This window comes from Ureibacillus sp. MALMAid1270, from assembly GCF_049202975.1.
Classification (GTDB): Bacteria; Bacillota; Bacilli; order Bacillales_A; family Planococcaceae; genus Ureibacillus.
Window position 1 is genome coordinate 1 of the sequence record NZ_JBMIRP010000064.1, and the last position, 40,783, is coordinate 40,783.

Sequence of the window (40,783 nt, forward strand, 5' to 3'; positions counted from 1 at the left end):
TCGTCTCACCTTTCCAATTGTTTGTTTCGTCACTTACAATTATAGAAAAGGAGACGATTTTTTTCTTTAATAAATTTTTTTGATTTTTAAACAAAACGAGACTGCCCCTAGTGGAAAAATCTCCACTTATGGGACAGCCCCTTTTTTTCGTTTTCGAACCAATTCAACATAGTATTTGCATGTTCCTCACTTAAATGAGAAGCTTTTGCCGTTGCACCTGCAAGCCCAGACATAACCGTCGCTTGTATCGTTGCAAGCTTTCTTCGCTTTTGAAATACACTTTGTTTTCTCTCAATTACTTGTATTCTTTTCTTTTCCACTAAAAATGTTACCCGACTAAAGATTCGATAGATAATAGTTAGTTGGTTGCCCTTAATCGCATAGCCAGTTGTCTTAAAGCGCCATATACCTAATAAGACTACAGGGATGATTAGTAGAAATGAAAGCAATCCAAGTGGATAATAAAAATAACTACATAAACCAATTACAGGAATTAACCAAATAAAGTCCGATCTATAAAAAAAGGTCTTCGCTTTAAGTGGTGGCTTAATTACTTCTAATTCCAAGTCAAATTGAGGGAATAAATGATTCAGGATGCCAAGTAATTGCTTCTTTTTTATTAGAGGAAACAAAATCATCTTTTTCTCTTTTTCACTCACCGCGCCACCTGCACTTTCAACAACCACTGAAGCGTAACCAAATAATTGTCTTAATGGGTTCTCAATAATTTTAATGGCTTGCACACGATTTAACGGAATGGTAACTTTTTTCTTTTCAAGTAAACCTCTAGAAACAATAATCTTTTCCGACTCTTCCAATACGATAAAATCAAAATAATTGATGTACGTAATTGCAATTGAAAGTAACCAAGCTAAAAGTAAACTAGCCATAATCATAAACAAAATAACGACTACTCCAAATTGAACAATTGCTCTCATCTCTTCATAGATAAAGTCATATGGAATATACTCTGAGAACTGACTTAAAAGAGCAAAGACTCCCGCTAGCACTACCCCTATACCATTAGAAGTTGTAGCAAGCAGCAAAAGGTCCTTATTGGACATTTTATGAATGATACTACTTGATGACTTGGAAACTATTTCTTCATTCATCTTAGTACTTTCATGATCTCCTACAATTTGTACCAGATTCTTTGCCCGTTCCATTTCCTCTTCAATCTGCTTTGCGGCACTTTTAGTTACTGCTGTAAGTTCAACTTCCGGTTTCCCATTCGTACTTCCCGCAGTTTCAATCATTACTTGGACTAACCCAAAAACCCGATGAAAGATCCCTTCTTTATAATTCAAAGATTGGATCCGTTCAAAAGGAATATATCTTTTCTTTTTTATAAACAGTCCATATTCAACACGAAGCTCTGCATCTTCAAACCAATAAACAAAAGTCCACCATTTAATTACACCTGAAAATAAATAAAAAACAATCGGTAACACTATTATCAATATTGGAAATAAATCTGACCAAAAATTCATTTCATCGGATTTATTAAATAATCTCGACAATAAAATAATCGCAATTGGAACTATGAGTTCTTTTAATCCTTTAAGAAAATTAATAATAGATGAAATTGGATGTAATTTATGTTTAGACATCATCTTCAGCCACCCTTGCCAATTCTGATATCCTTGCTTGTAAAACATCCGCCTCATCAGAGTTAAGCATTGGTATCGTATGAGTAGTAGCCGCTGTTGATATGGATATATTAGATAAATTATATTTTTTCAAAATCGGTCCTTGTGCCGTATCAACATGTTGAACACGAACCATTGGTATTAGTGTTCTTTTTACAACAAACAAACCACTTTGGATTTCGATCTCTTGCTCTCTCACATCATAGCGCCAATGCTCCCATCGAATATTAGGGATAATCCAAATTGCAAAGATTGCCTCAAATATTACAGCCGTTATTGCTATGTAATAAATATAGGATGGCCATTCAAACCAATTCGTTAAAAAACTAGCCACACCAGTGACTAAAATGACAATTACAGCACTAATCACTCCATAAACACGCCATACTGTGAGTCCTTTTCTTGGGATTTTATGTATTGGTTCATTTCTCACCGTGAACACCTCTTCTCTTTCACTTCATACGAATCATTATATAGTTCTGTTTCAAATTAAGGCAGAAATTTTATTGAATTTTGATATATGAAGGAAATTTTGGGTGAAGATTCGGCTGGGTTCCGAAGTTTTCGGTGGGTTCCGATCTGATTACAGCCATCATTCACATTGTGAAGGACAATTTAGGTTGGTTTTTGCTCTGAAACGTCCTTCATCTTCCTTATGAAGACCACTTTCGCCTGGTTTTCTCTTCAAACTGTCCTTCACCATCAATTTCAGAGCATTTACATATCATACATCTACCAATAAAAAAACCGACCCAATTATTAATTTGAGTCGGTTCTCCATATCCATATATATTCTCTTAGCTATCACGACGGCGTGGGCGACGACGTTCGCTACTACCACTTGCACTTTCACGGCGACCGCCTTCACGACGACCACTACGTTCGCCTCCGCGGCTTCCAGCACGACTGCCTCCACGAGCGCCATCACGACGAGGACCACGATCACGTCCTCCACGACTACTACTTGAACGTTCTTTTCTCATTGGTAAAGGACGCTCTTCAGTAATTGTTACTGGAGTGTCATCCGGCTCTTTCGTCATTGATTTAATTGCTGCAGCAACTAAATCCACTGCATCGTATTCTTCTAACAACTGGTTAGCTAAAATACGGTAATCACCTAAATCATTCGCTTGAACGATTTCGATTAACGTTTCCATTGTTAATTGCTGTTGTCCAGCTAACGCTTCTGATTCTGAAGGCGGACGAAGTGGAGTCATACGTTTTTTCGTAGTCTCTTCTACAATACGTAAGTAACCCATTTCTCTTGGAGTAACAAATGTTACTGCAAGACCTGATTTTCCTGCACGTCCTGTACGACCAATACGGTGAACGTAAGATTCTGGATCTTGAGGAATATCAAAGTTATAAACATGAGTTACACCAGAAATATCAAGACCACGTGCAGCTACGTCAGTTGCAACAAGAATATCGATTTTATTTTCCTTAAATTGTCTTAACACAGAAAGACGTTTCGCTTGGCTTAAATCACCATGAATTCCTTCAGCTAAATAACCACGTAGAGTTAATGCTTGTGCTAATTCATCTACACGGCGTTTTGTACGACCGAAGATAATAGCTAATTCTGGTTGGTGTACATTTAATAAACGAGTTAAAACATCGAACTTTTCACGTTCTTGCGATTTTACGAAATATTGGTCAATATTCTCAACCGTCATTTCTTTCGATTTAATTTTAACTTCCTCAGGACTTTTCATAAATGTTGTTGCAATTTTACGAATAGCTGGTGGCATTGTTGCTGAGAATAACAATGTTTGTCTTTCAGCAGGCACTTTTTCTAAAATTGCATTGATATCATCGATGAAGCCCATATTTAACATTTCATCCGCTTCATCTAATACAAGAGTTTGAACGTTTTCAAGTTTTAATGTGTGGCGGTTAATATGGTCAATGATACGACCAGGAGTACCTACAATAATTTGTGGTCTGTTTTTTAGTGCACGAATTTGGCGACCAATGTCTTGTCCACCGTAAACAGATAATATTTTAACGCGTTTGTCATAGCCAATTTTGTAAAGTTCTTCTGATACTTGGATCGCTAATTCACGAGTTGGAGCAATAATTAACCCTTGGATATTTGGGTTATGTGTGTCAATTTTCTCAATAAGTGGAATACCAAATGCAGCTGTTTTACCAGTACCTGTTTGTGCTTGACCAATAATGTCTTTACCTTCTAAGCCAAACTTGATAGTCCCTTCTTGAATTGGTGTTGCTTCCTCAAAACCCATACGTTTTAATGAACGTAGTGTTGATTCGCTAATGTTTAATTCTGAAAAATTTGTCAAACTCTTCAATCTCCTTTTTCTTATCCTTTTAAGTTGACAAATGGTTACATTCAGATGAAGTGTATTTCGGCAATTTCGAGCCTATATAGTGGAACGTTTCCGATATTTTATAAATCTCTTTTACAAGAGGAGTATTATGTGAAAAGGAAAGCCCGGTCTTTGCCGAGCGGTTCATTCTATGCATTACAATTTAAAGATGGTCAAAAATAGAATAAAACCGGTAAATTCAAAAAAAAGCACTCTTCAAATCCATGAAGAGCCTTCGCAAAATGTATCCATTGCTATAGATAGTCTATCATGCCAACATATTAATATGCAACGATAAAGCTCTCTCATATAATAATTCCATCATTCAGAAAATTATATTCCACTAATTATTGTACTGCGCTACTTACAGGTACATGCTTTATTTTGTTCATGAACATCATAAATAATGCATTGTATAAACGCCCATTAATTGTCTCCTCCAGTTAACTTCAAAATTATTGGATATTAAATAAACTATACAAAAAAAGTTAAGGTGCCAAAAGTTTTACATTCAACTTTCGGCACCTTAACCTTAAAAATCTCGTTGCTTACTGATTCAATACAAACGATTTTAGTATCGTTTCTAATTTCATTCCCCGTGAGCCCTTTAGTAAAATCAATGAATTTTCATTGGCGTATTTTTTTATAAACTGAACAATTTGATCATAATCATCTTCTGTATGAATGATATTTTCATGAGCAAATTTTTCTTGCAGCTTTTCATATAGCCATTTCATTCGAGGTCCAAATAGGCACACTTTATCGATTTTCGACTCATCAATTACGTTTGAAATACTCTCATGGAAATGTTTCTCATCTTCACCTAATTCAAGCATATCCCCAAGAACTAACCACTTTTCAGAACGCATTGTTGTCGTTTGGATAAACTGAATTGCTGCAGTCATTGACGTTGGGGCTGCATTATAAGCATCATTGATAAACAATATTCTATCTGACGTCGGAACGAGTTGCATACGCATATCAGTTAGTTTTGCTTGTTCAATCCCAAAGTGAATTTGATCGTCTCTTAACCCAAGGGATTTTGCAATAAGCATTGCATTTAACGCATTTTTCACTTGGTGTTTTCCTAAGACAGGGATAAAGAATTCCCCGTTCAGTTCACCGCACACATCAAAACGACTACCTTTTTCAGTAGTGACGATATTAGTGGCAATTAATGAATTTTCATGGTTAAAACCAAAAGATTCAACATTCAAATTCGGTTCTTTTCCGACTAGGTTTTGTAATAGTGGCTCATCACCATCGTAGAAAAGTACTCCATGTTCATCTAAACCTTTAATAATTTCAAATTTTGCCTTGGCAATACCTTCTCTTGAACCTAGATCCTGCATATGAGCTTCACCTATATTAGTAATAACTGCATAATGAGGTCTAGCTAGAGTAGATAAAAATTCAATTTCGCCAAAACCACTCATACCCATCTCTAACACTGCAATTTCTGTATCTTCATCTAAAGATAATATGGTAATAGGTAATCCTAATTGGTTATTAAAATTACCTATTGTTTTTTGCACTTTGAAATACGGTGATAATGCACTTGCAAGAATATCTTTTGATGAAGTTTTTCCATTTGAGCCGGTAATCCCTATAAAAGTTGCCTTATGTTCATTACGATATTGTCTAGCCATTTCTTGTAAAGCAATTTCAGGATCCTCAACAAACAATACAGGCACATTTTCCGGAGGATTTGGTTCACTATTCATCCATAAAGTTGCGGCAGCCCCATTTTCAAAAGCTTTCTGAACATACTGATGGCCGTTTACCTTTTCTCCCTTAAACGGTATAAATAAATCACCTTTTTTGATTGTACGAGTATCGATAGAAACACCAGTAACGACTGTATCACCAAAATCTTTACAATCAATTTGTAACCAATTTGCAATTTCTAATAATGTTTTTTTCATCGATCTAAATCCCACTCTAGTCCTTATTGTATTGAAGTAATTGTTTTTCTTCAAAACGCTCGATTCCTAATTCAATAAGCGTGTCAATTAACTCTGGGTAACTTAACCCAGAATTTTGCCATAATAATGGATACATACTTACTGGAGTAAAACCAGGCATTGTATTTACTTCATTGATTAACACTTCATCTTCATCTGTTACAAAGAAATCTGAACGGACTAAACCTGAACAATCTAAAATTTTAAAGGCACGAATTGCCATGTCTTTCATAGTATTTGCAACGGATTCACTAATTACTGCCGGAATGATTAACGAAGTTGAATTGTCTTTATATTTTGATTCGTAATCATAGAACTCTGTATTTGGTTTTATTTCGCCAGCTACTGATACTTTAGGTTGGTTATTACCTAGAACAGCCATCTCGATTTCTCTTGCTTTTACGCCTTGTTCAACAATAATTTTGCGATCATATTTTAGTGCAAAGTTGATTGCTTTAATTAGTTCTTCTCTATTTGATGCTTTACTAATCCCAACACTTGAACCTAAATTTGCAGGTTTGACAAACATTGGCCATGTTAATTCGGTTTCGCACTTTTCTAAGATAGTCGTTTGGTCTTTTACCCAGTCAACACGTAAGAAGTAGACATATGGTACTTGATTTAAACCTGCAATTTCAAATAACTGCTTCATTACAACCTTATCCATCCCAGCAGCTGAAGCTAATACACCATTACCAACGTATGGTAAGTTTAAAACCTCCAGTAAACCTTGAACGGTACCATCTTCACCGTTTGTTCCATGTAATAATGGGAATATAACATCGTACTTGTTTAAATCACCATTAGCATTGACAAGGAATTGAGAAATATCGTTTGAACGAGCAATTGAATCACTTTCAATTTGTAATTGCTCAACTGACTCAAGTGGTTTTGTCAATTGAGTCCCTTTTCGCCATTCACCATCTAATGTAATGTAGATTGGATGTACTTCGTATTTGTCAAAGTCAATTGCTTTTATTACTGCTAGCGCTGTTGATAATGATACTTCATGTTCAGCAGACTTCCCACCGTATAATAACCCTACTGTTTTTTTCATTATTTGACCTCCATTTTCGATAATCCAAGTTTATCATGAAATCTAAAAGACAATCATATTTGTAATCAACTGTAAAGAAGATGAAAAAAAACTCCCTGTCGTTCTACCGGATTTACCAATGACAGTGAGTTTTAAGGGATTTTTATAAGATCATCATAGCTTTGACTTAATATTACATCTAAATCATCCCATACTTCATCAGGGAAATCATAATCAGCAAGTGTGCGAATTTCAATTTCAAAACGTTTAGGCTTTTCTAACTTACTTAAAGACAGTAGTGCCCCTTCTTTTGCATAGGGACGGTATGCTTTAAGAAAATCTGGGTCAACCATCGAAAAGGTACTTTTCGCTTCTTTTTTACGGAAAAACCCGCCATTTCCTAGTTTTTCTTTTACAATATTATTAAATATGTTTGTAACAAGAATTTCTGCATCATCTAAGTTTTTAAAATAAATTTTAATCGCTTTTTCTCTCGATGACGAATGGTATACAAAACGATTAGACAGTTTTTCTAAGAATGGGGTTCCAATTGATTCTTTTTTATGACTTAAATATAATAACTTTGCCTGTTCTAATGGAGTCAGTTTATTCAAACCTTTTTCATCAGCGAAGTCAATCCAACATAAATCTTCATCCGTATCAGAAACACGTTTAACAAAGTTTGGGATATCCTCTTTAGATACAAAATCCAGTTGGGTATGCATATTAAAAGAGCCCTCATCATATTGGTGCTTTAAGAGTAAGAGATTTGCCATTGGATTGAATGCTAAGACAAATTGTTTAAATGTCAGGCCACTAAAAATGACAAATTGATCTACCTCATTCATATGTACATATAAGTGGTGAATAAATTCCTCAGATGATTTCTGCTTTTTTGCCATTTTGTTCACACTCCAATAGATCGCTACAAAAGATATTATATGTGTTATTGCCTAAATTTGAAACATTTTCATAACGATTTCGTTTTATCTTTAGCATTCAAAATCATTTACGCTTATTAGAGCAGGATTTTGAGAAAATAATTTAATAGTAATACGTATCAAATTTAATTATTATTGAAGATTTCCGTAATCTAACACTTCCGGTACATAACAACAATTACTGAATGAAGATATCTATTTTTACTTATTTTACGCTATAATATGATAAGTTAAATGAACCACTTTATGTACTATATAAAGTAAATATACAATTTAAAGGTGAACCTATGGATAATGAACGTAATTTAACGAAGAGGCTAGATTGGCCCCTCATCATAATATTATTTGCTTTTTTAACAATTAGTTTACTTGCAATATCTTCTGCTCAAACAACTGGGCAATATGTAGGAAACTTTGTATTTTTACAATTCCGTTGGTATGTAATCGGAGCGGTTATTATTGCTTTTGTCATGTATTTCGAGCCAGACCAATATAAAAAAATGTCATGGTATTTATATGGTCTCGGAATTTTATTACTCTTTGTACTTATATTCATGCCAGAAGGAAAAGGTCAAATCGGGGAACCAATTAACGGAGCAAAAAGTTGGTATCGATTACCTGGTTTAGGGAGTATACAGCCAGCTGAGTTCATGAAAACCTTTTACATCTTAGCTTCAGCTCATTTAATAAGTAAGCACCATGAGAAATATTCTATTAAGTCGATAAAGACTGATTTACTATTATTAGTAAAGATAGCTATCACTTTATTTATTCCATTAGCATTTATCATGCTACAACCTGACTTAGGATCATCGCTTGTATTTTTAGCTATTACTGCAGCTTTAGTAATTGTGGCGGGTATATCCTGGAAAATAATAATACCTATTTTTGCTGGATTTGCAGCCATTGGCGGATCATTGTTATGGATGGCTGTCTATATGCAAGATTTCTTAAAAAATACTTTTGGATTTAAGACATATCAATTTGCTCGTATTAACTCATGGATTGACCCATATTCATATACCGGTGGAGATGGTTATCATTTAATCACTTCTTTAAATGCAATTGGTTCAGGAGAGATTTTTGGTAAAGGGTATATGGGGCGTGAAGTATATGTACCTGAAAACCATACAGACTTTGTATTTTCTGTTATTGGTGAAGAATGGGGATTTGTTGGTGCCAGTCTTGTAATTTGTTTGTTCTTTTTACTCATCTATCATTTAACAAAGACAACCCTACTTTTAAAAGATCCGTTTTGTACTTATGTTTGTGCCGGAATCATTGCTATGATTACATTCCATGTATTCGAAAATATTGGTATGACAATCCAATTGCTTCCCATTACAGGAATTCCTCTACCGTTTATAAGTTATGGAGGAAGTTCACTAATGGGGAATGCCTTAGCTTTAGGACTCGTATTCAGCATGAAATTCCACTATCGTACGTATATGTTCTCTGCCTTGGATGAAGAGGAATAAAAAGTTATCGTTTGAAATAAAAAAATTCCCGACACTAATTAGTCGGGAATTTTTATAAATAGAAATTTTGCTTTTGCAATTCACATATTCAAGCTCTCGCACTTTTACATGAAATTGTTTTCTTTCTAAAAATGTAAGAATAAAGTATAAAAAGATTATGTTTGTGGAGTTTGTATTGGTGGTGTTAATACTTTCAAAATTTCAAGACGTGACTTAGTAACAGATGCAGTTACTCCTAGCTTCGATAAATTTTTAACTATTTTTTTCAAGTCTACTTCCTTCGCCATACTTCCACCTAACCTTTCCTCATATATATAAACGTTTTATCAATTAAAAAGTTTCAACTTTTCACTTAAATAATAAGATTCCTGTAACATTATAACATTTTTTACCTAGAAAATTCTTTTCAATTTTGTTACAACTTATGAAAAGTCAAGTAATTTGCATAATTATCATCAACATTTACAAATATTATTTACATTTTTCATAAAATCCAATCAATTTATTTATATATTTTTCAATTAAAATCCCCCCCTTCTAACTTGTTTCATTCAATATTGAAGGTTAAAATTGGCGTAATTGAACATGGGAAAGAAAGCAGGTTATTTATGAAAAAGGAAATATTAATATTAATGTCGATCCAATTCCTTGTTTACCTTGGATTTGGCATTATTATTCCAGTACTACCCGAAGTAATTGTTAATCAACAATGGAATGAAATACATGTCGGCGGATTATTAACCGTCTATGCTCTCGCCAGTTTCTTCACTGCACCTTTTTGGGGATATCTTTCAGATAAATTTGGTAGGAAACAATTAATATTAGTTGGATTAATTGGTTTTTCATTAAGTTTTGTTATTTTTAGCGTTTTTATTGATTCTTTAACACTTCTTTATATATCTCGAATTGTAGGCGGATTATTCTCTGGGGCACTTTATACAGCCGTCACTGGTTATATTAGTGATATTTCAACTAACGAAAGTCGAAATATGTATATGGGATTTATGGGGATGTCTATAGGGTTAGGTTTTATCTTCGGACCAGCAATTGGTGGAGTATTGGGACACATTAGTTTACAGCTTCCATTTATCGTGTCAGCAATATTAATAGCATTATTATTTATTTATGGATTAGTATTTTTAAAGGAGCCTATCCGTAAAGGAGAAGCAAATAAGCGGGCTATTGTTCCAGCTGGAGCAAAGGAGTTATTCAATTATCGGATCCGTTATTTATTCCTTTTTTCATTTATCGTAACATTTATTCTAGCTGGATTAGAAGCTACATTCCAACTTTTCCAAATTGACAAAATCGCTATTTCATCAATGCAACTTGGGCTATTATTCATGTTTAGTGGATTTGTTGATGCGGCCATTCAAGGCGGGGTTGTTAGACGTATAAAGGATGGCTCAGAAACGAAATGGTTAATTGGTGCACAAGTCATAACCGCTCTTGGTTTAATATTAATTATTATGACTTCTAATCTTATTTTTGCAGGTGTAGCACTTTGTGTATTTACAGCTGGAAATGCGTTAGCAAGAACATGTGTTGTATCGTTAACAACAAAAGAATCTGGTGGTAGGTATGGAACAGCTGCGGGACTGTCCTATTCTATGGATAATTTAGGACGTATTATTGGTCCATTACTTTTCACCTCATTATTCCAATACCATTCTTCCTTAGGGTATTTTGTATCTGCGATCATCGCAATTGTATCAATCTTGCTTATTTTCTTATTCCAATCTTCAAGGAAAACCTTAAGAGTATAACATGAACAGTCAAAAGATCAGGTATAGTTTATACGTGATGTTTCTTTTATGTTTAATAATCTGAAAAATGTGGAAGATAATGCTATAGACAGTGTTTATTTCTGGATTGTGGGGGATAATTCATGAATCAACAAGTTCACCTGGATCTTCCTATTGAATTAGAAGAGTTTCGTTCTTCAATTGAAAATTCATTATTACCTTTAAATAAAATCCACCCTTTTTCTAAAAGGACTGCTTTAATGGATAGTAAATTTTCTGGAATAGCCTATCTCCCTCAACAACATACTTACCCAAAAGATATTAACGGTAGACAAATGTTTTTATTAGCACAAATTAATTTTTCGCAAGAAAAGTTAGTCTACCCATTTCCAAAAGAGGGGATTTTACAGTTTTTTATCTCACCTACTATCTTTAACACCAATCAATCTGTTGAAGAACATTTATTTCAGCATTATTTTAAAGTTAGATATTTTCCTGAAGTTTTACCTTTGGAACATTTACAAATCGAAACTTCTTGTATTGAACTACCACTAATTGAATCCTTCCCTATTGGAGAAGAAATGGGACTTGTCTTTTCTTCTGGCGCCGAACCAATATCAGCTATGGATTATCGTATTGAAGATTACCTAAGAAAACCACTGTCCCATTATAGATCGACATCAAGTGATGAAAAATCCATTGAAGATATATACTTTGAACATTTTTTAGGAGCGGAACATAAGATAGGCGGATATCCTTATTTTATTTACCCAGATACGCGCAAAAACTCACCTTTTTTGAGAAGGTTTGATACACTATTATTACAGATAATTTCTAACGATGAAGAAAATATTATGTGGGGAGATTCAGGAATAATTAAATTCTTTATTAATAAACAAAAGTTATTAAATTTTGATTTTTCCGATATCTACTTTATTGCAGAACAATATGAGTAGTGGAGGATTGAAAATAGATTTATAGTCTCCACTTGTATCCGTTTGTAACTATTAAAAAAGAGAAGTAGGTGCAATATTGTGAGTATCCTTCTTGATCCATTTGCGTTCTTACCAATTTTATTTATTTTGAATTTAACATTTGCTGTTACCGTCATTTTCTTAGAGAGAAAAGATGCTTCTTCCGCTTGGGCTTGGATACTCGTCTTATTCTTCTTGCCGTTTTTAGGGTTCGTTTTATATTTATTACTTGGTCGCCAGCTGAGAAAGAAACATCTATTTCGTTGGGACGGGCAAAAAGATATTGGGATCGACAAGTTGATTAATTATCAAATTAATGCAATTGAAGAAGATTCCCTCGAATTACGAAACCAATATGTAGAAGAATATAAAAGTCTCATTCATATGAATTTGAAGACAAGTGATTCAGTGCTTACGCAAGACAATCATGTTCAAATTTTTACAGATGGGGCTGAAAAATTTGAATCTCTAATTGAAGATATTTCGTCAGCAAAAGATCATATCCATATCCAATATTACATCTTTAAATTAGATCAATTAGGACAACGTATTTTGACAGTATTGAAAAGAAAAATGAAACAAGGTGTAAATGTACGTATACTCTATGATGAAATGGGTTCTAGAGGACTAAAGAAGAGGCAATTTAAAGAGTTAATAGATTTAGGTGGAGAAGTAGAGGTCTTCTTCCCTTCCGTTTTACCATTATTTAACCCTCGACTAAATTTCCGAAACCATCGTAAAATCGTCATCATCGATGGTCGAATTGGTTATATTGGCGGGTTTAACGTTGGGGATGAGTACCTTGGTTTAAACAAAAAATTTGGCTACTGGCGAGATACCCATTTGAAAATTGAAGGAAGCTCTGTTCACCCGTTACAAACAAGATTTTTACTTGATTGGAACCAAGCAAGTAATAATAATATCGATTACTCAGAAAAGTACTTCCCTGCTATCCCACAAAAGGGTGATGTAGCCATTCAAATCGTATCAAGTGGCCCGGATGCCGATTGGCCAACAATTAAAAATGGTTACTTAAAACTACTTATGAGTGCTAAACGATATATCTACATTCAAACTCCGTATTTTATACCAGATAGTAGTTTCTTAAATGCTGTTGAGGTTGCTATACTATCGGGTATCGACGTTCGAATAATGATTCCAAATAAACCTGATCATATGTTTGTTTATTGGGCTACTTATTCTTATGTTGGGGAATTACTTAAGGCCGGTGCGAAGGTTTACATTTATGAGAAAGGTTTTATTCACGCAAAGATGATTGTTATTGATGACGAAGCATCTACAGTAGGAACAGCAAATATAGACGTTCGAAGTTTCAGTTTAAATTTCGAGGTTAATGCATTTATTTATAACCGTACCATTTCCCATGAATTAGCAGAAATCTTTGAGCGAGACATTTTCGACTGTTCAGAGTTAACACTAGAGCAATATAATAACCGTTCTAATACGATTAAATTTAAGGAATCCGTTTCCAGACTCTTAACTCCAATTTTATAATGAAAAATGGCACTTTAGATTAATCTAAAGTGCCTTTGTATTGTTAGTCAATCCCTAAATATTCTTCTAAAGTCACACCTGACTCTTTTACTTTCGTTGCTAATGGAATACCTAAATAACGGAAATGCCAAGATTCATACATATAACCTGTAATATCCTCTTTCCCTTGTGGATAACGAAGTATAAAACCATATAGATGAGCATTGGCTACTAACCACTTACCAGCTTCGGATTCACCAAACTCACTAGTTAACCATAAGTCTTGACGATCCACTTCGCCTATATCAAATGCTAATCCAGTTTGGTGCTCAGAATAACCTGGGCGAGCACTATATCGATCTGCGTTATCCTTACCATCACGCTCGACGTAACGATTATATAAAGTAGTTTGATATTCAAAAGAACGGAACGTACTAAATGCCGTTAGTTCATAACCTGCTTGACGGGCAGCAGCTGCCATTTCCTCAAACGCTGCTCTTGCTTCGACATTTTCACCTGGATTAAAAGTTTTTGGCAATGGATATTTTTTATTTGCAATCAATACACCATCAATATAAGTTGGTTCGGTTGGTAAAGTTTGACCAACTATATAGCCATTATCTACTTTAGATGTTTCACTCTCATTTGGTTCTTTATCTTCGTTGTTCACATTACCATCCTGTTCTTTTGGATCTTCTTCTACTTGTTCTTCATCTGTTTCTTTAGAATCGGAGTCAATAGGTGCTTCGCTTTGTTCCTCAGGTTGTCCACTGTCAGTATTTTCATCTTCAGTATCTTTATTTTGTTCTTGTTCAACCTGACTTCCTTGTTGTGGTTCGTTTTCCCCCACAGAATTACTTGTGAAATATACTATTGCGATAATAGCAATTACTAGAATAACAACTGATATGATTATATAAGTTAAGGTTGGTTTTCTCTTATTAGAAAATGTTGATTTTTTCATATGTATAGCCCACTTTCTATTACTATAATGTTATATTAACATCGATTCTTATATTTGACTCTAACTATTTTTAAAATATGAAAGATGATAGTTTTTTCCTATTTGCAGTTTCAAAAACAACCATTTCCACAGTTATTTATTATCAAAATTTTTTCGTTTTAAAAAACCCGGGAGATATTTTCATTCCCGGGTTTTGTATATTACTTTGCTCCTACTTTTTCTGGATGCTCAGAGTAAAATTTTCTACCAATATAAGTTTGTATGATTAGTATGATCCCGCTGACTGACCAATAAAGAGGTAGAGCAGCCATTGATGAAATCGAAATAATGACAATCATAATTGGTGAAATATAAATCATTAATTTCATTTGAGCTTTTTGAGCTTCAGGGACTGTCCATAATGAAACCTGTGCTTGAAGGAAGTAAACAATACCAGCAATAGCTGTCATTATTAAATCCGGTGTACCAAGGTTAAACCATAAAAATTCGTGCGATTTAACGTCCGCAGAATATAGAATCGCAAAGTAAAGCCCCATGATAATCGGCATTTGAATTACGATTGGTAAACAACCCATATTAAACGGATTAATACCATGTTCACGGTATAACGAAAGCATTTCTTGTTGAATCGCCATTTGTTCTTCTTTCGTCTTAGCAGCTTTTAATCTTGCTTGGATTTCATCCATTTTCGGTTTTACAATATCCATTTTAGACTTCATTAAAGCTTGTCTACGATAATTCTTAAGCATTGGAGGCATTAAAATTAGTCGAATCGCAACAGTAATTGCAATAATTGCTAAACCATAACTACCACCAAATAGATTTCCAAGATAATCTAGTAAAAAATCCATTGGTTTTACAAAAATGTTATAAAAAAATCCCTCTTGATTTTCAACTGCTTGACACCCAGTTAGAAGCAATAACAATGTTCCTAGCATTGAGAATAACAGTAGTTTTTTCATTTCGACACCCACTATAAAGATTTACTATTTTGAAGTATACATGTCCTTTTTATGAAATACAAATAGCAGGTGTTTTCAAAATTGGAAATTTTTCATTTCCTTTATTCGTAAATCACCTGCCAATTTTTACATTTAAACTTTCTCATATTCTATTTCGTTTATGTCAAATCGATAGAATTCGTGATGTAATTCATCTCTGAAATGCTTCGGAGTAACACCTGTATATTTTTTAAATATGCGAGTAAAGTAACTTTGATTACAAAAATGGAATTGTTCAGATATCGAAGTAATACTCTTATTTGTATGTCTTAAATAATATTGAGATTCTTCTACTCTTCGCACATTTAAATATTCAACTAAAGTGATTCCAACATGTTCTCTAAAGATTCGTGAAAGATGACTTGTACTAATATGGAATTTACTTGCGATACTTTCTACCGTTAGATCATTCTCTAACTCGTCATTTATGTACATAATAACTTTATTTACTGTTTGGTGTTTGAATGTAGGTTGTTTACGATCTGCGATAAAGTCTACATAAAACTCAATTAACTCATCTGCAAATTGTAAAAATTCCGCATCCTTCATCTTGTTCTCAATCATATCAATACATGCATAGTTGAAAGCAAATGCTTTCTTAGAAGGAACTTGGTTATCTAACAGTTTACGAGCAACTATAGATGAAAGAATAACAAAATAACCTCGAACAATTTTGATTACTTGTTTTCCAAAACGGATGGAAAGGATATCAATAATTTCATGTAATGACTGTTTTGCCTTTGCTGATTCTAGATGAAAAACTTCAAACAACAGCTTAGATTCAATATTAAAAAAATCTTCTAAACCGCTATATTGATTGATACCATCAATTTCTTGAAAGTATCTCTTAGATATGGTTTCCGATATTGAATGTTGATGCTGCATAAATTATCCCATCTTTCTTCAGAATGTACTTGCATTAATTTTTGAAAAACTGTCTTACTTTTTACAACTAATATTATATGTATAAATTATTATCTACTAAAAATATTATAATTGAATAAGTATTATCTATATCTCGTATGCAAAAATTTAACAGAATGTCACTAATATATATGTATAAAGTAATTATGTAATCTACAGTGAATATTACCATATTTTGCGATTTTTTTTCAACTCTATTTTAAATTACACCATATTTATAGAAAATATTCTTTTATTCATTTTATATGAAATGAATTCTTTTTACAGTATAATATTAAATTTATGAGATGTTAAATTATCCCAATATCATATATTAAATGATTTTCATCTTTCTTTTCTATAGTGTTTAGATAGTTCTCAATTATTCCACAATCTTCTCTTTTTCATTTAATCAAATTTGTAGTAAAATAAATACATCTGATTAAAAAGTTGATGAAGAGGTGTAATAAAGTGGATCCAAAGCAAATAGAAGAAATCATGGATGTCATAAAAGATTTCTTCCCTGAAAACACATCAATCGCAATATCTGATACAAATGAATATTTGTACTACCAGCCGAGTAAAAAAGTTGATTTGAAAATTAAGCCAGGTGATCCTATCAAAGAAGGATCAGCTGCTTCAAAAGCACTAAAATACGGCCAAAAAATCAATACCTATATTGAACCTGATGTTTTTGGAGTACCATACTATGGAATGAGTATTCCACTTGTTGAAGAAGGTGAAACGAAAGGTGCGATTACGGCTATTTTCCCGCAAAAGCCTTCTCCATTTTTAACGAATTATATCACAATTAAAATAGATGATTGTTGGTATCCGATTAAACACGATGAAGTAATCTATCTTGAGACTCAATTACGTAAAACATTTGTTAAAACTATGCACCGCGAAGGATATCATCGTTTAAATTTAAGTGATCTAGAGCTATTCTTATCTCCCGATTCATTTATACGTTGCCACCGTTCGTATATTGTTAACATTGACTTTATCGAAGAAATCCAACCAGATTCTCACTCCACTTTCTTATTAATTATGAAGGACGGAACGAGAATTCCTGTTAGCCAAAGATATGCGAGTTATTTCCGACGTTCTTTAGGTTTTTAAAAAATTACTATATATACAAAGCGACTTTAGAACTACATTTTTTTGTTGCTTTGTATTTTTTTACCCTTTCACAATCCGACACACTTCTTGTTTTTTCTCTTCATTTCGTCGTTTTTACTCGTTTTTTCTATTTAAAACGGAATTTAAGCACTTTCATAAAATTATTGAAGATTTTGTGACAATATGATGGTAATATAAGAATATAAGGTTTTATATTATGTTGCACTCACTATAGTGTACAGATTATGCTATTTATAGATAACAATAGGGGAGGATTTATAATGGATCCAAGAGTCGAAAAACGCTTAGGACTAAAAATTTTGTCGGATAGAGTCGTTTCTGCAGAAGAAGCAGCAGCTTTAATTCCAAACGGTGCTGTTGTAGGTATGAGTGGTTTTACACGTGCTGGGGATGCAAAAGTTGTTCCTATGGCATTAGTTGAACGTGCTAAAAACGAAGAATTTAAAATTGATGTATACACTGGTGCTTCACTTGGACCAGAAGTGGACAAGTATTTAGCTGAAGCTGGTGCAATTCGTAAACGTGGTCCATTCATCGCTGACCCAATGATTCGCGGACAAATTAACTCTGGTGATGTACTATATGTTGATGCCCACCTTTCACATAATGCTGAATTAGTGCGTCAAGGAATTATCGGACCAATTCAATACTTAATTATTGAAGCTGCAGCAATTACAGAAGACGGTCTAATTGTTCCAACTACTTCTGTTGGTAACTCTCCAATCTTTGCTGAATATGCAGAAAACATTATTGTTGAATTAAACATCGCACACCCTGAAAGTCTAATTGGTATTCATGATATTTACGTACCAAAAGCTCAAGGCGAACGTGAACCAATTCCATTAACTGATGCTACTCAACGTATTGGTGAAATTGGAATTAAAGTTGATCCAGCTAAAATTAAAGCAATCGTAGTATCAGAAGAGCCAGATGCTCCTTCATTAATCGTTCCACCGGACGAAGAAACTCAAACAATGGCAAACATCCTACTTGACTTCTTCCGTTCAGAAATTAAAGCTGGTCGCTTAACAAACAAACTAATGCCTTTACAATCTGGTGTAGGTTCTGTTGCAAATGCTGTACTTGATGGTTTTGCTGATTCTGAATTTGAAGATTTAGTTGTAGCTTCTGAAGTTCTTCAAGATGCTGTGTTTAACTTAATCGATGCTGGTAAAGTAAGCTTTGCAGCTGCTACATCCATCACAATTTCAGAAGAATTACAGAAAAAAGTTTACGGCAACCTTGAAAAATATGCTGATAAATTAGTATTACGTCCACAAGAAATTTCGAACCATCCAGAAGTAATCCGTCGTCTCGGATTAATTTCTATTAATACTGCTCTTGAATTAGATATTTACGGAAACGTAAACTCTACTCACGTTAGTGGTACAAAAATGATGAACGGTATCGGTGGATCAGGAGACTTCGCTCGTAACGCTCGTCTTGGTATTTTCGTAACGAAATCATACGCAAAAGGCGGAGCAATTTCATCAATCGTTCCTATGGTTTCTCACGTAGACCATACAGAACATGATGTTGATGTAATTGTAACTGAACAAGGTATCGCTGACTTACGTGGTTTAGCACCAAAAGAGCGTGCACAATTAATTATCGAAAACTGTGCTCACCCTGATTTCAAAGATCAATTACGCGATTACTACAACCGCGCAGTTGAAGCAACTGGTAATTCACAAACTCCTCATATTTTAGAGGAAGCATTATCATGGCATGTGAATCTTGCTAAAAACAAAACGATGAAAATCAAAGCTGTGAAAGCTTAATTTTAATAAATAATCATTAACGGTAAAATCAAATTGACTTTGATTTTACCGTTTTTTTCTGTCATAAAAGACACATTTTAAATACAGCTTTATTTATGTTAATATATACATAAGTTTAAGTGAGAATAATTATCAATTTGGGGGTTATTGAAGTGAGGTATTTTATATACGCAATTATCTTTATCTCATTTTTTGATTTATTTACTCAGTTACCTATTATGAGTACATTTGCAGAATCTGTTGGTGCTTCAACATTTTTAATCGGTTTAGCGGTAGGAATGTACTCTTTCTCTAACACGTTTGGAAATATAATATCTGGTTTTTGGACGGATCGTAGAGGACCCTTTCTTGTATTACTAACAGGTTTGTTTACTACAGGTCTCTCACTACTACTCTACTATTTCATCAAAGAACCAGTATTATTAATCATTGTTCGATTTGTACATGGACTTGTAGCAGGTTTAATAGTACCTGCTGCCTTTACTTATTTAGCTAACATTACTGAAAAAAATAAACGCGGTAAAGGTAGTGCTTTATCTGGCGCATTTGTAGGGATCGCAGCAATTGCAGGACCTGCATTTAGTGGAATTCTTGCAAGTAGAACCAGCGTACCTTTTGTATTTAGTATCACTTCAATGGCGATGTTTTTACTAGGCGTAATTGCTCTATTCACCCTTAAAAAAATTACATTCTCTAAAAATGAACAACAAAGCGAAAAGCTTGATGAAAACAAAGTTACTGTTGGTTCTTTCTTCAAAAGTACTGGGATTATAAAAGCATTTACCGGAGCTTTCTTCCTAATGTTTTCTCAAGGAGTAATTGCTTATTTACTACCATTAAGAGTACAAGAACTTGGTTTCGATTCAAAAGTGACAGGAACATTATTAAGCACATTCGGTATAGTTGCTGTCCTTGTATTTCTGTTACCTACTAATCGAATTTTCGATAAGATTGCACCTGTTTATACTTTAGCTTTAGGGATCTCACTAATGGGCATAAGTCAATTACTACTAAGTGCTTCAGTAAATATCGCATTGTTGTATGGTGCACTTGCGTGTTATGGTGTAGGATTTGGATTCTTATTCCCTTCTATTAATTCTCTATTAATTGATTCGACATCTAAAGAATACAGAGGAAAGGCATACGGCTATTTTTATGCCTTCTTCTCATTTGGTGTAGTTGTAGGATCTTCATTATTAGGATGGTTAGCTTTAGGTATTCAAGAAGGCTTTACTTTAACAGGTATTATTTTACTTGTATTCGCGTTTCTAACACTACTTGGGAATAAATCCATGTTAAAAAGTCGACAACTACATGTATAGTAGTTGTCGACTTTTTATAGTCCTTCCTGTTTATGATTGTAGTAGGAAAGAGCTGTTTGTCCTCCACCTTCACTAATGAAGTTATTCCCTCGAATCGTTGTATCATTTACACTTGCTGCAGTTTCTGTTAATTCCTTTAATGAATCACTTTCCATATCGAACTTTTTAAATTTTTGTTCATTTTTTGCTCTGGATCTAAAGGAGTTAAATAATTGCATAGTTTTTTCACGGTTTTCTTTTTTACTTAAGTAAGTGGCTACACCTGCAGCGAATGCTGCTAGTACAACTCCCTTACCTCTCTTCTTCGCCATATAAATCCCTCCAAGAATTTTATATAGTTAATTTCTCCTTCTAGAAGTGATTTATACAGCATAAATTGTCTATTCGAGAGTATCATTTTCACTAATATTGTCTTTTTTTGTACTTTACTGCTATTCCGGTATATTTAATCGTCATTCTTAATAGAATGTTAGTATTCACTTTTATATAAATGGAGGTTGCTCTTCATGAAAGAAAATGATTTATATTACAATTGGTTAGAGATTAGCTCTTTTTTCGTTGGTGCAGTTGTATTAACTGCAATGGTATATCTCTTTGTACAATAGAATACCTATTTGAAACCTTCTAGATAAAAAAGTGTGTAGATGTAATCGTTAAATCACACCTACACACTAGTCTTATGCCTTTACATCATCATACGCTGTACTACCATCAAATGCTGCTACTACATAAGAACAAACCGCTTCCATTTTGTAGTTATGTTCTCTTGCGTATTCAGCTGCTTTGTCTAAAAGCTTTTTCGCAATTCCTTGACCCCTTAATACATCAGATACATACGTATGGTTCATCACCATTACGTCCCCTTTTTGTATCCACTCAATTTCAGCTAAATTTTCCCCATCTTTCTTGTATTCAAAAGCGAAGTTTTGTGGACTTTTTTCATTTAATGTGAATTCCATTTCTCCAATCCCTCCTTTTTCCTCAATATAACATAATCTATATGCAAGATTAATTAGTTTGCTTTACTATAATAATTCTGTCCAACCGTCTTCTTGTTTTATTTTCCCTGTTTTCATTAAAGAACCAAGTGCACGTTTAAATGCACCTTTACTCATCTTAAACATTTCTGTAATTTCTTCAGGTGTTGACTTATCGCTGAAAGGCATTTTTCCACCAACACTTTTTAGATAATCTAAAATCTGTTCAGCATCTGAACTGAGTCGTTCATGTTTTCTCGGAAGCATAGATCCATTTAAAGACCCATCTTCTTTTACTGCGATTACACGGATAGAAACATCTTGTCCAAGTCTTGGTTCTTTCTCCATTTCAGAGTTATGAACAAAAATTCGATAAGGAATGTCTACACCTAGTAAAAATGATCCAACTGGTAATAATCGATATGGCCGCGCTATTATGTTTTTATTGTGTAAATCCTCAGGAGCATCTTCATATAGATCATTTACTTTCTCTTCTGTTATTAGACGACCAAATAAATCTCCATTACGATCTGTTCGAAGAGTTAAATATAAATGATCTCCCACTTCTGGCCATAGGTTTTTAAGAGGTGGTAAATCTTCTGCTTTCACTAATACTTCTCTTGTCGTGCCGATATCCACATATGCGCCTTCTTTTGATACCTTAATAACACGAGCCCAACCATATTCCCCTTCTGCAATTGACGGGATGACTGTTGTTGCTTGTAAGTCACCACGACGATCAGCATAAAGGAATACTTTTACTCGATCTCCTCTTGATAATGGCTCTGAAATCTCTGATTGGTTCACAGGGATCTCTATCTCACCATCTGTTAATAGTATACGTGAGCCCTGTTCTTCTAAAACGGTTAATTCGACGACTTGACCTGATTTAAGTTCCTGCATAATGTATCCTTTCAATATATCTTTTGGTTATTGATTATTTGCTTTCATTTCTTCAAGCTTTTTAATAATTGCTTGATCTTCTTCTAAAAGTTGTACTAGGTCAGCAATTCTATCTATAGAATTCCAACTTAGATGGTGTTCAATACCTTCAACATCCGCATAGATTCGTTCCTCATCTACACCTATCATCCGTAAAAATTGTTCTAACAGCTCATGTCTTTTTACTAGTCTTTTCCCTAATCGTTCCCCTTTAGAAGTTAGCGTTAATCCTCTATATTTTTCATATATTAAATAACCATCTTTATCTAATTTTTGAACCATTTTTGTAACGGAGGAGGGTAAAACTGATAATGCTTCTGCTATGTCAGACACCCTTGCATATCCTTTTGTCTCAATTAATAAATATATCTGTTCGATATGATCCTCCATACTAGGTGTAGGCATTAGCGATCACTCACTTTCAACTTCATACTTTAAATTTTACTACAACCTCACTCGAAAAGGTAATATTTAACGACAAGTGTATGTAATGGTAAACTTAATATGACATACTTTTATTATTACGACCTTTGGAAGGTTTGAAAAAGCCGACTCTACTTGAGTCAGCTTTAATCCTAACTGTCAGCCAGATTTATTCGAGTGATGTATGCCCTGGATTTTTCCCTACATTATAAATCGAACGAATAATTTCCTTGTTCACAATATTAATGTATATAGGAGTGTTTAATTTTTTATAAACTTCACTTCTAGTTTTTTCGTTTGATACATAGTTTGATGGAAGTCTATTTAACACATCGGCTAAAATATTCATTTCACATTTTTCGCAATGACAAAATGTTTGATATTCTGGTCCGAATAACAAAAACTTCACAAGTCCACGTACAATGTCTTCGGTAACATTACCTAATATTGGTTGTGGCATTCTTTTATACTCCATAGTTTGATGAATTTCAACAAGATGCACTGCTTTTTTATGTATTAGTTACTTATTAAGTATTGAACATTTACACTTAGATATTCCAATCTAATTCTAAAAAAATCGGACAATGATCACTTCCATAAACATCTGAATGGATCGCAACCTCTTTTATATGGTCGTTTAAGCTATTGGATACAATAAAATAATCAATTCTCCATCCAATATTTCTTTCTCTTACTTTGTTCATATAGGACCACCAAGTATATGCATCCGTTAATTCTGGGTTTTTATAACGGAATGTATCCGTAAATCCTGACGATAATAATTCAGTCATTTTTTCACGTTCTTCATATGTAAAACCAGAATTTCCAACATTCGATTTCGCATTTTTTAAATCGATTTCAGTATGTGCTACATTTAAATCACCACAATAGATAACTGGCTTATGTACATTCAATTGAATTAAATAATCTTTCAATCGACCTTCCCAATCGAGCCTAAAGGGAAGTCTAGCTAAGTCCCTTTGCGAATTTGGAGTATAGACGTTTACTAAGAAGAACTGATCGTATTCTAACGTAATAATTCTTCCTTCCTCTTCATCTATCGCATCACCAACGCCGTATCTTACATTCATTGGCTTATGTTTTGTAAAAATGGCTGTACCTGAATATCCTTTTTTCTTTGCATAATTCCAATATTGAAAATAGCCATCTAGTTCAAGATTCACTTGTCCTTCTTGACATTTTGTTTCTTGAATACAGAAGAAGTCTGCATTCATTTCATGAAAATAGTTTAAAAAACCTTTACTTAAACATGCTCGAATTCCATTAACATTCCAAGAAATAAATTTCATCATTTTCTCCTAATTTTTAATACAATCAACAAAATAAAGCGCCATTCCGTTTAACACGTTTGGCGCTTTCAAATCCCATTAATCTTCACCAACAATTTTGACTTCTAGTTCTAAGTCCACACCAAATTTTTCTTTTACAACACCTTGCACCATTTCAATCGTTTGAATATAGTCAGTAGCTGTTGCATTGCCTTTATTAATAATAAATCCAGCGTGTTTTGTTGAGACTTCCGCGCCTCCTACACCTTTTCCTTGTAATCCACTGTCTTGAATGAGTTTACCGGCAAAGTATCCCGGAGGACGTTTAAATACACTACCTGCTGAAGGGTATTCTAATGGTTGTTTCGATTCCCTTTTATAAGTTAAATCAGCAATTTTTTCATCAATTTCTTTTTGGTCACCTTTTTCCAATTGGAAAAGGGATGATAATACATAGTATCCTTCCTGAGAAATAATGCTATGTCGATATCTTAATTCTAATTCGTCCTTAGTTAAGACTAGTTTTTTTCCTTCTTTTGTTAATACAGTACATGAAATGATAATATCTTTTATTTCTCCACCATATGCACCTGCATTCATCGCCATTGCTCCACCAACTGAGCCTGGGATTCCACATGCAAATTCAAAACCAGTCAAACTTTCTTGGGCAGCTTTTTTTGAAACGTCTTTTATTAATGCGCCGCTTTCTGCATAAATGCGTGTACCATCAACACGAATTTTGTTTAAGTTTTTAAACGTAACGACAATCCCTCTAACTCCACCGTCACGTACCACCATATTCGATCCGTTTCCAAGCATTAAAAGCGGAATATGGTTATCATATGCGTATTTTATTACTGCCTGTGCTTCGTCTTCTGTATCAGGCATGACAAATAAATCGGCAGCACCGCCGAGTTTTGTCATTGTGTATTCTTTTAATACTTCATTTTTCTTAATATTATTTGGATTCATTAATTGAGCTAAATCTTCAGCCCATTTTTGTATAGTCATCATAAAAAAATCCTTTCTAAATCAGATACACTAAGCCATAGTTTGAACAAATTATTTCAACATTACTTAAAAAAGTACGATTAGTAATCCGTATCATTTCCTTTAGGCTTATCACTTCATTCATCTCAACACTTTGGTATTGGCAACTTAATATATGACCATTGACGTAGATTTTGTGCAATTAGTCCATTAACAACTTGAGCTAATTGTCACAGTTTTTCTGGATGAAGTGAACGTCATACTTAGTATGGGAAATAGAAAGCCTTTTGGCAAGGGCTATACTCACTAATTTATCCATTCTTTTGACCATTTTTCGATTTCTCGAATAGTCACTTCAAGTGCACGGCCTTTTTCAGTTAATGAATATTCAACACGAACAGGTACTTCTGAATACACTTTTCTTTCAACAATATCTTCTTTCTCCAGTTCCTTTAATCGTTCGGATAGCAGTCTACCACTAATTGGTAGTGAAGACTCTATTTCATTAAATCTTTGTGGACCTTCTAATAGCTGATATAAAATTAACGCTGTCCACCGTTTTCCTAAAAGATCCATTGCCTTTGATAATCGAGGACATATGCAAATTTCTTTCAAAAGAAACACCTCTACTCTTATTGTTGTACCGTCATTAAACATAAAATTCTTATAATTAGTGTACCATTTTACATCTACTTACGAAAAGTAACTACTCCAACTTTTTTATTTCCATTATAACCAATTTTATCATTAACTTATTAATAAGGATTTTTTACATTTACTTATGTTTATTAGTTTTAATGCTATTAGTCCTAATTTTTACTTTAATAATTCCGTCAATTACAATTTTCTAGGCAAACTAATTACAAATTATGACGATCGACAAAAGACTATTCAATTTTCCGAGGTACAGTATTATTGGTATGAAATACGATTTAACTAAATATAAATCCCCCTGATAAAATCATGGGGGATTGTATTGGTTATTTTATTATATGCATCATATATCGCAATGGTCATCCGTGCAAAGTCCGCCTTCATCGCCAACCATTTTTAGTTTTGGTTTTAAACCTGCTTCGCTAGCTACTTTTTCAATGGTTTGTTCAAATAAAGGTTGAGGTTGGGCACCTGATATTCCGTATTTGTTATCAAATACAAAGAAAGGTACTCCACGAACACCTAATTGCTGTGCTTCATAAATATCTTTATCGACTTCAGCTTTGAACATCGTTCCATCTAATACTTCTGTTGCTTCTGTTTGGTCTAGACCAACTTCCTCAACAAACTTTAATAAAACATCTTTTTTACCGATCGCCTCACCATCAAGAAAATATGCTTTTAGCAATCTTTCGCTCATTTCATGGCCTTTGCCCTTTGTTTCAGCCCATTTTGCTAGACGATGTGCTGCAACTGTATTAGCAGTCTTCATATTGTCAAAGTTATAGTTTAGACCAACCTCTTTGGCACGAACCGCTACATTATTCGTCATATTTTTTGCTTCAGCTTCTGACATTCTATATTTTTTAGCTAAAGACGTGATAACAGGTTCATCTGCATCGATTGGAGTTGTTGGATCTAATAAAAAACTTTTATATTCAACTTCAATTTGACCTTCATATCCGGAATCTTTTATCGCTTTTTCAAGCTGTCTTTTTCCTATATAACAAAAAGGACATACGTAATCTGACCATACTTCAACTTTCACAGAACATCTCCTCCTTTCCTTTATTGTACGAATCAAATTTCCATTGTTCAATAATACTGCTCATAGCGTATTTGGATCTAAAAGTATTTCCACCAGAAAACAATATCGTCGATTTTCAACTGTAAGATGTTGAATAATGTCCACAGCATTTACCGATACTTCTAGAAAAAACAAATCATGGAGGACTTTATGCAAAATTCACTTTGGTTAGTGGACATTGAGAAACTGCCGATTAACAAATTAACTACTTCATTAAATTGTGATGTCTGTATTGTTGGTGGAGGGTTAACCGGAATCTACACCGCATATCTACTAGCAAAAAAAGGGGTAAATGTTGTTTTACTTGAGGGAAATTCCTCTGTAGGGATTGCAACAACTGGACATTCAACTGGAAAATTAACACCTCAGCATGACGCTGTTTATGCAATACTTCTCCAGTCATTTACTGTAGGTGAAACTCAAAGGTATTATCATGCCAATGTGAATGCGATCGAGTCTGCCATTTCAAACTTACCTATTGAACTATATCAAAAAGCAGACTCCTATATGTACGCTACAACGGAACAAGGTAAAAAGACATTAGAAGACGAAATCGAAGCTTATAAGACATTAAGTATTCCTGGATTCGAAACATTAGAAACTGAGCTACCATTTGACATACTTTCAAGTATTAAGCTTCCTAACACTGCACAAATTCATCCTACTAATTTCGCTCTACATTTTGCAAAATTAGCGATGAAAGAAGGAGCAAACCTCTATGTAAACTCCCGTGTTACAAAAGTAGTTATTGATGAGAAAAGGGTTTATGTTGAAGATGATTTACAAGTATCTTTTAACCACCTTGTGTTGGCTACGCATTATCCTATTGAAGCAGTAAAGGGGTTACAAATTGCAAAACTTTCTGTTGACCGATCCTATTTGACAGCTACAAAAACATCAGAATTATTAAAAGGACAATATATTTCTGTTGATTCACCTTCTAGAACGATTCGTACTGCACTTATTAATAATCAACCATACTTCATTTATGGTGGTAGCTCCCATATAGCAGGAACGATAGAAGATACACAAAACTATTATGAAACATTACAAAATGAAGTTGTTTCGAAGTTTGATTTACCAAAACCCGAATACCTTTGGAGTGCACAGGATCCAAATACTGCAGATTCACTACCGTATGTTGGTCCTATTACAGAAAATGAGTCAAATGTGTATATTGCTACTGGGTATCGTAAATGGGGTCTATCTAATTCACTTGTAGCTGGTGAAATTATTTCGAGTGCCATTACAAAGGAAAAACATGAAGCAGCTGATATTTATAATCCTTCACGCAATCAGTTCGGTAAAACGATGTTAAGAATGTTAAATTTAATTGGTTTTACTGTCGCAAATTTAACAGAGGGATATTTAACACGAATGGATGCACCTAAATGTACCCACTTAGGCTGTAGAACACGTTGGAATGATGGAGATGAAACATGGGATTGTCCTTGCCATGGATCTCGTTTTGACAAATTCGGAAATGTCATTGAAGGACCTGCAGTATATCCATTAGATTTAAAATGAATTATGTGTTGACTGTATGTAAAAAGACACGAATGACTTTTGGTCATCCGTGTCTTTTTTGTATTCAAAATATCTACTTCTGAAATTATTTTAACCCTTCAGTAAGTACAGGCACTACTTGTTTTTTACGAGAAACTACACCTGGTAAATCGACTGTATCTTCTACTAATGTCTTGCCAAATGCTTTTGCAGCCTCTTCTTTTGCACTACCCGCTAATACAGCTACTGAATCGTTATTTAAAATATCAGTAATGATGAAGAAGTATAAATTCAATCCTTTTGCTTCAACGTTTTTGTTAAGGATGCTTACTAATTCTTCTTTACGCCCTAGAACATCATTTACATCAACTGCATTTACTTGAGCTACAATTGATTTTACATCTCCAAACGTAAATTCTTTTGCGTCTAAAGAAAGTAAATCTTCTATCGGTTTGTTAGATAAATCGGCACCTGCTTTTAACATTGCAAGACCATATTCTTCTACATCAACTCCAGCTTTTTGAGCAAGCTCTTTACCTGCTTGAACATCTTCTTCTGTACATGTAGGAGATTTAAATAATAATGTATCAGAAACAATAGCAGAGAACATAAGTCCAGCAATATTAGATGGAATTTCAATATTTTTCTCTTTGAAAATTTTATTTAAGATCGTTGCTGTACATCCAACAGGTTCAGCACGGAAATATAACGGATCTGATGTTTCAAAGTTAGCAATACGGTGGTGATCAATTACTTCAATTACTTTTACTTCTTCAATTCCATTCGCTGATTGTTGACGTTCATTGTGGTCTACTAAAATAACTTGATCCGTTTCAGTAGCAACGCTATCAATTAATCTTGGTGCTTCAAAACCAAATTTATCTAACGCATATTTTGTTTCATCATTAATTTCACCAAGTCGTACAGCTTCTGCCTTTACACCAACTTGCTGTTTTAAATAAGCATACACGATTGCAGAAGTGATTGTATCTGTATCTGGGTTTTTATGTCCGAAAACTAATACTTTGCTCATATGATTTTAGTGCCTCCTAAATTTTTGTTCATAAGTCGCATTTATTTTATCACATCTATTTGTATTTAGAAAAACCATTCTATTTCAAATTACATACGAATTAAATTCTTTGCATAGAAAAAGTGCATATATAACTTTAGCAATTATATATGCACTAATTATTAGCTAGTTTTTTGACCAATCTCCAAGTAACTAAAGCTACTTTCGATCTGTTCATTCGTTTTCTGGAACTCATTATATTGCTTTTTATTTTGTGCAATCATGCCTTCAATCGTTGCATTGATGAAGGAAAATAGTGGAGTACTTGTTTCTAAACTACTTTGTTTATATTGTTGAATAGTAAACATCGCATTTGAAAAATCACGAATAGAAGAAACAGTTGAATTCGTAATTGAAACTACTTTTGCATTTTTATTTTTTGCTAATTTAGCGATTGTTAACACATCTTCTAATACATGATCAACAGCAATAATAATTAATAAAGACTTACTATCGATGTTACTTAACTGTTGAACGATATCTTCCATATCATGTTGAATTTGCCTTACATGTTTTCGGTAACTTTTTAAGATGCTAGTCATATATGTAGCAGCTGGTGCAGATTGTCTAAATCCGAGCACATAAACAAAATCTGCTTCATGTAAACATCTAATCGTTTTTTCAAACAATAACGGATCGATTAACTCTAAAGTATTTAATATACTTGTAACGTCTTTATTAATAATTTCACTAATTGTGTTTACAGTTTTCTTTGTGTCGATTTCACCCACTGTTGTAATAACATCCCTATCGACTTGCATCAATTCTTTTTTAATCTCTTCTTGTAGTTCGCTATAACCACTTAACTCCATTGCATAACAGAAACGAATGACTGTTGATTCACTAACACCTATTAGTTTTCCCACTTCGGAAGCTATATGAGTAGCTACTAAAGTCGGGTTATCAATAACAAACTGAGCAACTTTTCGTTGACCTCTTGATAATCGAATAAAGCTTTTTTTAATATTCTCACTAATATTCATATGAGCTCCCTTTCTTTCAAAATTGTATACAAATATATTTATTGAAAGGTTAACACTAAAAAATTTTAAAGACAATTAGTTTTCTGAAAAATCTCAAATTTAATTAGTTTAAAAGTCATATTTTTGTCAAAATTAGATGAATTTTATCTACTTTATAGATTAAATAGAAATATATTGTACATTTTAAAGAAAAAAGGGGAAACATATGATTTGAGATTCAAACCATATGTTTCCCCTATGTGAATTCTAATTCTTATTCTAATTCCATTTGTTTTGTTTCTTTTCCTAAAAATAGGATTGCAACAACACCAAGAACAATTGAAATACAGAAGATCGTAAAGATATAACCAATATCTAATCCTGAAGCTAGTAAATTTCCTACTAATAATGGACCAAATATTCCACCAACTCGTCCTACTGCAGCAGCTAAACCTGCCCCTGTACCGCGGTTTACTGATGGGTATTGTTCAGGAGTGTATGCATATAATGCACCCCAAGCACCTAAGTTAAAGAACGATAATAAAATCCCAGAAATCAATAATACTTCAATTGATTCTGCATTACCGAAGACAAACGCACTTCCCGCAGTTCCAAGTAAGTATGTTACAAGAACAAATTTTCTTCCTGCCTTTTCAATAAGCCAAGCAGCTGAAAAATAACCTGGAAGCTGTGCTAATGTCATAATAACAACATATCCAAAACTTGAAATAAGACTAAATCCTTTACCCACCATTACACTTGGTAACCATAAGAACATGCCATAATAAGAAAATACAACAACGAACCAAACGATCCAAAGCATTAGTGTAGCTTTAGCGTATTTTTTCTCCCAAACACCCGCTATATTTTTCCATACACTACGCTTTTTCATTTCTGGTTTAGCAGTAAATTGCGGTGAGTCTGGAAGGTGCATACGAATATACAGGGCATAAAATGCCGGGATTGCAGTTAATAATAGAGCAACACGCCATCCTTCGATTGGCCAAAAATCAGCTGGGATAACAAAATAAGAGATAATGGCACCAAGTAACCATCCACCTGCCCAGAAACTTTCTAATAATACAACAACTCGTCCTCGTTCTTTCGCTGGTACACTCTCAGAAACTAAAGTTGAAGCTACTGGAAGTTCTCCCCCCAATCCCATACCGACGAAGAAACGTAAAATTAAGAACGCCATAAATGTAGTTGTAATAGCAGATAATCCACTTGCAACTGAAAAGAGTATGAGTGTCCACATAAAGATTGTTTTTCGACCAACTTTATCTGCAAATACACCAAAAATTAATGCACCAACAGCCATACCTATTGAATTGACACTACCAATTAACCCCATCTGACCTGAGTTTAAACCCCAGTCAGCTGCTAATGCGGCAATAACGAAAGATAAAATTCCTACGTCCATTGCGTCAAACATCCAACCTGTTCCTGCAACAGCTAGTAACTTATTACGAGAAATAGGTTTGGTATTTGAATTTGTATTCGAATGTGCTGAAACAACATTACTCATCATTTTCACCTGTCTTTACATTTGTATATACACATGATAACAAGGTCTACTACAATTTTCAATACAACTTTTAAACTTCTTATTTTTAGTCTGTGTTAATTTATCAAATTCTATTGAAAAATACATTACATATGCGATAAAATGTCTCTTATATAAAAACAATTGTTCATCTTGCGAGAACAAAAGGAGATACTGTCTATGTGGAAAGGTCTTATTGAAGAATACAAAGAATTTTTACCAGTAACTGATCAAACTCCTGCTTTAACACTAAATGAAGGAAATACTCCATTAATTCATCTTGTTAATCTCTCTAAAAAATTTGGGATTGAATTATACGGTAAATATGAAGGATTAAACCCTACAGGTTCATTTAAAGACCGAGGAATGGTTTTTGCTGTTGCAAAAGCTGTTGAAGAAGGTACAAAATGTGTTATTTGTGCTTCAACAGGGAATACATCAGCTGCTGCAAGCGCATATGCTGCTCGTGCAGGAATCAGTTCAATCGTCGTGATTCCAAAGGGAAAAGTAGCTATTGGAAAATTAGCACAAGCTTGTATGTATGGTGCAAAAATTATTGAAATTGATGGTAACTTTGATGATGCACTTAGAATAGTTCGCGAAGTTAGTGAAACAACTGCTGTAACACTTGTAAATTCAGTGAATCCATATCGTATCGAAGGTCAAAAAACAGCTGCATTTGAAATTGTAGATAGTTTAGGTGCTGCTCCTGACTATTTATGTATTCCTGTAGGAAACGCAGGTAATATTACAGCATATTGGAAAGGCTTTAAAGAATATCATGAAGCTAAAAATACTGGTCTTCCAAAAATGTATGGCTTTGAGGCTGAGGGTGCAGCTGCTATCGTTAAGGGTGAACCAATTGCTGAACCTGAAACTGTAGCTACTGCAATTCGCATTGGTAACCCCGCTAGCTGGAAATTTGCAGAAGCAGCACGCGATGAATCAGGAGGTATTATTGATTCAGTAACGGATGATGAAATTCTTGCTGCTTATAAATTAATCGCAGCTACAGAAGGAATTTTCGTAGAACCAGGTTCTGCAGCTTCTCTTGCTGGTGTTATTAAATCAGTAGAAAATGGGAAAATTGAAAAAGGAAGCCGTGTTGTAACAGTATTTACTGGTAACGGACTGAAAGATCCAGATACTGCAATGAAGGTTTCAACTGTTGACTTAGTATCATTGAAAAATGATGAAGAAGAAATCCGTAAGTATATTGAGGGAGTTCTATGAGTAAAAAATGGCAAATCACTGTTCCTGGAAGCACAGCGAATTTAGGACCTGGATTTGACTCAATTGGCCTTAGCTTATCGCTATATTTAACTTTAACTGTTTCTCTACAAGACAAGTGGGAAATTATCCACGTATCTCAAGGTTATCCAAGCGAATTTAATATTGAAGATCACTTAATATATAAAATCGCAAATGAAACGGCCGCTCGTTTTAACAAACAGATGCCGCCTTGCCGAATTGAAATGAAAAGCGAATTACCTTTTGCACGTGGCCTAGGTAGTAGTGCCTCTGCCATCGTTGCGGGTATTGAAGTAGCAAATCTAGCATGTAATCTGAATTTGAGTTTACAAGATCGTTGTAATATCTCTTCTCAAATTGAAGGACATCCAGATAATGCAACTGCTTCAGTTCTAGGAGGTCTTACGATTTCTTCAATGGATGAACAAGGAAATGTTGATACAATTCATATTACGGATTTAGATGCATCTTTTGTTGTTTTTATCCCTGATGTTGAGTTAAAAACTTCAGAAGCAAGAGGAGTTCTACCTAACACATTTGAACGCCACTATGCTGTACTAGCTAGTAGTAGTGCAAATATGCTTGCGGCTTCACTTGTGGCAAAAGACTATGTTCGCATTGGTCGTTATATGGAAGCGGATTTATTCCATGAACCATTCCGATCACAACTAATTCCTCAATATTTTGAGATTGTTCAAAAGGCAAAAGAACACGGTGCTTACGGAACAGCACTAAGTGGCGCAGGACCGACTATGATATCAATGGTTCCAACATCGATTGGAAATCAGTTCGTACATCAAATGGAGAGTCTATTCCCAAGTCATAAAATTATATTAACAAAAGCAGATCATACAGGAGTACGAGTTACAGAAGTTCCTGTATGATCAAATTAAATGACAAAGAGGGTATATCAATGGTTCGAAAATACATCGATTTACCCTCTTTTATATTATGTTAATAAAACTAGACTAATAGCCATTACTGCCATCCCTGCTACCACACCATAAATCGATAAATGTGTTTCATCATATTTTTTCGCAGCAGGTAAAAGCTCATCTAATGATATAAATACCATAATCCCCGCTACTCCAGCAAAAATAATTCCAAACATCACATCATTTAAAAATGGCATCAAAATTAAGTACGCAATAATAGCACCAACCGGTTCTGCCAAACCAGATAAGAATGAAAGCTTAAACGCCTTTTTTCTTATCCCAGTTGCAAAGAATATTGGAACCGCCACAGCTATCCCCTCTGGAATGTTATGAATTGCTACTGCAATGGCTATTGCAATTCCGACATTTGGATCTTGGATTGCAGACATGAAGGTCGCGATACCTTCCGGAAAATTGTGAATGGCAATTGCTAACGCAGTAAATACTCCCATTTTCATTAATTTATCGTTATCGATTGTTGATTTTTCAGCTGCTTGAACATCTTCTACAGTCTTTACTTCATGGGGATTTTTACTTTTTGGAATAAATCGGTCTATTAATGCGATAAATACCATCCCACCAAAAAAACCGACAATTGTCATCCAATACCCGTATGTGTCCCCTAATGCCATTGTTAATGAAACCTTTGCTTTCACAAAAATTTCTACTAAGGAAACGTAGATCATAACCCCTGCAGAAAAGCCCAACGCAACAGACAAGAACTTTTTATTTGTCCTAGAGGTAAAAAATGCGATTAAAGCACCAACTCCAGTAGCCAAACCAGCAAACAATGTCAAAGCAAGAGCTAATATTACATTTCCGTCCATTCTGATTCCCCTCATCTTGTTTTCATGTAACTAGTATATACATAAAGTTTCCTTTATGCAACTTTTTTCATTTAGGTTATATCTTATTCCTTAGGAAAACTTTTAGGTTGTAACTAAAGGCAAAAAAAAGCACCTTTTACAAGGAGCTTTCTTTCGTTTTTAATTGATTTATTTTTCGTTTTCGACTTTCATACCAATATACAACAATCATAAACCATGTAAATCCTACACACCATCCAGCTATAATATCTGTAGCATAATGGTGACTACCTGATACTCTTGATAATCCAGTTAAAATAACAAGTATTAAAGCAATAATCCAAATAGCTACCGCTGTTTTACGACTATTAAGTATTTCGGATAATATGTAAGCGATCGTAAATAAATAAAGTAAGCCAATCATTGCATGTCCTGATGGTAAACTGAATGATGTAAGTTGGTCAACCATTTCTGGACGTGGTCTAGCAGTTAGAGTTTTGATCAATTGGTTAAGACCATTACCTACACCAACCGCTAGTACAACAAATAACATCCCTCTGTAATTTCTATGTCTAAACCATAAAGATAAAATCAGAATCAATGAAATGATGACAATCATTTTTGTCTCGCCAAATATATGGAAAAACTCAATGAAAGAATTTCCGAAAAACAACTGATTCATAGCGCCATCAAATTGAACAACAAATGGTTGCTCATAGGTGTAAATAATTACAGTAAACAAAACTAATGTAAAGACTGCTATTATATAAGGCCATTTTCTCAACACTCTCACCTCCCAATAAATAACAATAACTCCATATTATCATGTCAAATATATGAATAAAATAGGGAAACCCCTCTCGAGGCTTCCCCCTTATCAAACCGTATGTGCCCTATTAAGGCATACGGCTTACCAAATGTTACAGTGATTATCAAGAGAGTGCGTTCCAGGCATTTTGCAGTGTTGCCCTAGATTAAGCTTCCCGAGCTAGGTCAGTCTCCTCGGGGATGGATTTGCACCATCTGGGATTCGTTTCGTTACCCTTCATTCAGTTGTTTCATCGAGATGACGTCTCTGTCTGAGAAACGAAAAGAAGAGTGCTGAGTATCAGCACTCCATGCAACTGCCCGTCGCACAAAAAGTGCCTTTTATGAGGCACTTTTTGAAGAACTAATTATTATTTTAATTCATCTAAGATTTCTTGAATTTTAGCTAATTCAGATTGTACACCGCCACCGCTTAAGTACCAAAGTGTACCATCTAAGTAAACGATACGGTTATTTTTATAAGCATTTGTTTGCTTAATAATGTCGTTTTCCATATCGCTTGTGATGTTAGATTTACCACCTATAGCTGCAGTACGGTCGATTACGAATAATACTTCTGGGTTGAATTCTAAGATTGCTTCGAATCCAAAGTTAGAACCGTGAGATGAAGCTTCAATATCTTCTGTTACAGGAACGAATCCGTAAATATCATAGATGTAACCGAAACGTGAGTTTGTTGAAAAACCAGATAATTTACCTTCGTTATACATAGTTACTAACGTATTGTCGAATTGACCAGCTAATTCTTTTACTTCTTCAATAGCACTTTCAATTTTCGCAACATTCTCTTCTACTTCAGCTTCTTTACCAAAGATTGTAGCTGCAATATCAGTTGAAGCTAAGAAAGTATTCCAGTAGTCGTTTTGGTTTGTTCCAACAAAAATTACGTTTGGTGTAATTTCTTTTAATTGCTCATAGAAAGTTGCTTGACGACCAGAGATGAAAATTACATCTGGTTCAAGTGCAGCGATATCTTCTAATAATGGTTCTTTTAAAGATCCAACGTTTGCATATTCATCAGATTCATATTTTGATAAATGCGCAGGTAATGATGAGTCTTTAGGAAGACCAACAATTCCTTCAACACCGATAGCATCTAATGTATCTAAGAAACCATAGTCAAATACAACAATTTTCTCAGGCATTTTTTCTAATGTAACATCTTCAAATGCAACAGTTCCTGCATCTTCAGTTTCTGTTGAAGTAATTGTAGGTGATACTGTTAGTGGGTAAGCTGAGTTCTCAGTTGATTGCTCAGTTGTTTCTGAGCTAGTATTTGAATCTTCATTAGTAGATTCATTATTTGAATTACAAGCTGCTAGTACTAATACCATCGTAGCTAGAACTAGCGTAAGTAATTTCCAATTATTTTTCATTGTTAAACCGCTCCTATTCTTCTTTCTAATAAAATGAATTTCGATTTCTGATAATGAGAATCATTATCAACTAATTGAAATTATATCAGTTCCAATTTAAACGTCAATACTATTTTTACAATTTATTTTTGTCTAATTTATTAACATGAAATTCGTTTTTATAGATCAGCTTCAAATTAACTAGAAAGTTAATTTTCTCGCTCGAAGTCTGGATTTTATGCTTGGAAAATTAGTCATTATCACATTAAAAAATGATTTAGAAAAGCTTGTAAATAGACAAAACTTTTCTAAATCATTTAGTTAATATAATAATTAATGCGAATTAAAATATACACAAATACGACAACCGTTTTGTTCTTGTACTGGTATATTCATATCGTAAATTTCTCGTAGTGCCTCTGGATTGATAATGTCATTTGTAGGTCCACTTTTCACAACGCTACCGTTTTTAAGTGCAACAATATAATCCGAGTAGACTGAGGCAAAGTTAATATCATGCAATACAATGACAACCGTCTTACCTAAATCATCTACAAGCTTACGAAGAATTTTCATAATTTGAACAGAATGTTTCATATCTAAGTTATTTAGCGGTTCATCAAGTAGTATGTAATCCGTATCTTGAGCAATAACCATCGCAATAAATGCACGTTGTTTTTGCCCACCAGATAATTCATCTAAAAACCTATCTTGCATATCCCCTAAATTCATATACTCAATCGCTTGATCCACATATTGTTCGTCTTCGGCATTCAATCTACCTTTTGAATATGGGTAACGACCAAATGAAATAAGTTCACGTACAGTTAAACGAACGTTTAAGAAGTTTGACTGTTTTAAGATAGATACTCTTTTTGCAAACTGATCAGATTTCCACTTTTTCACGTTACTTTCATCAAGTAAAACTTCACCTGTATCTGCATCTAATAAACGACTCACCATCGATAAAAGCGTTGATTTACCAGCACCATTTGGACCTATAAAGGATGTAATGGCTCTTGGCTGAATATTTACAGAAACATTATTTACAACAGGCTTGTTACCAAAACGTTTTGTTAATTCTTTGATTTCAATCATCCTGCTGCCCTACTTTCTTTCAGTAATAAGTAAATAAAGTAAATACCACCGATAAAGTTAATAATGACACTTAATGTTGTTTTCATTTCAAAAATATGTTCAACAACAAACTGTCCACCAACTAAAGCAATAACACTAATTAAGCCGGCTCCTAATATATGAATGGAGTGCTTATAAGTAACTAAATATTGATATGAAAGATTGGAAATGATTAACCCAAAGAACGTAATCGGTCCAACTAAAGCTGTCGATGTTGCAATAAGTACCGACGATAAAACTAAAATATTCATCACTAATCGATCATAATTAATACCTAAGTTAATAGCATTTTCACGACCAAGTGACATAACATCTAATTGACTCATAATACGGAAACCATAAATGAATGCAATTAACAAAATACCAATTGAAATATATAATAGCTCTACTTTAATGTTTGTAAAGCTTGCAAATAGCTTGTTTTGTAAACTTAAAAATTCAATAGGGTCTATTAAGACTTGCAAGAAAGTACCTAAACTTCCAAGTAGAGTACCTAAAATCATCCCTATTAATAGCATTAAATAGATTGGATACTTATCAGCTCTAAATAAAATTCGATACAATAACAGCGCAAATACTACCATTGCAATAATGGATGCTGTGAAATTCAGATACTGATTTACTACCCATACCGAAAGTGATCCAGCAAAGAAGAAAATTAAAGTTTGCACAACTTCATACATCGAATCAATCCCCATGATAGAAGGAGTTAAAATTCGATTACGTGTAATTGTTTGGAACACTACAGTTGAATAAGCAATAGCAAAGCCTGTTACAACCATGGCACCTATTCGCATCATACGTCTTGGAAACGCATAAGCAAAGCCACCTTTTATATCATAAAATGCATATAAGAGAATACAGATTAATGCAATGATTGCTAATATAATTAATTTCTTTGTATTATTTCGCATATGCTCTCCCCCTAAACAACATGATTAAGAAGATCGCACTACCAATCACCGCTACTGTTACATTCACTGGAATTTCATAAGGATAAACAACTACACGTCCAATAATGTCACAGACTAATAGGAAAACAATACCTAATACAGCAGTGTGTGGAATTGTTTTACGTAAATTATCTCCCAAATAAATAGAAACAATATTCGGAACAATTAGCCCTAGAAATGGGATGACCCCTACAGTTAAAACAACAGTAGTTGCGATAATTGCAACAAGTATAAGTCCGCTATTTAAGACCCACTTATAGCTTAAGCCTAGGTTCTTCGCAAATTCTTCACCCATACCAGCAACCGTGAACTTATTCGCATAGATATAAGCAAGAATAATAGCTGGAATACTTAAATATAACAACTCGTAACGTCCCGCAATGATGAGAGTGAAGCTCCCCATCAACCAAGAACTAATATTTTGGATTAAGTCACCTTCATACGCAAAAAATGTTGTAATAGAAGATAAAATATTCCCATACATAATCCCAATTAGCGGAACAAAAATAACATCTTTAAATTTAATACGATCCAAAATTTGCATGAACAGCAATGTTCCTAATAACGCAAATACAAAACTAAAAACGACCTGTTGAGTATATGTTGCGTTCGTAAAAAATAACATCGAAATGAGAATCCCTAACTTAGCAGCATCTAATGTACCTGCAGTTGTTGGAGAAACAAATTTGTTTCTACTTAAAGATTGCATGATTAATCCTGCTATACTCATCCCTGCGCCAGCTAAAATAATTGCCAATAAGCGTGGTACACGACTTATTAGGAATATTTGTGCTTCTTGAGAATTAAAGTCAAGTAAGTCGCTTGGCTTTATGTCAATTGCTCCGATAAATAGCGAAACAATCGAAAGGATGATTGCTGCTATTATTAACATCCAAAGTCTCATTTTTATCCCCATGTCTAACTTATTTTTCCGAATCGTTATTGAAAATGATTCTCAACTTGATTACAAACTAATTATAAGCACTAAAAATTGAAAAATCAATATGTGAATGAGAATGAGAATCATTTACTTATGTCATATTTTCAACAAGTGTAATCAATTAAATAGTAATTTCTTTCTTGCAGTTATCTACCTTTATTGATTTAAATATTTCAAGGGAAATAATTGAATTTGAATCGAATACACTTTTTTATCAACACCATTTATTCTCAGTCAATCGTACAAGTCATATACAAATTCTACAAATCGAGTAGGAGACTAGCCATTAATTGGCTAGTCGACCTCTCACACCACCGTGCATACGGTTCCGTACACGGCGGTTCAATAACTTAAGTACCTATGCTCATATAGCTTATTTAGGTCTTTTATCCCCCACTTAATGAG

Annotated in this window: 38 protein-coding genes; 10 read left to right on the forward strand and 28 right to left on the reverse strand. The window is 34.0% G+C overall.

Annotated features, from left to right (window positions below):
- Positions 1–107: 107 nt before the first annotated feature.
- From ACOQFO_RS08395 to ACOQFO_RS08420, 6 genes are all read right to left on the reverse strand, one after another.
- Positions 108–1,610 (reverse strand): PH domain-containing protein, encoded by a 1,503-nt coding sequence (locus tag ACOQFO_RS08395; protein WP_421689231.1) that lies wholly within the window; start codon positions 1,608–1,610, stop codon positions 108–110.
- Positions 1,603–2,082 (reverse strand): PH domain-containing protein, encoded by a 480-nt coding sequence (locus ACOQFO_RS08400; protein ID WP_421689232.1) that lies wholly within the window; start codon positions 2,080–2,082, stop codon positions 1,603–1,605. Before ACOQFO_RS08400 ends, ACOQFO_RS08395 begins: the two co-directional genes overlap by 8 nt.
- A 364-nt stretch (positions 2,083–2,446) precedes the next feature.
- Positions 2,447–3,952, reverse strand: a complete 1,506-nt coding sequence (locus tag ACOQFO_RS08405) for a DEAD/DEAH box helicase (protein WP_421689233.1) — start codon at positions 3,950–3,952, stop codon at positions 2,447–2,449.
- A gap of 575 nt (positions 3,953–4,527) precedes the next feature.
- Positions 4,528–5,904 (reverse strand): UDP-N-acetylmuramoyl-tripeptide--D-alanyl-D-alanine ligase, encoded by a 1,377-nt coding sequence (locus tag ACOQFO_RS08410; RefSeq protein WP_421689234.1) that lies wholly within the window; start codon positions 5,902–5,904, stop codon positions 4,528–4,530.
- Positions 5,905–5,920: 16 nt separating this feature from the next.
- Positions 5,921–7,000 carry a D-alanine--D-alanine ligase gene (locus tag ACOQFO_RS08415; protein ID WP_421689235.1) on the reverse strand — a complete coding sequence of 360 codons (1,080 nt, stop codon included), beginning with the start codon at positions 6,998–7,000 and terminating at the stop codon, positions 5,921–5,923.
- A gap of 131 nt (positions 7,001–7,131) precedes the next feature.
- Positions 7,132–7,881 carry a hypothetical protein gene (locus ACOQFO_RS08420; protein ID WP_421689236.1) on the reverse strand — a complete coding sequence of 250 codons (750 nt, stop codon included), beginning with the start codon at positions 7,879–7,881 and terminating at the stop codon, positions 7,132–7,134.
- A 326-nt stretch (positions 7,882–8,207) separates the two neighbouring features.
- Here ACOQFO_RS08420 and ACOQFO_RS08425 point away from each other — a divergent pair, with 326 nt between their 5' ends.
- A complete protein-coding gene (locus ACOQFO_RS08425; RefSeq protein ID WP_421689237.1) occupies positions 8,208–9,398 on the forward strand; it encodes an FtsW/RodA/SpoVE family cell cycle protein in 1,191 nt (396 codons plus the stop codon).
- A 155-nt stretch (positions 9,399–9,553) separates the two neighbouring features.
- Here ACOQFO_RS08425 and ACOQFO_RS08430 read toward each other — a convergent pair whose 3' ends face one another.
- Positions 9,554–9,685 carry an Lmo0850 family protein gene (locus ACOQFO_RS08430; protein ID WP_421689238.1) on the reverse strand — a complete coding sequence of 44 codons (132 nt, stop codon included), beginning with the start codon at positions 9,683–9,685 and terminating at the stop codon, positions 9,554–9,556.
- 321 nt (positions 9,686–10,006) lie between these two features.
- On the opposite strand from ACOQFO_RS08430, the gene ACOQFO_RS08435 reads away from it, so the two are divergent.
- The 3 genes from ACOQFO_RS08435 (at position 10,007) to cls (ending at position 13,632) form a co-directional block, all read left to right on the forward strand.
- Complete coding sequence (locus ACOQFO_RS08435; RefSeq protein WP_421689239.1) at positions 10,007–11,164, forward strand: MFS transporter; 1,158 nt, start codon at positions 10,007–10,009, stop codon at positions 11,162–11,164.
- Positions 11,165–11,286: 122 nt separating this feature from the next.
- The gene (locus ACOQFO_RS08440) at positions 11,287–12,099 is read left to right on the forward strand and encodes a YwqG family protein (RefSeq protein ID WP_421689240.1); all 813 of its coding nucleotides are present in this window, start codon (positions 11,287–11,289) and stop codon (positions 12,097–12,099) included.
- Between the two features lie 84 nt (positions 12,100–12,183).
- Positions 12,184–13,632 (forward strand): cardiolipin synthase, encoded by a 1,449-nt coding sequence (cls, locus tag ACOQFO_RS08445; protein WP_421689268.1) that lies wholly within the window; start codon positions 12,184–12,186, stop codon positions 13,630–13,632.
- 43 nt (positions 13,633–13,675) lie between these two features.
- Here cls and ACOQFO_RS08450 read toward each other — a convergent pair whose 3' ends face one another.
- From ACOQFO_RS08450 to ACOQFO_RS08460, 3 genes are all read right to left on the reverse strand, one after another.
- Positions 13,676–14,575, reverse strand: a complete 900-nt coding sequence (locus ACOQFO_RS08450; RefSeq protein ID WP_421689241.1) for a D-alanyl-D-alanine carboxypeptidase family protein — start codon at positions 14,573–14,575, stop codon at positions 13,676–13,678.
- 200 nt (positions 14,576–14,775) lie between these two features.
- Entirely contained in the window at positions 14,776–15,537 is a 762-nt protein-coding gene (gene yidC, locus ACOQFO_RS08455; RefSeq protein ID WP_421689242.1) for a membrane protein insertase YidC, read from the reverse strand.
- A gap of 132 nt (positions 15,538–15,669) precedes the next feature.
- The gene (locus tag ACOQFO_RS08460; protein ID WP_421689243.1) at positions 15,670–16,461 is read right to left on the reverse strand and encodes a helix-turn-helix transcriptional regulator; all 792 of its coding nucleotides are present in this window, start codon (positions 16,459–16,461) and stop codon (positions 15,670–15,672) included.
- A gap of 489 nt (positions 16,462–16,950) precedes the next feature.
- Here ACOQFO_RS08460 and ACOQFO_RS08465 point away from each other — a divergent pair, with 489 nt between their 5' ends.
- The 3 genes from ACOQFO_RS08465 to ACOQFO_RS08475 all read left to right on the forward strand — a co-directional run bounded on the left by ACOQFO_RS08465 (position 16,951) and on the right by ACOQFO_RS08475 (position 20,725).
- Positions 16,951–17,601, forward strand: a complete 651-nt coding sequence (locus ACOQFO_RS08465) for a LytTR family DNA-binding domain-containing protein (protein WP_421689244.1) — start codon at positions 16,951–16,953, stop codon at positions 17,599–17,601.
- Positions 17,602–17,882: 281 nt separating this feature from the next.
- A complete protein-coding gene (locus ACOQFO_RS08470; protein ID WP_421689245.1) occupies positions 17,883–19,403 on the forward strand; it encodes a succinate CoA transferase in 1,521 nt (506 codons plus the stop codon).
- A 152-nt stretch (positions 19,404–19,555) separates the two neighbouring features.
- Complete coding sequence (locus ACOQFO_RS08475; RefSeq protein WP_421689246.1) at positions 19,556–20,725, forward strand: MFS transporter; 1,170 nt, start codon at positions 19,556–19,558, stop codon at positions 20,723–20,725.
- 14 nt (positions 20,726–20,739) lie between these two features.
- On the opposite strand, the gene ACOQFO_RS08480 is transcribed toward ACOQFO_RS08475, so the two are convergent.
- The 9 genes from ACOQFO_RS08480 to ACOQFO_RS08520 all read right to left on the reverse strand — a co-directional run bounded on the left by ACOQFO_RS08480 (position 20,740) and on the right by ACOQFO_RS08520 (position 27,048).
- Positions 20,740–21,036, reverse strand: a complete 297-nt coding sequence (locus ACOQFO_RS08480) for a hypothetical protein (RefSeq protein WP_421689247.1) — start codon at positions 21,034–21,036, stop codon at positions 20,740–20,742.
- A gap of 366 nt (positions 21,037–21,402) precedes the next feature.
- The gene (locus ACOQFO_RS08485; protein ID WP_421689248.1) at positions 21,403–21,684 is read right to left on the reverse strand and encodes a GNAT family N-acetyltransferase; all 282 of its coding nucleotides are present in this window, start codon (positions 21,682–21,684) and stop codon (positions 21,403–21,405) included.
- Positions 21,685–21,750: 66 nt separating this feature from the next.
- Positions 21,751–22,605 (reverse strand): S1 RNA-binding domain-containing protein, encoded by an 855-nt coding sequence (locus ACOQFO_RS08490; RefSeq protein WP_421689249.1) that lies wholly within the window; start codon positions 22,603–22,605, stop codon positions 21,751–21,753.
- Positions 22,606–22,632: 27 nt separating this feature from the next.
- The gene (gene mntR, locus ACOQFO_RS08495) at positions 22,633–23,049 is read right to left on the reverse strand and encodes a transcriptional regulator MntR (protein ID WP_421689250.1); all 417 of its coding nucleotides are present in this window, start codon (positions 23,047–23,049) and stop codon (positions 22,633–22,635) included.
- Between the two features lie 187 nt (positions 23,050–23,236).
- Positions 23,237–23,527, reverse strand: a complete 291-nt coding sequence (locus ACOQFO_RS08500) for a late competence development ComFB family protein (protein ID WP_421689251.1) — start codon at positions 23,525–23,527, stop codon at positions 23,237–23,239.
- A gap of 88 nt (positions 23,528–23,615) precedes the next feature.
- Positions 23,616–24,377, reverse strand: a complete 762-nt coding sequence (locus ACOQFO_RS08505) for an exodeoxyribonuclease III (RefSeq protein ID WP_421689252.1) — start codon at positions 24,375–24,377, stop codon at positions 23,616–23,618.
- A gap of 78 nt (positions 24,378–24,455) precedes the next feature.
- Positions 24,456–25,367 (reverse strand): UDP-N-acetylmuramate dehydrogenase, encoded by a 912-nt coding sequence (gene murB / locus ACOQFO_RS08510; protein ID WP_421689253.1) that lies wholly within the window; start codon positions 25,365–25,367, stop codon positions 24,456–24,458.
- Positions 25,368–25,652: 285 nt separating this feature from the next.
- On the reverse strand, positions 25,653–25,922 hold the full coding sequence (locus ACOQFO_RS08515) for a winged helix-turn-helix transcriptional regulator (RefSeq protein WP_421689269.1): 270 nt from the start codon (positions 25,920–25,922) through the stop codon (positions 25,653–25,655).
- Positions 25,923–26,343: 421 nt separating this feature from the next.
- On the reverse strand, positions 26,344–27,048 hold the full coding sequence (locus tag ACOQFO_RS08520; protein ID WP_421689254.1) for a DsbA family oxidoreductase: 705 nt from the start codon (positions 27,046–27,048) through the stop codon (positions 26,344–26,346).
- 189 nt (positions 27,049–27,237) lie between these two features.
- Between ACOQFO_RS08520 and ACOQFO_RS08525 the strand changes: the two genes are divergently transcribed.
- On the forward strand, positions 27,238–28,614 hold the full coding sequence (locus tag ACOQFO_RS08525) for an FAD-dependent oxidoreductase (RefSeq protein WP_421689255.1): 1,377 nt from the start codon (positions 27,238–27,240) through the stop codon (positions 28,612–28,614).
- A gap of 85 nt (positions 28,615–28,699) precedes the next feature.
- Here the strand turns inward: ACOQFO_RS08525 and ACOQFO_RS08530 are convergent, their stop codons facing one another.
- The 3 genes from ACOQFO_RS08530 to ACOQFO_RS08540 form a co-directional block, all read right to left on the reverse strand.
- On the reverse strand, positions 28,700–29,626 hold the full coding sequence (locus ACOQFO_RS08530; RefSeq protein ID WP_421689256.1) for a manganese-dependent inorganic pyrophosphatase: 927 nt from the start codon (positions 29,624–29,626) through the stop codon (positions 28,700–28,702).
- Positions 29,627–29,787: 161 nt separating this feature from the next.
- Positions 29,788–30,648: a MurR/RpiR family transcriptional regulator gene (locus ACOQFO_RS08535; RefSeq protein WP_421689257.1), complete on the reverse strand. Its 861-nt coding sequence runs from the start codon at positions 30,646–30,648 to the stop codon at positions 29,788–29,790.
- A gap of 253 nt (positions 30,649–30,901) precedes the next feature.
- Positions 30,902–32,155 carry an MFS transporter gene (locus ACOQFO_RS08540; protein WP_421689258.1) on the reverse strand — a complete coding sequence of 418 codons (1,254 nt, stop codon included), beginning with the start codon at positions 32,153–32,155 and terminating at the stop codon, positions 30,902–30,904.
- 198 nt (positions 32,156–32,353) lie between these two features.
- On the opposite strand from ACOQFO_RS08540, the gene thrC reads away from it, so the two are divergent.
- Together thrC and thrB are read left to right on the forward strand one after the other, a co-directional pair.
- Positions 32,354–33,406 (forward strand): threonine synthase, encoded by a 1,053-nt coding sequence (thrC, locus tag ACOQFO_RS08545; protein ID WP_421689259.1) that lies wholly within the window; start codon positions 32,354–32,356, stop codon positions 33,404–33,406.
- A complete protein-coding gene (thrB, locus tag ACOQFO_RS08550; RefSeq protein WP_421689260.1) occupies positions 33,403–34,308 on the forward strand; it encodes a homoserine kinase in 906 nt (301 codons plus the stop codon). Before thrC ends, thrB begins: the two co-directional genes overlap by 4 nt.
- A 65-nt stretch (positions 34,309–34,373) precedes the next feature.
- On the opposite strand, the gene zupT is transcribed toward thrB, so the two are convergent.
- The 6 genes from zupT to ACOQFO_RS08580 all read right to left on the reverse strand — a co-directional run bounded on the left by zupT (position 34,374) and on the right by ACOQFO_RS08580 (position 40,342).
- Entirely contained in the window at positions 34,374–35,186 is an 813-nt protein-coding gene (zupT, locus tag ACOQFO_RS08555; RefSeq protein WP_421689262.1) for a zinc transporter ZupT, read from the reverse strand.
- Between the two features lie 136 nt (positions 35,187–35,322).
- The gene (locus ACOQFO_RS08560; protein ID WP_421689263.1) at positions 35,323–35,952 is read right to left on the reverse strand and encodes a phosphatase PAP2 family protein; all 630 of its coding nucleotides are present in this window, start codon (positions 35,950–35,952) and stop codon (positions 35,323–35,325) included.
- Between the two features lie 391 nt (positions 35,953–36,343).
- Positions 36,344–37,369: a siderophore ABC transporter substrate-binding protein gene (locus ACOQFO_RS08565; protein WP_421689264.1), complete on the reverse strand. Its 1,026-nt coding sequence runs from the start codon at positions 37,367–37,369 to the stop codon at positions 36,344–36,346.
- A gap of 312 nt (positions 37,370–37,681) precedes the next feature.
- Entirely contained in the window at positions 37,682–38,446 is a 765-nt protein-coding gene (locus tag ACOQFO_RS08570) for an ABC transporter ATP-binding protein (RefSeq protein WP_421689265.1), read from the reverse strand.
- Positions 38,443–39,399, reverse strand: coding sequence for an iron chelate uptake ABC transporter family permease subunit (locus ACOQFO_RS08575; RefSeq protein WP_421689266.1), 957 nt, complete (start codon positions 39,397–39,399; stop codon positions 38,443–38,445). The genes ACOQFO_RS08570 and ACOQFO_RS08575 overlap by 4 nt, the downstream gene beginning before the upstream one ends.
- A complete protein-coding gene (locus ACOQFO_RS08580; RefSeq protein WP_421689267.1) occupies positions 39,389–40,342 on the reverse strand; it encodes an ABC transporter permease in 954 nt (317 codons plus the stop codon). Before ACOQFO_RS08580 ends, ACOQFO_RS08575 begins: the two co-directional genes overlap by 11 nt.
- Positions 40,343–40,783 lie beyond the last annotated feature (441 nt).

Bases quoted from the DNA above. Each gene is read 5' to 3' on its own strand.
- ACOQFO_RS08395 (WP_421689231.1), bottom strand. From the start codon at position 1,610: ATGTCTAAACATAAATTACATCCAATTTCATCTATTATTAATTTTCTT.
- ACOQFO_RS08410 (WP_421689234.1), bottom strand. From the start codon at position 5,904: ATGAAAAAAACATTATTAGAAATTGCAAATTGGTTACAAATTGATTGT.
- ACOQFO_RS08415 (WP_421689235.1), bottom strand. From the start codon at position 7,000: ATGAAAAAAACAGTAGGGTTATTATACGGTGGGAAGTCTGCTGAACAT.
- ACOQFO_RS08420 (WP_421689236.1), bottom strand. From the start codon at position 7,881: ATGGCAAAAAAGCAGAAATCATCTGAGGAATTTATTCACCACTTATAT.
- ACOQFO_RS08425 (WP_421689237.1), top strand. From the start codon at position 8,208: ATGGATAATGAACGTAATTTAACGAAGAGGCTAGATTGGCCCCTCATC.
- ACOQFO_RS08430 (WP_421689238.1), bottom strand. From the start codon at position 9,685: ATGGCGAAGGAAGTAGACTTGAAAAAAATAGTTAAAAATTTATCGAAG.
- ACOQFO_RS08435 (WP_421689239.1), top strand. From the start codon at position 10,007: ATGAAAAAGGAAATATTAATATTAATGTCGATCCAATTCCTTGTTTAC.
- ACOQFO_RS08440 (WP_421689240.1), top strand. From the start codon at position 11,287: ATGAATCAACAAGTTCACCTGGATCTTCCTATTGAATTAGAAGAGTTT.
- ACOQFO_RS08450 (WP_421689241.1), bottom strand. From the start codon at position 14,575: ATGAAAAAATCAACATTTTCTAATAAGAGAAAACCAACCTTAACTTAT.
- yidC (WP_421689242.1), bottom strand. From the start codon at position 15,537: ATGAAAAAACTACTGTTATTCTCAATGCTAGGAACATTGTTATTGCTT.
- ACOQFO_RS08460 (WP_421689243.1), bottom strand. From the start codon at position 16,461: ATGCAGCATCAACATTCAATATCGGAAACCATATCTAAGAGATACTTT.
- ACOQFO_RS08470 (WP_421689245.1), top strand. From the start codon at position 17,883: ATGGATCCAAGAGTCGAAAAACGCTTAGGACTAAAAATTTTGTCGGAT.
- ACOQFO_RS08480 (WP_421689247.1), bottom strand. From the start codon at position 21,036: ATGGCGAAGAAGAGAGGTAAGGGAGTTGTACTAGCAGCATTCGCTGCA.
- ACOQFO_RS08485 (WP_421689248.1), bottom strand. From the start codon at position 21,684: ATGGAATTCACATTAAATGAAAAAAGTCCACAAAACTTCGCTTTTGAA.
- ACOQFO_RS08490 (WP_421689249.1), bottom strand. From the start codon at position 22,605: ATGCAGGAACTTAAATCAGGTCAAGTCGTCGAATTAACCGTTTTAGAA.
- mntR (WP_421689250.1), bottom strand. From the start codon at position 23,049: ATGCCTACACCTAGTATGGAGGATCATATCGAACAGATATATTTATTA.
- ACOQFO_RS08500 (WP_421689251.1), bottom strand. From the start codon at position 23,527: ATGCCACAACCAATATTAGGTAATGTTACCGAAGACATTGTACGTGGA.
- ACOQFO_RS08505 (WP_421689252.1), bottom strand. From the start codon at position 24,377: ATGAAATTTATTTCTTGGAATGTTAATGGAATTCGAGCATGTTTAAGT.
- murB (WP_421689253.1), bottom strand. From the start codon at position 25,367: ATGACTATACAAAAATGGGCTGAAGATTTAGCTCAATTAATGAATCCA.
- ACOQFO_RS08515 (WP_421689269.1), bottom strand. From the start codon at position 25,922: ATGGATCTTTTAGGAAAACGGTGGACAGCGTTAATTTTATATCAGCTA.
- ACOQFO_RS08525 (WP_421689255.1), top strand. From the start codon at position 27,238: ATGCAAAATTCACTTTGGTTAGTGGACATTGAGAAACTGCCGATTAAC.
- ACOQFO_RS08530 (WP_421689256.1), bottom strand. From the start codon at position 29,626: ATGAGCAAAGTATTAGTTTTCGGACATAAAAACCCAGATACAGATACA.
- ACOQFO_RS08535 (WP_421689257.1), bottom strand. From the start codon at position 30,648: ATGAATATTAGTGAGAATATTAAAAAAAGCTTTATTCGATTATCAAGA.
- ACOQFO_RS08540 (WP_421689258.1), bottom strand. From the start codon at position 32,155: ATGAGTAATGTTGTTTCAGCACATTCGAATACAAATTCAAATACCAAA.
- thrC (WP_421689259.1), top strand. From the start codon at position 32,354: ATGTGGAAAGGTCTTATTGAAGAATACAAAGAATTTTTACCAGTAACT.
- thrB (WP_421689260.1), top strand. From the start codon at position 33,403: ATGAGTAAAAAATGGCAAATCACTGTTCCTGGAAGCACAGCGAATTTA.
- zupT (WP_421689262.1), bottom strand. From the start codon at position 35,186: ATGGACGGAAATGTAATATTAGCTCTTGCTTTGACATTGTTTGCTGGT.
- ACOQFO_RS08565 (WP_421689264.1), bottom strand. From the start codon at position 37,369: ATGAAAAATAATTGGAAATTACTTACGCTAGTTCTAGCTACGATGGTA.
- ACOQFO_RS08570 (WP_421689265.1), bottom strand. From the start codon at position 38,446: ATGATTGAAATCAAAGAATTAACAAAACGTTTTGGTAACAAGCCTGTT.
- ACOQFO_RS08575 (WP_421689266.1), bottom strand. From the start codon at position 39,399: ATGCGAAATAATACAAAGAAATTAATTATATTAGCAATCATTGCATTA.
- ACOQFO_RS08580 (WP_421689267.1), bottom strand. From the start codon at position 40,342: ATGAGACTTTGGATGTTAATAATAGCAGCAATCATCCTTTCGATTGTT.